At 40.0% G+C, this 57,671-nt stretch carries 56 protein-coding genes, 1 tRNA gene and 3 rRNA genes (2 of these 60 cut by a window edge); 32 read left to right on the top strand and 28 right to left on the bottom strand.

Annotated elements, in window-relative coordinates; all coding sequences use genetic code 11:
- Nucleotides 1-108, bottom strand: partial view of a GatB/YqeY domain-containing protein gene (locus tag HUU81_RS13345; protein WP_199609436.1) — the 5' portion only. The gene continues 336 nt to the left of window position 1, outside the view; the window shows 108 of its 444 coding nt (coding positions 1-108); it begins with the start codon at nucleotides 106-108; its stop codon lies beyond the left edge, outside the window.
- Nucleotides 109-128: 20 nt separating this feature from the next.
- Nucleotides 129-344, bottom strand: a complete 216-nt coding sequence (gene rpsU / locus HUU81_RS13340; protein WP_199609435.1) for a 30S ribosomal protein S21 — start codon at nucleotides 342-344, stop codon at nucleotides 129-131.
- A gap of 211 nt (nucleotides 345-555) precedes the next feature.
- Between rpsU and tsaD the strand changes: the two genes are divergently transcribed.
- Nucleotides 556-1,596, top strand: coding sequence for a tRNA (adenosine(37)-N6)-threonylcarbamoyltransferase complex transferase subunit TsaD (tsaD, locus tag HUU81_RS13335; RefSeq protein ID WP_199609434.1), 1,041 nt, complete (start codon nucleotides 556-558; stop codon nucleotides 1,594-1,596).
- 10 nt (nucleotides 1,597-1,606) lie between these two features.
- On the opposite strand, the gene HUU81_RS13330 is transcribed toward tsaD, so the two are convergent.
- Nucleotides 1,607-2,308 carry a substrate-binding periplasmic protein gene (locus HUU81_RS13330; protein WP_199609433.1) on the bottom strand — a complete coding sequence of 234 codons (702 nt, stop codon included), beginning with the start codon at nucleotides 2,306-2,308 and terminating at the stop codon, nucleotides 1,607-1,609.
- Nucleotides 2,309-2,668: 360 nt separating this feature from the next.
- Here HUU81_RS13330 and HUU81_RS13325 point away from each other — a divergent pair, with 360 nt between their 5' ends.
- The 3 genes from HUU81_RS13325 (at nucleotide 2,669) to HUU81_RS13315 (ending at nucleotide 4,642) form a co-directional block, all read left to right on the top strand.
- Nucleotides 2,669-3,511, top strand: coding sequence for an AraC family transcriptional regulator (locus HUU81_RS13325; protein ID WP_325071800.1), 843 nt, complete (start codon nucleotides 2,669-2,671; stop codon nucleotides 3,509-3,511).
- Between the two features lie 103 nt (nucleotides 3,512-3,614).
- Nucleotides 3,615-3,962, top strand: a complete 348-nt coding sequence (locus tag HUU81_RS13320; protein ID WP_199609431.1) for an alpha/beta hydrolase — start codon at nucleotides 3,615-3,617, stop codon at nucleotides 3,960-3,962.
- Nucleotides 3,950-4,642 carry an alpha/beta hydrolase family protein gene (locus HUU81_RS13315; protein WP_199609430.1) on the top strand — a complete coding sequence of 231 codons (693 nt, stop codon included), beginning with the start codon at nucleotides 3,950-3,952 and terminating at the stop codon, nucleotides 4,640-4,642. Before HUU81_RS13320 ends, HUU81_RS13315 begins: the two co-directional genes overlap by 13 nt.
- A 204-nt stretch (nucleotides 4,643-4,846) precedes the next feature.
- On the opposite strand, the gene plsY is transcribed toward HUU81_RS13315, so the two are convergent.
- A complete protein-coding gene (gene plsY / locus HUU81_RS13310) occupies nucleotides 4,847-5,452 on the bottom strand; it encodes a glycerol-3-phosphate 1-O-acyltransferase PlsY (RefSeq protein WP_199609429.1) in 606 nt (201 codons plus the stop codon).
- A 214-nt stretch (nucleotides 5,453-5,666) separates the two neighbouring features.
- Between plsY and folB the strand changes: the two genes are divergently transcribed.
- The 3 genes from folB to HUU81_RS13295 are packed head-to-tail and all read left to right on the top strand — an operon-like array spanning nucleotide 5,667 to nucleotide 7,405.
- Entirely contained in the window at nucleotides 5,667-6,020 is a 354-nt protein-coding gene (gene folB / locus HUU81_RS13305) for a dihydroneopterin aldolase (protein ID WP_199609428.1), read from the top strand.
- Between the two features lie 43 nt (nucleotides 6,021-6,063).
- The gene (gene folK / locus HUU81_RS13300; protein ID WP_199609427.1) at nucleotides 6,064-6,558 is read left to right on the top strand and encodes a 2-amino-4-hydroxy-6-hydroxymethyldihydropteridine diphosphokinase; all 495 of its coding nucleotides are present in this window, start codon (nucleotides 6,064-6,066) and stop codon (nucleotides 6,556-6,558) included.
- A gap of 52 nt (nucleotides 6,559-6,610) precedes the next feature.
- Complete coding sequence (locus HUU81_RS13295; RefSeq protein ID WP_199609426.1) at nucleotides 6,611-7,405, top strand: undecaprenyl-diphosphate phosphatase; 795 nt, start codon at nucleotides 6,611-6,613, stop codon at nucleotides 7,403-7,405.
- A 75-nt stretch (nucleotides 7,406-7,480) separates the two neighbouring features.
- On the opposite strand, the gene HUU81_RS13290 is transcribed toward HUU81_RS13295, so the two are convergent.
- Nucleotides 7,481-8,710, bottom strand: a complete 1,230-nt coding sequence (locus HUU81_RS13290; RefSeq protein WP_199609425.1) for a multifunctional CCA addition/repair protein — start codon at nucleotides 8,708-8,710, stop codon at nucleotides 7,481-7,483.
- Between the two features lie 103 nt (nucleotides 8,711-8,813).
- Between HUU81_RS13290 and HUU81_RS13285 the strand changes: the two genes are divergently transcribed.
- Nucleotides 8,814-9,716: an ExeA family protein gene (locus HUU81_RS13285; protein ID WP_199609424.1), complete on the top strand. Its 903-nt coding sequence runs from the start codon at nucleotides 8,814-8,816 to the stop codon at nucleotides 9,714-9,716.
- A gap of 72 nt (nucleotides 9,717-9,788) precedes the next feature.
- Nucleotides 9,789-10,730 (top strand): general secretion pathway protein GspB, encoded by a 942-nt coding sequence (locus HUU81_RS13280; RefSeq protein WP_199609423.1) that lies wholly within the window; start codon nucleotides 9,789-9,791, stop codon nucleotides 10,728-10,730.
- Nucleotides 10,731-10,783: 53 nt separating this feature from the next.
- Here HUU81_RS13280 and HUU81_RS13275 read toward each other — a convergent pair whose 3' ends face one another.
- Nucleotides 10,784-12,127: an NAD(P)/FAD-dependent oxidoreductase gene (locus tag HUU81_RS13275; protein WP_199609421.1), complete on the bottom strand. Its 1,344-nt coding sequence runs from the start codon at nucleotides 12,125-12,127 to the stop codon at nucleotides 10,784-10,786.
- Between the two features lie 34 nt (nucleotides 12,128-12,161).
- A complete protein-coding gene (locus tag HUU81_RS13270) occupies nucleotides 12,162-12,737 on the bottom strand; it encodes a GNAT family N-acetyltransferase (protein ID WP_199609419.1) in 576 nt (191 codons plus the stop codon).
- 686 nt (nucleotides 12,738-13,423) lie between these two features.
- Here HUU81_RS13270 and HUU81_RS13265 point away from each other — a divergent pair.
- From HUU81_RS13265 to rrf, 4 genes are all read left to right on the top strand, one after another.
- A 16S ribosomal RNA gene (locus HUU81_RS13265) occupies nucleotides 13,424-14,964 on the top strand.
- Between the two features lie 94 nt (nucleotides 14,965-15,058).
- Nucleotides 15,059-15,134 (top strand) — tRNA-Ala (locus HUU81_RS13260).
- 297 nt (nucleotides 15,135-15,431) lie between these two features.
- Nucleotides 15,432-18,316, top strand: a 23S ribosomal RNA gene (locus HUU81_RS13255).
- 156 nt (nucleotides 18,317-18,472) lie between these two features.
- Nucleotides 18,473-18,587: ribosomal RNA gene (rrf, locus tag HUU81_RS13250) — 5S ribosomal RNA — on the top strand.
- Together the 16S, 23S and 5S rRNA genes with 1 tRNA gene alongside form the textbook arrangement of a ribosomal RNA operon.
- A 653-nt stretch (nucleotides 18,588-19,240) precedes the next feature.
- Here the strand turns inward: rrf and HUU81_RS13245 are convergent.
- A complete protein-coding gene (locus HUU81_RS13245; protein WP_199609418.1) occupies nucleotides 19,241-19,456 on the bottom strand; it encodes a hypothetical protein in 216 nt (71 codons plus the stop codon).
- A gap of 185 nt (nucleotides 19,457-19,641) precedes the next feature.
- Here HUU81_RS13245 and tadA point away from each other — a divergent pair, with 185 nt between their 5' ends.
- Nucleotides 19,642-20,127, top strand: coding sequence for a tRNA adenosine(34) deaminase TadA (tadA, locus tag HUU81_RS13240; protein ID WP_199609417.1), 486 nt, complete (start codon nucleotides 19,642-19,644; stop codon nucleotides 20,125-20,127).
- A gap of 6 nt (nucleotides 20,128-20,133) precedes the next feature.
- On the opposite strand, the gene HUU81_RS13235 is transcribed toward tadA, so the two are convergent.
- Together HUU81_RS13235 and mltF are read right to left on the bottom strand one after the other, a co-directional pair.
- Nucleotides 20,134-20,301 carry a hypothetical protein gene (locus HUU81_RS13235; protein ID WP_199609416.1) on the bottom strand — a complete coding sequence of 56 codons (168 nt, stop codon included), beginning with the start codon at nucleotides 20,299-20,301 and terminating at the stop codon, nucleotides 20,134-20,136.
- A 119-nt stretch (nucleotides 20,302-20,420) separates the two neighbouring features.
- Entirely contained in the window at nucleotides 20,421-21,842 is a 1,422-nt protein-coding gene (gene mltF, locus HUU81_RS13230; protein ID WP_267983418.1) for a membrane-bound lytic murein transglycosylase MltF, read from the bottom strand.
- A gap of 143 nt (nucleotides 21,843-21,985) precedes the next feature.
- On the opposite strand from mltF, the gene purL reads away from it, so the two are divergent.
- From purL to HUU81_RS13215, 3 genes are all read left to right on the top strand, one after another.
- On the top strand, nucleotides 21,986-25,873 hold the full coding sequence (gene purL, locus HUU81_RS13225; RefSeq protein ID WP_199609414.1) for a phosphoribosylformylglycinamidine synthase: 3,888 nt from the start codon (nucleotides 21,986-21,988) through the stop codon (nucleotides 25,871-25,873).
- A 107-nt stretch (nucleotides 25,874-25,980) separates the two neighbouring features.
- Nucleotides 25,981-26,901 (top strand): 2-hydroxyacid dehydrogenase, encoded by a 921-nt coding sequence (locus HUU81_RS13220; RefSeq protein WP_199609413.1) that lies wholly within the window; start codon nucleotides 25,981-25,983, stop codon nucleotides 26,899-26,901.
- A 20-nt stretch (nucleotides 26,902-26,921) separates the two neighbouring features.
- Entirely contained in the window at nucleotides 26,922-27,692 is a 771-nt protein-coding gene (locus HUU81_RS13215) for an enoyl-CoA hydratase-related protein (protein WP_199609412.1), read from the top strand.
- A 124-nt stretch (nucleotides 27,693-27,816) separates the two neighbouring features.
- On the opposite strand, the gene HUU81_RS17535 is transcribed toward HUU81_RS13215, so the two are convergent.
- The 3 genes from HUU81_RS17535 to HUU81_RS13205 form a co-directional block, all read right to left on the bottom strand.
- Nucleotides 27,817-27,942 carry a hypothetical protein gene (locus HUU81_RS17535; RefSeq protein ID WP_267983417.1) on the bottom strand — a complete coding sequence of 42 codons (126 nt, stop codon included), beginning with the start codon at nucleotides 27,940-27,942 and terminating at the stop codon, nucleotides 27,817-27,819.
- A 197-nt stretch (nucleotides 27,943-28,139) separates the two neighbouring features.
- Nucleotides 28,140-28,718, bottom strand: coding sequence for a DNA endonuclease SmrA (smrA, locus tag HUU81_RS13210; protein WP_199609411.1), 579 nt, complete (start codon nucleotides 28,716-28,718; stop codon nucleotides 28,140-28,142).
- Nucleotides 28,719-28,849: 131 nt separating this feature from the next.
- Complete coding sequence (locus tag HUU81_RS13205) at nucleotides 28,850-29,089, bottom strand: YgjV family protein (RefSeq protein ID WP_199609410.1); 240 nt, start codon at nucleotides 29,087-29,089, stop codon at nucleotides 28,850-28,852.
- Between the two features lie 675 nt (nucleotides 29,090-29,764).
- Here HUU81_RS13205 and HUU81_RS13200 point away from each other — a divergent pair.
- Nucleotides 29,765-30,646, top strand: coding sequence for a ribose-phosphate diphosphokinase (locus tag HUU81_RS13200; protein ID WP_199609409.1), 882 nt, complete (start codon nucleotides 29,765-29,767; stop codon nucleotides 30,644-30,646).
- Here the strand turns inward: HUU81_RS13200 and HUU81_RS13195 are convergent.
- Together HUU81_RS13195 and HUU81_RS13190 are read right to left on the bottom strand one after the other, a co-directional pair.
- Nucleotides 30,633-31,088: a hypothetical protein gene (locus HUU81_RS13195; RefSeq protein ID WP_199609408.1), complete on the bottom strand. Its 456-nt coding sequence runs from the start codon at nucleotides 31,086-31,088 to the stop codon at nucleotides 30,633-30,635. The two genes, HUU81_RS13200 and HUU81_RS13195, sit on opposite strands and share 14 nt — an antisense overlap.
- Before the next feature lie 32 nt (nucleotides 31,089-31,120).
- Nucleotides 31,121-32,497, bottom strand: coding sequence for a M28 family peptidase (locus HUU81_RS13190; RefSeq protein ID WP_199609406.1), 1,377 nt, complete (start codon nucleotides 32,495-32,497; stop codon nucleotides 31,121-31,123).
- A gap of 134 nt (nucleotides 32,498-32,631) precedes the next feature.
- Here HUU81_RS13190 and HUU81_RS13185 point away from each other — a divergent pair, with 134 nt between their 5' ends.
- Nucleotides 32,632-33,003, top strand: coding sequence for a response regulator (locus HUU81_RS13185; RefSeq protein ID WP_199609404.1), 372 nt, complete (start codon nucleotides 32,632-32,634; stop codon nucleotides 33,001-33,003).
- Between the two features lie 114 nt (nucleotides 33,004-33,117).
- Here the strand turns inward: HUU81_RS13185 and HUU81_RS13180 are convergent, their stop codons facing one another.
- Both HUU81_RS13180 and rpsT read right to left on the bottom strand, forming a co-directional pair.
- Nucleotides 33,118-33,477 carry a DUF3718 domain-containing protein gene (locus HUU81_RS13180; RefSeq protein WP_199609403.1) on the bottom strand — a complete coding sequence of 120 codons (360 nt, stop codon included), beginning with the start codon at nucleotides 33,475-33,477 and terminating at the stop codon, nucleotides 33,118-33,120.
- 236 nt (nucleotides 33,478-33,713) lie between these two features.
- Nucleotides 33,714-33,974, bottom strand: a complete 261-nt coding sequence (rpsT, locus tag HUU81_RS13175) for a 30S ribosomal protein S20 (protein WP_199609401.1) — start codon at nucleotides 33,972-33,974, stop codon at nucleotides 33,714-33,716.
- Nucleotides 33,975-34,419: 445 nt separating this feature from the next.
- Here rpsT and murJ point away from each other — a divergent pair, with 445 nt between their 5' ends.
- The 12 genes from murJ (at nucleotide 34,420) to HUU81_RS13115 (ending at nucleotide 48,410) form a co-directional block, all read left to right on the top strand.
- The gene (gene murJ / locus HUU81_RS13170) at nucleotides 34,420-35,979 is read left to right on the top strand and encodes a murein biosynthesis integral membrane protein MurJ (RefSeq protein WP_199609399.1); all 1,560 of its coding nucleotides are present in this window, start codon (nucleotides 34,420-34,422) and stop codon (nucleotides 35,977-35,979) included.
- A 123-nt stretch (nucleotides 35,980-36,102) separates the two neighbouring features.
- Complete coding sequence (gene ribF / locus HUU81_RS13165) at nucleotides 36,103-37,023, top strand: bifunctional riboflavin kinase/FAD synthetase (protein ID WP_199609397.1); 921 nt, start codon at nucleotides 36,103-36,105, stop codon at nucleotides 37,021-37,023.
- A 29-nt stretch (nucleotides 37,024-37,052) separates the two neighbouring features.
- Entirely contained in the window at nucleotides 37,053-39,881 is a 2,829-nt protein-coding gene (gene ileS, locus HUU81_RS13160; protein ID WP_199609396.1) for an isoleucine--tRNA ligase, read from the top strand.
- The gene (gene lspA / locus HUU81_RS13155; RefSeq protein ID WP_199609394.1) at nucleotides 39,882-40,400 is read left to right on the top strand and encodes a signal peptidase II; all 519 of its coding nucleotides are present in this window, start codon (nucleotides 39,882-39,884) and stop codon (nucleotides 40,398-40,400) included.
- Nucleotides 40,401-40,402: 2 nt separating this feature from the next.
- Nucleotides 40,403-40,834: an FKBP-type peptidyl-prolyl cis-trans isomerase gene (gene fkpB / locus HUU81_RS13150; RefSeq protein WP_199609392.1), complete on the top strand. Its 432-nt coding sequence runs from the start codon at nucleotides 40,403-40,405 to the stop codon at nucleotides 40,832-40,834.
- Between the two features lie 8 nt (nucleotides 40,835-40,842).
- Nucleotides 40,843-41,772, top strand: coding sequence for a 4-hydroxy-3-methylbut-2-enyl diphosphate reductase (gene ispH, locus HUU81_RS13145; protein WP_199609390.1), 930 nt, complete (start codon nucleotides 40,843-40,845; stop codon nucleotides 41,770-41,772).
- Between the two features lie 260 nt (nucleotides 41,773-42,032).
- A complete protein-coding gene (pilV, locus tag HUU81_RS13140; RefSeq protein WP_199609388.1) occupies nucleotides 42,033-42,623 on the top strand; it encodes a type IV pilus modification protein PilV in 591 nt (196 codons plus the stop codon).
- Nucleotides 42,623-43,627, top strand: a complete 1,005-nt coding sequence (locus HUU81_RS13135) for a PilW family protein (protein ID WP_199612066.1) — start codon at nucleotides 42,623-42,625, stop codon at nucleotides 43,625-43,627. The genes pilV and HUU81_RS13135 overlap by 1 nt, the downstream gene beginning before the upstream one ends.
- A 16-nt stretch (nucleotides 43,628-43,643) precedes the next feature.
- Entirely contained in the window at nucleotides 43,644-44,123 is a 480-nt protein-coding gene (locus tag HUU81_RS13130) for a hypothetical protein (RefSeq protein WP_199609382.1), read from the top strand.
- A 4-nt stretch (nucleotides 44,124-44,127) separates the two neighbouring features.
- Nucleotides 44,128-47,655 carry a pilus assembly protein gene (locus HUU81_RS13125; protein ID WP_199609381.1) on the top strand — a complete coding sequence of 1,176 codons (3,528 nt, stop codon included), beginning with the start codon at nucleotides 44,128-44,130 and terminating at the stop codon, nucleotides 47,653-47,655.
- Complete coding sequence (locus HUU81_RS13120; protein ID WP_199609380.1) at nucleotides 47,655-48,092, top strand: type IV pilin protein; 438 nt, start codon at nucleotides 47,655-47,657, stop codon at nucleotides 48,090-48,092. Before HUU81_RS13125 ends, HUU81_RS13120 begins: the two co-directional genes overlap by 1 nt.
- Entirely contained in the window at nucleotides 48,093-48,410 is a 318-nt protein-coding gene (locus HUU81_RS13115; RefSeq protein WP_199609379.1) for a TapY2 family type IVa secretion system protein, read from the top strand. It begins immediately after the preceding gene.
- A 117-nt stretch (nucleotides 48,411-48,527) separates the two neighbouring features.
- On the opposite strand, the gene HUU81_RS13110 is transcribed toward HUU81_RS13115, so the two are convergent.
- From HUU81_RS13110 to nadE, 3 genes are all read right to left on the bottom strand, one after another.
- Complete coding sequence (locus tag HUU81_RS13110) at nucleotides 48,528-49,043, bottom strand: GspH/FimT family pseudopilin (protein ID WP_199609378.1); 516 nt, start codon at nucleotides 49,041-49,043, stop codon at nucleotides 48,528-48,530.
- Between the two features lie 81 nt (nucleotides 49,044-49,124).
- The gene (locus HUU81_RS13105) at nucleotides 49,125-49,637 is read right to left on the bottom strand and encodes a GspH/FimT family pseudopilin (RefSeq protein ID WP_199609377.1); all 513 of its coding nucleotides are present in this window, start codon (nucleotides 49,635-49,637) and stop codon (nucleotides 49,125-49,127) included.
- 40 nt (nucleotides 49,638-49,677) lie between these two features.
- A complete protein-coding gene (gene nadE / locus HUU81_RS13100) occupies nucleotides 49,678-50,511 on the bottom strand; it encodes an ammonia-dependent NAD(+) synthetase (protein ID WP_199609376.1) in 834 nt (277 codons plus the stop codon).
- Nucleotides 50,512-50,706: 195 nt separating this feature from the next.
- On the opposite strand from nadE, the gene glnB reads away from it, so the two are divergent.
- Entirely contained in the window at nucleotides 50,707-51,048 is a 342-nt protein-coding gene (gene glnB / locus HUU81_RS13095; RefSeq protein WP_199612065.1) for a nitrogen regulatory protein P-II, read from the top strand.
- A gap of 48 nt (nucleotides 51,049-51,096) precedes the next feature.
- Here the strand turns inward: glnB and msrA are convergent, their stop codons facing one another.
- The 8 genes from msrA to rodA form a co-directional block, all read right to left on the bottom strand.
- On the bottom strand, nucleotides 51,097-51,633 hold the full coding sequence (gene msrA, locus HUU81_RS13090; protein WP_199609374.1) for a peptide-methionine (S)-S-oxide reductase MsrA: 537 nt from the start codon (nucleotides 51,631-51,633) through the stop codon (nucleotides 51,097-51,099).
- Between the two features lie 159 nt (nucleotides 51,634-51,792).
- Nucleotides 51,793-52,758: a lipoyl synthase gene (gene lipA / locus HUU81_RS13085; protein WP_199609372.1), complete on the bottom strand. Its 966-nt coding sequence runs from the start codon at nucleotides 52,756-52,758 to the stop codon at nucleotides 51,793-51,795.
- Nucleotides 52,751-53,413 carry a lipoyl(octanoyl) transferase LipB gene (gene lipB, locus HUU81_RS13080; protein ID WP_199609370.1) on the bottom strand — a complete coding sequence of 221 codons (663 nt, stop codon included), beginning with the start codon at nucleotides 53,411-53,413 and terminating at the stop codon, nucleotides 52,751-52,753. Before lipB ends, lipA begins: the two co-directional genes overlap by 8 nt.
- A 32-nt stretch (nucleotides 53,414-53,445) precedes the next feature.
- Nucleotides 53,446-53,724 carry a DUF493 family protein YbeD gene (gene ybeD / locus HUU81_RS13075; RefSeq protein WP_199609368.1) on the bottom strand — a complete coding sequence of 93 codons (279 nt, stop codon included), beginning with the start codon at nucleotides 53,722-53,724 and terminating at the stop codon, nucleotides 53,446-53,448.
- Between the two features lie 256 nt (nucleotides 53,725-53,980).
- Complete coding sequence (locus tag HUU81_RS13070; RefSeq protein WP_199609366.1) at nucleotides 53,981-55,153, bottom strand: serine hydrolase; 1,173 nt, start codon at nucleotides 55,151-55,153, stop codon at nucleotides 53,981-53,983.
- A gap of 79 nt (nucleotides 55,154-55,232) precedes the next feature.
- Nucleotides 55,233-56,111 carry a septal ring lytic transglycosylase RlpA family protein gene (locus HUU81_RS13065; protein WP_199609364.1) on the bottom strand — a complete coding sequence of 293 codons (879 nt, stop codon included), beginning with the start codon at nucleotides 56,109-56,111 and terminating at the stop codon, nucleotides 55,233-55,235.
- Nucleotides 56,095-57,183 (bottom strand): lytic murein transglycosylase B, encoded by a 1,089-nt coding sequence (gene mltB / locus HUU81_RS13060; protein WP_199609362.1) that lies wholly within the window; start codon nucleotides 57,181-57,183, stop codon nucleotides 56,095-56,097. Before mltB ends, HUU81_RS13065 begins: the two co-directional genes overlap by 17 nt.
- Nucleotides 57,184-57,203: 20 nt before the next feature.
- A protein-coding gene (gene rodA, locus HUU81_RS13055; protein WP_199609360.1) for a rod shape-determining protein RodA crosses the window boundary here: on the bottom strand, nucleotides 57,204-57,671 show its 3' portion. 654 nt of this gene lie beyond the right edge of the window; only the last 468 of its 1,122 coding nucleotides appear in the window; its start codon lies off the right edge, out of view — the gene reads right to left on this strand; it ends in the stop codon at nucleotides 57,204-57,206.

The following is a 57,671-nucleotide window of genomic DNA, read 5'->3' as shown; positions in this document are numbered from 1 at the left end:
ACGTTGTTTAATAGCAGCAAGTGCCATACGAATAGTGCCAAGACGGTTTTTGTCTTTCGCGCGCATCGCATCTTTCTGTGCATCTTTCAGCTGTTCTAATAACGCCATGGGTAAACTACCGACTCAAATTAGTAAAGTTTTACGCGACGAGCGTTTTCACGGCTCACTTTTTTCAAGTGACGCTTAACAGCAGCCGCTTTTTTGCGTTTCTTTTCTGCAGTTGGTTTTTCGTAGAATTCACGACGACGTACTTCAGAAAGGATACCTGCTTTTTCACAAGAACGCTTGAAACGACGTAGAGCTACATCAAACGGCTCGTTTTCTCTTACTTTAATTACTGGCATTTAAAAATTCACCTCAGAATCTATTCAGCTTGGTTATAATATAACCGATTCGACTAAAATTGGTGCGGCATTTTAATCTGAAGAGATATCCAATGTAAAGCTTATTTATCATTCGACTGGTAATTTATTGTCAACAAGGTAAAATCCGCGCCCTCAAACATAAGTTTAGTCTGGTTTATCTTAGTTTTATAGGTTAATGGGTAGGTAATTAATGCGTGTACTTGGTATCGAAAGTTCTTGTGATGAAACAGGAATAGCTATTTACGATGATCATCAAGGGTTGTTATCACATCAACTATATAGCCAAGTTAAAGTGCATGCGGATTATGGCGGTGTTGTACCTGAGTTAGCGTCGCGTGATCACGTTAGAAAAACCTTGCCATTAATAAAGCAGGCAATGAAAGATGCAAATTGCGAGAAAGATGACATTGATGCGATTGCTTATACCGCTGGACCCGGCTTAGTTGGCGCACTGTTGGTAGGTAGTGCGATAGGGCGTAGTTTGGCGTACGCGTGGAATAAACCTGCAGTTGCTGTACATCACATGGAAGGACACTTGCTCGCGCCGATGTTAGAAGAAAATAAGCCTGAATTTCCGTTTGTTGCGCTGCTAGTTTCTGGCGGGCATACCATGTTAGTGAAAGTTGCTAATGTAGGGGAGTATGAAATTTTAGGTGAGTCTATTGACGATGCAGCGGGTGAAGCGTTTGATAAAACTGCAAAGTTATTAGGATTGGATTATCCAGGTGGCCCTTTACTGGCTAAAATGGCAGAGCAAGGTAATGCGGGCATTTATCAATTTCCAAGACCAATGACGGATAGGCCTGGATTAGACTTTAGTTTTAGTGGCCTAAAAACGGCAGCGGCAAATACTATTCGCAATAATATTGATAACACAACGCAAAGTTGTTCTCCACAAGTAAAAGCGGATATTGCTCATGCGTTTCAGCATGCAGTTATCGATACGTTAGCGATAAAATGTAAGCGCGCATTAAAACAAACAGGACTGAAACGTTTAGTTGTTGCAGGCGGAGTAAGTGCTAATAAATATTTGCGTAGTCAGCTTGCTTCCATGATGACGGGACTTGGTGGGGAAGTGTTTTATCCTAAGGCGGAGTTTTGTACCGACAATGGTGCAATGATCGCTTATGCTGGCATGCAGCGATTTAAAGCAGGGCAGGTTGTTCCTTTATCAGTAAAAGCACAGCCTCGTTGGTCAATTGAAGACTTGCCTTCAATCAAAGATAATTAATTATTTAGCGTTATTTATTAATTTCTTTAATTGCTTCATTTATCTTTGGTAACAATTCTAGGTGCTTGGATTTTTGTGATAACACGAGGCGATAATCGATAAGCATATAAGGCGAGCCGATAACCTCTATTTTGTCTTTTATATTCTGGCGTGAGGCAACTTCCCAGCCACTGCTTTCTTCAAATAATACAATATCTACTCGTCCTTTTTCGAGTAGCCCCATCAGTTGTTGAGGAGTAGTAGAGTAAGTAGTCTGTTTAAAAACCCCTTTTTCGATAAGCGGGGTGATATGAGGGCCGTAATAATTTCCTCTTAATAAACCGACAGAAAGATGGCTGGCATTGTGGAGTTTGTATTTATCTATTTTCTTACTTTTTAATGCGAAGTATCGTCCGTAACTGTAAAAGAGTGGGTCACTGAATTTGAATTGTTCGTTTCGTTGTTTATTAAAACTTGCTTGCAAGATACCATCATAAACACCTTCTGAAGCAAGTTGCTGGCAACGTTTCCAAGGGAGTAGAGTAACTTTAACGGTTACGCTAGGGATATGCTTAAAAATGTTCTGAACCATAGCAAGACTTTGTCCAGAAACGCTCGCGGGATCTGTGTCGTTGCGTAAATACGCATAAGGCGGAGATTCGTCATAGCACAATGAAACTGCATAGCTGCAATGGCTAAAAATGACAGCAAAAACAATTAGACAGTACTTCATACAAACACCAACCTAATATTACTCTTGCATACCAATATAAGTTATTTAGATTATATTGCAATACCTTACTGTATTAGGCTTTGCTGTGGTAGGAGGACTCTGCATAATATTATGCGGCTCATTGTTAAAGAACATTTAGTGTATTGCTCTTCGTGGCTAGGATGATGTGCATGCTTAACCCCTTTATAGCAGCTGATAATAGCTGGAAGCTCCATAGAACCTATTGTAATGGTTTGAACATGATGAAGTTTTTTGTGATATTAAACATTTAAAGGCAGTTGAAACGTCTATCTACTGAATGGATCAATAAATAATGAAACAGCACACAAGTATTCGGTATGCTCAGATTATTAATCAAATATAGGGCAGTTTGTTCATGAACACATAGAGTTATCCATCTCACTTGAGCAACTGTCTAGTCATGTTGGTGTATCTAAGTATCACCTAAATCGTGTGTTTTATGCGGGAACTGGTCTTAAGTTAGGAGAGTTTATTCAGCGTAGAAAAATGGAATATGCTTACTATTTACTCGCAGAGTTGAAAATGTCGGTGTTAGACACTTCCCTCAGTGTGGGTTATGAATCTGTCGCTGCATTTTCACGTGCTTTTAGTCAGCTTTATTTACTCGAACCGAGTGAAGTTAAGAGAGGGAAGATTCAAAAAGTTACGTTGCCTCGCCTCATAAAAAGCTCAAAGCGTCCTTCATTATTACCTGATATCTTAGAACTTCCTGCTCGAAGGTTAATTGGGCTATATGGGAATGGATTTAAAGGGCAAAGTTACTTTTCAATAGCCCAGATATTGTATGAAAAATTACACACTTCTTTGAATTTAAAAGAGGACTTTGACTTTTCTCAACAAAAGCTGATAGGCGTGGCATTAGAGAGCCCTTGGCGGGGCGAGCAAGATAACAGTACCTTTTTTGCAGGCGTGCAACTGGACACTGAATTGATAAATGAAGTATTTGAAGGCTCAGATTTAACGGAATATATTTGTCCTGCGGGGTGTTGGGCTCGTTTTGAGCATCGCGGCCCGTATAATACCATGTGGCAAACAATACTAAGTATTTATGCTAACTGGGTAATACCAAACAATCGGCAACTGAAAGACAGCGCAATCGTGCAGCACTATTTAAACAGTGTAACAACTACCCCACCAAATGAATTAAAAACACATATTTACATCCCTATTGTCGATGAGTAAACGAACAACAGAAAAAGCGCACTTTCTGCAATGCTTACATAATTAATTCAGCGCATGATAGTTAAACGAACCTTGAGATATTTATATAATTGTTGGAGTTATCATGTTTATTAGGCTTTTTAAGTTGCTGTTAAGCTTTACATTTTTAATTTTAAGCATCGTCAATAGTGCCAGCGTAATCGCTTCTTCGGTGGGAATGCAACATGGCGTTTCTGCCATAGATTCTAAAGTGCTCGATCTATATAACAAAGTAAGTAAACGACCAGTAAAGATAAATCTTTGGTACAAAAAAGGCCACTGTGAAAATCAGCAATCTGGCGAGTTATGTTTAGATGCTAACAATGACACTAATAAAGTCGCAATATTGTCTCATGGTGCGATGGGCGCAGCGAGTGATTATAATTGGTTAGCGTACACCTTAGCTGCACAAGGGGGGTTGTGGTTGGGTTAAATCATTTTGGGGAGTCTTGGCGTTATGGGCGTGAAAATATTGATCCAGCAACCACAATGAAGTTGTGGCAGCGTGCTGAAGATACCACTTTTGTTTTGGATCACTTCTCGAAAAACAACCCATTTCAACATCATTTAAATTGGCATAATGTTGTGGTGGTTGGCCACTCTTCTGGCGGGCAGACTGCGGCATCTTTGGCTGGGGTGACTTTAGATATGGCTAATATGACTAACTACTGCCAATTAAGTAAATCTAACGGCGATATGGGATGTACCTATGCAAATGGAAAACAAGCTGAAAAAATAGGTAAAATTGCAAGTTATAAGCAATCATATCGTGATAATAGAGTGAAAGCTGTGATCATGTTAGATCCGGCTGTGGGGCCTGCGGCGACTAAAGAAAGTCTTCAAAGCATCAATATACCGGCACTTATTATAGGAGCCCAGAATAATGAATTTGTACCGTTTAAGTATCATGCAGGTTATTACGCAGAATATATGCCGAACGCAGAGTTAATGACTTTAAATAATGATGAGGGCCACTTTATTTTTCTTGATAGCTGCAGCCATAAGCATAAAGCAAAAGGCGTTTCATTATGTGAAGACCGTGAAGGTGTTGATCGTAAGCAAGTGCACTCTATGATGAGCCAAAAAATACTTGCTTTCCTTTCTCAGCTGTAATCATCATTACAACGATTACTTAATTGATATAAATAGAAAAGTGGCGGTTTGTGTTGGGGTTGATGTTAAGGGAAGTTAGCCTTACATCAAACGGCGCTTTTCTATGCTATGTAACGCGGCACTCGAGAGTTAGCTGTGCTGATTTGAAATATGATTGAAATTTAAGCTCAGCTAGTTTCATAGTAAAAAGTAACGCCATTCTCATTACTTTCTGTTTAAAAAGTTCTTACCAACAATGCGTGCCTCTTCATTTTTTATTAATCGTATAATATTTTCTTTATGACGAATGACGATTAATGTGGCCAACATAATCACTGGCAGGGTATAAGTAGGCTTAATAAAGTAAGTAAAAACGGGGGCGAGCGATACGGTAATAATGGCCGCTAAAGAGGAATATCTAAACAGTAATAACGTTATTAGCCACGTTAAGATTAATAAACCTGCCAAATCTAATCCTATCGGCAATAAAGTGCCGAAAGCAGTTGCGACGGCTTTACCTCCCTTAAAACCAAAGAACAATGGAAAGATGTGCCCTAGGCAAGCCGCAATAGCGATCACTCCCAAAAATACGGGTTCTATATTTAAAAAGTAGGCTAACCATACAGGGATAGTTCCTTTTAAAATATCAAATACTAACACCATAATTGCGGGGATTTTACCTGCTAAGCGATACACATTGGTGGCGCCGGGATTGCCAGAACCATTTACGCGAGGATCGGGAAATGACAATAGTTTACTCAGTAATACAGCCGAGCTGATAGAGCCTATTAAATAAGCTGCAACTATCATTAATATTGTCAATATAATCATTTACCTTCCTGTGGTGTTTCTAGTCTTAATAATGTGGTGTATTATCCTGCTGGATTGCATACTGTAATGAGCACCCTCTTACGGATCTATATAAACGTAGTTTATACAAATGCAAGGCGACATTAGCATAAGGCGCACAGGGTACTTATATTTTTAGCTATAAGGTATCCGACCAGACGTCATTGATTATCATTACATTTGTAATAAGTAGACTATGGATAAAGTATTTATAACTCAGTTGAAAACCGACACTACCATAGGTGTTTACGATTGGGAAAAAAAAATTAAACAATCGCTTTATTTCGATATAGAAATGTTGACCGATACGTCAGTCGCAGCGAAAAATGATGATATTAAAGCAGCTGTTAACTATGCAGAGGTATCTGAAAAAGTAACCAAATATGTTGAAAGCAGAGCTTTTGAGCTAATCGAGACGGTATGTGAGCAATTAGCACAATTGATTCTGACCAGCTTTAATGTGCAGCAGGTAACGATTAAAGTAGACAAGCCCGGAGCGGTGGAAAATGCTCAATCTGTAGGTGTAGAAATAACACGCTCAACAATGTGATTCTGATTTGGTTTTATTCTGCTTTGGCATTTAGGAGCAAAAGTTGGCAAAGATATACATAAGTGTTGGTTCAAACATAAATAAAAATAAATACATTCAAGCTGCAATTGCTTCCCTAGGGGAGTTTTTTGGACCATTGGTACTCTCGTCTGTTTATGAAAGTGAAGCGGTAGGGTTTGAAGGTGAAAATTTTTATAATATGGTGATTGGTGCTGATACTGATTTATCATTAGAAAGTGTTGCGGCGATTTTAAAAACAATTGAGCAGCAAAATGGTAGAGAAAGAACCGCTAAGAAATTTAGCCCACGTACGTTGGATTTAGATTTATTAACCTATGATGATGTTATAGCGGATGAGCCTGTACAAATTCCGCGAGACGAAATCACTAAAAATGCATTTGTTTTACTTCCTTTAGCAGAAGTAGCTCCAAATGAACTGCATCCTACCGATAAACTTAGCTTTTCAGAGTTGTGGCAAGCATTTGATAAAAATACACAGCAGTTATGGAAGGTTAATCTAAGTATAAGTAACAGTTAAACCAATCATTTTTACATTTTACCTATTTTATTTTTAAAGGATTATTAAAGCGATGACTACCCTAGAAGTTATATTGTTAGCATTGATACAAGGGCTAACAGAGTTTTTACCAATTTCTAGCTCGGCGCATTTAATTTTGCCTCAAGCCATTTTAGGGTGGCGTGAACAAGGCTTAGCGTTTGATGTGGCGGTTCATGTAGGCACATTATTAGCGGTGCTGCTGTATTTTCGTAAAGAAGTATTTGAGTTAACTACTGCGTGGTTTTCATCATTTAAAGGTGAACAAACCCGAGACAGTCAATTAGCTTGGTGGATTATTATTGGGACTATTCCTGCAGCGCTTATTGCGTATTTAGGAAAATCTTATGTTGAAGAATATGCTCGCTCTGCTTCAGTGATTGCTGCTACTACCATTATTTTTGGTTTGCTGCTTTGGTGGGCTGATGTAAAAGCCCGTCAACACAAAGATATTAACCAAGTTGGCTGGAAAGGTGCGTTAATTATTGGTTTAGCTCAAGCTATTGCACTCATCCCTGGTACGTCTCGCTCTGGGATCACAATTACTGCTGGCTTAATGTTGGGGCTGGACCGAGGTTCTGCTGCACGTTTTTCTTTTCTACTTTCCATTCCTATTATTGCACTTGCGGGGGGCTATCAAGGTTTAGGCCTAGTGACTTCTGCTGAAGCAGTTGATTGGACTGCGATATTGCTAGGCACTGGTTTGTCTTTTATTAGTGCGTTTGCCTGTATTCACTATTTCTTAATTTTTGTAGAGCGAGTGGGTATGATGCCATTTGTAATTTATCGCCTACTGCTTGGTGCGGTCTTAATATTTTTTATTATTTAGGGTGGCTCAAGCATAAATAAAGGCGCAAAGAAGCGGTTATAAAACGTTAGCACTTTGCGCCATATGGTATATACGCTATTTAGATATAGCTTCTTTCAGCGCTTTAATTTTTAGGATTCGTTGCCGTTTAATTTGTTCTTTAATTGCTGCGCCTTGGTGACCTTCAGCAATTATATCTTTTACATTAATGGTGAGTGATGCTTCAAAAGCCTGCATTAAAAATGAAGCTTGTGGGTATGCAGATTCTTCGAAGCCAGTTCTTCCCCGCATATCGGCAGTACAACACAGTAGAAACTTATCAAGCATTTGTGGCTTTCGCCAAGCATCAATAGCATTAAATACTTTTAAAATAGTCTCAGGTTTTAACTCGAACGCTTTGTGTGTATGGCAATGATATTCGCTCACTAAAAGGGCTAACTGCTTACATTGATTAGGTACACGCAGACGCTCGCAAACTTCAGCAATAGGTTTCAACCCCTTTTTTTCATGACCATGGTGTGAAGGCCAAAGTTGCTCAGGCGTTAAACCTTTACCCAAATCGTGGCAAAGTGCTGCAAATCTTACATCTAGATCAGTACTTAGTTTTACCGCTTGCTGCAACACCATCATCGTATGTACGCCAGTGTCAATTTCAGGGTGCCATTTTTCAGGGTTCGGAATGCCCCATAAGCAATTAAGCTCTGGAAATATGATTGCTAATGCGCCGCATTCTTTAAGAACTTCAAAAAAGATAGCGGGGGAGACTTCCTGCAATGCCTTTTCCATTTCCTTCCATACGCGTTCCGGCGTTAAATGGTTAAGCTCACCAGAATGGGCGATTGTTTGCATTAACTTCATGGTTTCGTCTGCAACGGAAAATCCATATTCATGATAGCGTGCAGCAAAACGCGCAACACGAAGCACGCGCAGGGGATCTTCAACAAACGCATCTGATACATGACGGATAACTTTATTCGCTAAATCTGCTTGTCCACCAAAGGGATCGATAATTTGGCCATCACTAGTTTCGGCAAGTGCATTGATGGTTAGGTCGCGTCTTAATAAATCTTGTTCTAAGGTAACGTCAGGTTCGGCATAACAGGTAAACCCTGTGTATCCTTGGCTCGTTTTGCGTTCAGTGCGAGCTAAGGCATACTCTTCTTTAGTTTTGGGATGAAGAAATACAGGAAAGTCTTTGCCTACTTGTTGATATCCCAGTGCTAACATTTCTTCTATCGTTGCACCGACTACCACCCAGTCTTTGTCAGAGACGTTACGGTTAAGCAATTTATCGCGAACTGCGCCACCCACTAGATATATTTCCAAAGTACTTTCCTGATAATTGATGTGTTATATTGCGGAGATTATAACCGAATGCTATGAAAGATTGTTTTTTCCTAAGCAATTTTTTAATTATGAAGAACTGGAAATGTATACAGGATATTTTGGTCTAAAGGAAAAGCCTTTTTCAATTGCGCCAAACCCACAATATTTGTTTATGAGTGATCGTCACAGAGAGGCGTTGGCGCATTTGTCATTTGGCCTTGGCGACACGGGCGGCTTTATTCTATTAACAGGTGAAGTGGGAACGGGTAAAACTACAGTTTCGCGCTCAATGCTAGAGAATTTACCAGAAGATAATGATGTCGCGTTTATTCTTAATCCAGCCCTTTCAGAATTAGAGTTACTTGCCACGATCTGCGATGAGTTACGTATTCGTTATCGTAAAGCTGATGCCACTTTGAAGTTGCTAACGGATAAGATAAAAAATAGATTATTGAAAAATCACCAAAATAATAAAAATACAATTTTATTAATCGATGAAGCCCAGCACCTTCAACCGGAAGTATTAGAGCAGTTACGACTATTAACTAACTTGGAAACAAACACTAAAAAGTTATTACAAGTGGTGTTAATTGGTCAGCCAGAATTACAGGCAATGTTAAAACGTCAAGAATTAAGGCAACTCGCGCAACGCATCACTGCACGTTATCACTTATTACCGCTTACACTGCCTGAAATTGAACAATACATAAGTTTTAGATTAAGTGTAGCTGGATGCGAAAGACAATTATTCGAGCGTGCAGCAGTGAAACAAATATTTAAAGTAACGCAGGGCATTCCGAGGTTGGTCAACCTGTTATGTGATAGATGTTTGTTGGGCGCGTACAGCGAGCATCGTTCATTAGTGACGCCTGCAATTGTTAAACAAGCAGCAATAGAAATCATTCCTAATTACAGCCAACCCCAACAATATATTCCATGGCGTTGGGTGGGTTATTCTGCCGCCTGTGTGTTAGCGTTAGCAACAGGCTTTGCAATTGCAATGTGAATGTGATTTTTGTAACTGCGTTTATATGTGTTGTAACAACGATATTCAAAATATACTAAATTAAGAAAAAATATGTCTTATTTACTAGATGCCCTAAAAAAAACTGATCCCAAATCCCAAGTTGAGCAACCTATGCAACCTTATCAGCAAGCACCAAGTAGTAATAATGATTCAGCGTTACGGTTTTACCGTGGCTTAGCGATTGTGTTAGGGTTAATTTTAGCCATGATAGTGGGCTATGGCTTAGGTAATGTGTATGGCAATTATCAGCGTACGCAAGCTGAGCACAAAGTACCGACTATTACCGAGGTGAGTGAAACTGGTTATGTGATTGATAATTTGGAACCTGTGCAAAGCGCGAACGTAGACTTGCTAACAACAGATTCTACAAAGAATGAAGCGGAATTAAACGAGTCGGATACTCGAAAAAGCGGGCAAGAAAATAATACTGAAAAGCAGGAAGCTAATGAATTAGCTACAGAAAAAACTGCTGAAGAAGAATATGTTTACACAGATAACAAACTTTCAAAAGAAAGTGAGGTAAAAAATGTAGCCAGTGAGTCAGCATTATCGTCTGATAGTGCTGAACAGCCTAAGGTTGAGGCTGGTTATGTAAGCACTGAAGAGCCAGCATTTGATGCATCAAATATCGACCCTCAATTACTAAAAGAGTTTAATCAAGCTGTCAGAGAAACCGAGCAACATAGTCAAGATGGGGCGGGTGGTGCTATTGATGCTAATTTCTCATCTTCAACTGTCTCAAGTGCGCCTATGCTAGGTGAATTACCTGCCTCCGTACAAGACTCCATTCCGGCTCTTTCTTTTGATGCGCATATTTACTCAACAGATGCCCAGCAAAGCTGGGTCAAAGTTAACGGCAAAGTGTTGCAAGAGAGGCAATGGGTTACGTCTGATATTCAGCTATTAAAAATTCTACCGCAACAGGTCATTCTTGAAAAAGGTAATAATCGTTTTAGTTTGCCTGCGCTGGAAAATTGGAGCGGTAGTTATTAACGAATCAGCTGTTTTCATATTACGAAAGCAGCTGATAATTTATGACTAAGTTCTTAAAGCCACTTATCTTTCACCCGCCCATATTGATAATAACCCCATTGACCAAGCCGCTTAAACTGAGTAAATGGAATTTTAGGCAGTGCAGAAGAGTAAAACGGTAAATGTTGGTATTGGCATGCACCGGCAACTTTATCTGCTAAGCGTTTGCCTGCTAAGGTGCTAAACGATAAACCTGCTCCACAGTAGCCTGCTGCATAGAATACATTGTTGTCTGCTTCGTAGATGTGTGGAATATCATCAAAAGAAACACTTATCCATCCACTCCATTGATAATCAATTGATACTTCTTTAAGGCAAGTAAAGCTTTGTTTTAATGCTAATAATAGGCGTTGATAATATTTCGGGTTATCTGCTTCCGCACCAGAAATAGCCCCTCGCCCGCCAAACAAAACTCGGTTATCAGGTAATTTTCGGTAATAGTATTTTAATGCTCGAGTATCCATCATGACTTGATTAGTTTTCAAGCCAGACTGCTCAAGTTCTATATCATTTAATGGGCGTGTAACGATAACACTACTAAGTACAGGAAGAACCCGCTGGGTAAAGTCTCTATCTAAATGGGATGGGGTATAGCCATTACTTGCCACTACTACTTTGTTAGCAATAATAGATCCAGATGGAGTATTAAGTTGGTGTTTACCATTGAGTAACTTTGTCCAATTGATCACAGGTGAATTGGTATATATTTTACCGTTTTGTGAATCAATAAGCTTTTTATAAGCTGTTACAACCTTTAATGGATTCACTCCATTGCCATGGGAAAACCGTAAAGCACCGTGGGCATCTTGGTGTTTACAATAATTATTGAATAATTGATCACGTGTCAGCCTTTCTACGCTATAGCCGAAATGTTCTTGCATATAATCTGCTTGCTCGCAGAGTTGTTCATAGTATTTTGGCTTATGGGCAATTTTTAAATAGCCTGACTCTTGCATATCAACATCAATATCGGCATCTTGCACAAGTTGATGAACAGTACTGACACCTTCAAGGAATTGTTGATGAATCTCTTGAGTGTTTTTCATGCCAAATCGACTGACCAATGATTGATAGCCAAGTCTTCCACTTAAAGGAAGTATAAAGCCAGCATTTCGGCCACTACAGCCCCAACCAACATTATTGGCTTCAAGCACTACGGGAGAAATACTGTGTTGCTTCATTAAATGGTGCGCACAACTTAGTCCGGCATAACCGGCCCCTATAATGGCAACGTCGGTATGTTGTTCAGTTTCCAGCATTTGCGTTTGAAGCGGGGCAAGGTCAACTTGGCTTTTCCAGTATGAATTGGGATAAGGCTGGTTGTTTGGAATTATTTTTTCTTTTAATGGGTCGTACATAATCAGTAGCTATTTTACTTGTCGTTATGGAAAGTTAAAAATGCAGAATCATTTCAGCTGCAACACAGTGGCAATCTTCTCCGCAAATCGTGCAAATATAATTGTCACCGTAGTGAGCTTTATTCCACCTATCGGGGTGATCTTTCACCAATATACCACCGGCTTTAGTAAAATATTTTACTGAGCTATTTCCAGGACTTTGTCGCCATAGATGGGCAACACCAGCAACTGCACCAACAGACTTAGCTTTTTCGATTGAAGCTGTAAGCAGTTTTCCACCAATTCCGTGGCCACGATATGCTTCATCTACGGTGTTACATTTAAAATAAACTACTTTGTCTGAATCAACGCCCCATTGTGTTGGCGTACACCATTTATCTATTTTCCATTTATTAGGAGCATAAGTAAGCCTAAATCCAATTAGCTTGTCTTCCATATGGGCTACGTAACTGAGGTTGATATCGTGATTAAAGCCTTTTTGATAGATTTCTTGTAGCGATTCATCGGTTAAGTAATTGTCACCGTGAACTTCATTGCCTAGTTTTATTATATCGGCAAAGTGCTCAGGTGTTATTTCAGATATCTTTAATGACGGTTGCGTCTGATGCATATAGTTCCTATATTTCTGTTTCGTATTCAGCTTTTACTAAATGTCCTAGGTTTTATAGCTACCAACTTTACCAACTTAACGAATGTAGCGGTAGTTCTGTATTAAAAGAATGCTATTGCTTAGACAATGCAACAATTAAAGATTCAATTATCATGTTGAACATTAATAAGTGAATCAAGAAATCAATGATTTAAATGCTATTCTGGTTAACAAATAACCGAACAAACAAAAAAGATAAAAAAGTACTTGCGCTGTTTTTAAATCTCCCTATAATGCGCCTCCACACCAACGGGGAAGCAAGCAGCATCAGCCAAACCAAACGGTTTAACAAGCACTATGTTTGACGTTAAATCAGGTGTCAAGGTTAACCAGTTAATCGAATTTGAAAGAGTGAAGTTTTAAAAAAACTTCAAAAAATAAATTAGATTAACTGCTTGACTTTGAAAACGGAAAGCGTAGAATGCGCATCCCGCTTCGAGCTAAACGGTAACAAGTTACCAACCAGCACCAAGCACTGTTCTTTAACAATTTGTAATCAATCATCTGTGTGAGCACTCACAATAGAGATTAGAATCTAAGAGCTTCGGCTCAATACGATATTTAAATCTCAATAGTTTTGTAGAGTGACTCAACAGTCAATATATACAGAATTCATTGAGCTGAAACTTCGGTTTCAACAAAACTTTTAATTGAAGAGTTTGATCATGGCTCAGATTGAACGCTGGCGGCAGGCCTAACACATGCAAGTCGAGCGGTAACATTTCTAGCTTGCTAGAAGATGACGAGCGGCGGACGGGTGAGTAATGCTTGGGTATATGCCTTAAGGTGGGGGACAACAGTTGGAAACGACTGCTAATACCGCATAATGTCTACGGACCAAAGTGGGGGACCTTCGGGCCTCACGCCTTAAGATTAGCCCAAGTGGGATTAGCTTGTTGGTGAGGTAATGGCTCACCAAGGCAACGATCCCTAGCTGGTCTGAGAGGATGATCAGCCACACTGGAACTGAGACACGGTCCAGACTCCTACGGGAGGCAGCAGTGGGGAATATTGGACAATGGGCGCAAGCCTGATCCAGCCATGCCGCGTGTGTGAAGAAGGCCTTCGGGTTGTAAAGCACTTTCAGCGAGGAGGAAAGGTTGTCAGTTAATAGCTGTCAGCTGTGACGTTACTCGCAGAAGAAGCACCGGCTAACTCCGTGCCAGCAGCCGCGGTAATACGGAGGGTGCGAGCGTTAATCGGAATTACTGGGCGTAAAGGGCACGCAGGCGGTTAATTAAGTCAGATGTGAAAGCCCCGGGCTCAACCCGGGAACTGCATTTGAAACTGGTTAACTAGAGTACGAGAGAGGAAAGTAGAATTTCAGGTGTAGCGGTGAAATGCGTAGAGATCTGAAGGAATACCGATGGCGAAGGCAGCTTTCTGGCTCGATACTGACGCTCATGTGCGAAAGCGTGGGGAGCAAACAGGATTAGATACCCTGGTAGTCCACGCCGTAAACGATGTCTACTAGCAGCTCGGTTCGTCAAGAACTGTTTTGCGCAGCTAACGCATTAAGTAGACCGCCTGGGGAGTACGGCCGCAAGGTTAAAACTCAAATGAATTGACGGGGGCCCGCACAAGCGGTGGAGCATGTGGTTTAATTCGATGCAACGCGAAGAACCTTACCATCCCTTGACATCCAGAGAACTTACTAGAGATAGTTTGGTGCCTTCGGGAACTCTGAGACAGGTGCTGCATGGCTGTCGTCAGCTCGTGTTGTGAGATGTTGGGTTAAGTCCCGCAACGAGCGCAACCCCTATCCTTAGTTGCTAGCAGGTAATGCTGAGAACTCTAAGGAGACTGCCGGTGATAAACCGGAGGAAGGTGGGGACGACGTCAAGTCATCATGGCCCTTACGGGATGGGCTACACACGTGCTACAATGGTAGATACAAAGGGCAGCAAGACCGCGAGGTGGAGCGAATCCCATAAAGTCTATCGTAGTCCGGATTGGAGTCTGCAACTCGACTCCATGAAGTCGGAATCGCTAGTAATCGTAGATCAGAATGCTACGGTGAATACGTTCCCGGGCCTTGTACACACCGCCCGTCACACCATGGGAGTGGGTTGCTCCAGAAGTGGTTAGCCTAACCTTCGGGAGGGCGATCACCACGGAGTGATTCATGACTGGGGTGAAGTCGTAACAAGGTAGCCCTAGGGGAACCTGGGGCTGGATCACCTCCTTACCAAAAGATTCGACGCTATTGTCGAGTGTTCACACAGATGATTAGATTACAAAGTCAGAGCAAAGAACAACACACCTAACGGTGCTTGTATATTGGGGCTATAGCTCAGCTGGGAGAGCGCCTGCCTTGCACGCAGGAGGTCAGCAGTTCGATCCTGCTTAGCTCCACCAATAACTCAAAACTAAATGTTCTTACCAAGAATCTTTACTTTTGAGCTTCTGCTCAAAACTGCTCTTTAACAATGTGGAAAAGCTGATAATTAAATCCAGCGTATGAATAACTGAGCAACAGGCAACTGTTGATTCATACGCTAATGACGTAAATGTCACTCTATTTGGTGGTGTCGCAATTGCGATTATCAATCAATTACTCATAGAGCGTCGTTATTAATCATAACGACATTGTCCATCTTTGGACAAAACTAGCGCATACTAACACAAAGTTGGTCAAACAATTTTGGGTTGTATGGTTAAGTGACTAAGCGTACACGGTGGATGCCTAGGCAATTGGAGGCGATGAAGGACGTGTTAATCTGCGATAAGCGTGGTTAAGGTGATAAAAACCGTTATAGACCACGATTTCCGAATGGGGAAACCCACCTGCTTGCAGGTATCTTATAGTGAATACATAGCTATAAGAGGCAAACCCGGAGAACTGAAACATCTAAGTACCCGGAGGAAAAGAAATCAACCGAGATTTCGCTAGTAGCGGCGAGCGAACGCGAATTAGCCCTTAAGCAGCTTACAAGTCAGTGGAATGTGCTGGAAAGCACAGCGATACAGGGTGATAGCCCCGTACACGAAGACGAATTTGTTGTGAAATCGAGTAGGTCGGGACACGTGATATCTTGACTGAATATGGGGGGACCATCCTCCAAGGCTAAATACTCCCAATTGACCGATAGTGAACCAGTACCGTGAGGGAAAGGCGAAAAGAACCCCTGTGAGGGGAGTGAAATAGAACCTGAAACCGTGTACGTACAAGCAGTGGGAGCCGACTTGTTCGGTGACTGCGTACCTTTTGTATAATGGGTCAGCGACTTATATTTTGTAGCAAGGTTAACCGATTAGGGGAGCCGTAGGGAAACCGAGTCTTAACTGGGCGTCGAGTTGCAAGGTATAGACCCGAAACCCGGTGATCTAGCCATGGGCAGGTTGAAGGTGCAGTAACATGCACTGGAGGACCGAACCCACTAACGTTGAAAAGTTAGGGGATGACCTGTGGCTAGGAGTGAAAGGCTAATCAAACCGGGAGATAGCTGGTTCTCCCCGAAAACTATTTAGGTAGTGCCTCGAGCGGACACTTACGGGGGTAGAGCACTGTTTGGGCTAGGGGGTCATCCCGACTTACCAACCCCATGCAAACTCCGAATACCGTAAAGTGATACTCGGGAGACACACGGCGGGTGCTAACGTCCGTCGTGAAGAGGGAAACAACCCAGACCGCCAGCTAAGGTCCCAAAGTGTATGTTAAGTGGGAAACGATGTGGAAAGGCTCAGACAGCCAGGAGGTTGGCTTAGAAGCAGCCATCCTTTAAAGAAAGCGTAATAGCTCACTGGTCGAGTCGGTCTGCGCGGAAGATGTAACGGGGCTAAACATGCCACCGAAGCTGCGGATTCACCTTTTAGGTGAGTGGTAGGGGAGCGTTCTGTAAGCGGTTGAAGGTGAGTCGTAAGGCTTGCTGGACGTATCAGAAGTGCGAATGCTGACATGAGTAACGATAATGGGGGTGAAAAACCCCCACGCCGGAAGACCAAGGGTTCCTATCCCATGTTAATCAGGGTAGGGTGAGTCGACCCCTAAGGCGAGGCCGAGAGGCGTAGTCGATGGGAAACAGGTTAATATTCCTGTACTTGTTATTATTGCGACGGAGGGACGGAGAAGGCTAGGTGAGCGTGGCGTTGGTTGTCCACGTGAAAGTGAGTAGGCTGTCGGTTTAGGTAAATCCGGACTGACACTAGGCTGAGACACGAGACGACACTCTACGGAGTGGAAGTCATTGATGCCCTGCTTCCAGGAAAAGCTTCTAAGCTTCAGATAATAACGAATCGTACCCCAAACCGACACAGGTGGTCAGGTAGAGAATACTCAGGCGCTTGAGAGAACTCGGGTGAAGGAACTAGGCAAAATGGTACCGTAACTTCGGGAGAAGGTACGCCGCTGTCGGTGATTGGACTTGCTCCATAAGCTGACGGCGGTCGCAGAAAATTGGTGGCTGCAACTGTTTATTAAAAACACAGCACTGTGCTAAATCGAAAGATGACGTATACGGTGTGACACCTGCCCGGTGCCGGAAGGTTAATTGATTGGGTTAGCGTAAGCGAAGCTCATGATCGAAGCCCCGGTAAACGGCGGCCGTAACTATAACGGTCCTAAGGTAGCGAAATTCCTTGTCGGGTAAGTTCCGACCTGCACGAATGGTGTAATGATGGCCACGCTGTCTCCACCCGAGACTCAGTGAAATTGAAATCGCTGTGAAGATGCAGTGTACCCGCGGCTAGACGGAAAGACCCCGTGAACCTTTACTACAGCTTGACACTGAACATTGAGCCTACATGTGTAGGATAGGTGGGAGGCTTTGAAACCATGTCGCCAGATATGGTGGAGCCAATCTTGAAATACCACCCTTGTATGTTTGATGTTCTAACATTGCTCCATTATCTGGAGTGTGGACAGTGTCTGGTGGGTAGTTTGACTGGGGCGGTCTCCTCCCAAAGAGTAACGGAGGAGCACGAAGGTTGGCTAAGTACGGTCGGACATCGTACGGTTAGTGTAATGGTAGAAGCCAGCTTAACTGCGAGACAGACACGTCGAGCAGGTACGAAAGTAGGTCATAGTGATCCGGTGGTTCTGAATGGAAGGGCCATCGCTCAACGGATAAAAGGTACTCCGGGGATAACAGGCTGATACCGCCCAAGAGTTCATATCGACGGCGGTGTTTGGCACCTCGATGTCGGCTCATCACATCCTGGGGCTGAAGTCGGTCCCAAGGGTATGGCTGTTCGCCATTTAAAGTGGTACGCGAGCTGGGTTTAGAACGTCGTGAGACAGTTCGGTCCCTATCTGCCGTGGGCGTTGGATGATTGAGAGGGGCTGCTCCTAGTACGAGAGGACCGGAGTGGACGAACCTCTGGTGTTCGGGTTGTCACGCCAGTGGCATTGCCCGGTAGCTATGTTCGGAATCGATAACCGCTGAAAGCATCTAAGCGGGAAGCGAGCCTCGAGATGAGTCATCCCTAGAACTTTAAGTTCTCTAAAGGGTTGTTGAAGACTACAACGTTGATAGGCAAGGTGTGGAAGCGCTGTGAGGCGTTAAGCTAACTTGTACTAATTGCCCGTGAGGCTTAACCATACAACACCAAAGTTGTGTGAAGCGCTAACGAGATTGATTGATAGACATCAATTGAGTGACACTGATTTAATTATCACTGGAATTGTTATGACAATTTCCAGTATGACCTCCATTCATGGAGGCCTTGCTTTTCCTGTATTGTTATAAAAGAATTTGCCTGGTGACAATAGCGTTGTGGAACCACCTGACTCCATTTCGAACTCAGAAGTGAAACGCAACAGCGGCGATGGTAGTGTGGGAGATCCCATGTGAGAGTAGCACATCGCCAGGCTCCCTATTAAAGAAACCCGTTCACACTGTGAGCGGGTTTTTTGCTATGTGGGGTTTGGTAGTGAGCATTCAGTAAGTGGCATGCATCATTTAGCATTCAGCGTTAAAGACTCGGTATTTAGGCTCTAGTACTGAGCTGTATGTATTTAGGAATAAATTGCTCAATACGCTACAAGGTAGCCGGGGTAGTGTGTATATCTAAGATAATTAGCTATCGATAATATTAGCAGTTACCAACCAAGTGCCTACATCATTCGTTGAATGGTAGGGAGCCCAGAGATCTATTTGGCACTTAATCATTGAAAGCATTTGATTTAGCAAATACTTTAACTACTTCAAGTTGAATATATTCGCTTGAGATTGTTATCAAACAGATACAAGCCGTTATCGTGTCAAGTTATTGCTTTAATAAATCTATTATTGGTTTATGCAGTTGGTTGATGATTAAAGGCCTACGGAAGAGCTGGCAGTAATACCTTTATATGCAAACGGTAAAGCGCTTAAAGTTTACTATTAAGCTATGGTAAGAGTCGTTGATTGAAGATAGTTGTTTACTATATCACGATTTGTTTATAAGGATATTTCGCCAATCTATGTGCTTTACTAACACTTAGTCGTTGGCGAAATGAAGTAAACTTATTTTAGTTGTTAATATTATAGCCTTTCAAATTCCTTTTTTAATTGGTAGTTGCTATCGGTTACGATTGCTTCAAGTGCTGCTATGCGGCTTTTCAATTGCTCAATTTCTTGTTGATGTTTATTAATATCAGGCGAATAATTTTTTTGTTTTTGTGCGCGTCTTTTACTCTCATAGATACTCACTATCGCGCCACAAATAATTGCTGCAAATGCTACATCGAAAACACCCATAATTTATCTTCCTTTTTAATTTATTTGTTTTAATCTTATCAAATATCGTACCAAAATAAAAAATCAATAAAAACAATCTGTTGCATTAGCCTCTCAATCGCATGCAGCTAGCATTGCGAACAATTAGTAAATTTGACTAAAAGTTAATGTATAATTTAGCACATTAAAAGTTAAGAAAATTTTTTATGACTGACGAAGATTGGATGCGATTGGCGATTAAAGCTGCTAATCAAGCTGGTGCGATAAGCGAGATCCCTGTAGGTGCAATAGTAGTTCATAACGAAAAGGTGATAGGTACTGGCTGGAATAAACCTATTACTACACACGACCCTAGTGCCCATGCGGAAATGATTGCGGTACGGCAAGCGGCAAAGTACCTAGAAAACTACCGTATGATTGATTGTACGCTATATGTCACACTTGAACCTTGTCCCATGTGCGCAGGTTTGCTAGTTCACAGTAGAATTAAACGATTAGTATTTGGTGCTAGTGATTATAAAACAGGTTGTGCAGGTTCAATTATGAATTTGGTTGCACATCCAAGTCTCAATCATCAGATCGAAGTAGAGCATGGTGTATTACAATCTGAATGTTCTTCTATGATATCTGACTTCTTCAAGAGAAGAAGAGCTGAAAAGAAATTAGAAAAAGAAAGCAAATTTACCAAGTAACAATAATTATGAAGAAGAGGTTTCTTGCGTCTCTTCTTCATTCATTAAGTCAAAGCCGAATCTTCTTCTACGGGCTATAATTTTCAAGTGAATATTGTTTCTAGCTATTCTTCTTCTAGCACTATTTACAAATGCTTTGCGAGTTACTTTTTTAAACTTACGGCGACGTAACATCTTATACTCCCTGATGAAATTAAATGTAGTTTAACTATTTTTATATTTTTTTTAGCAAAACCTTAGGTGAATAATACATCCCTTAGATGACAGGAGCATTATTTATGTATAAATATAAGCTATTCATCTGATTTTTCAGCTAAATCACTTTTAAGCTCATTCTTTTTCTGTTGATCTTTATGTTGCTCATCCAGCCACACTAAAGTGTCGTAATAGCGACGAATATTAGAGACATAAGTGACAGGCTCATTTCCTCTTGCATACCCATACTTGGTTTTTTTATAGTATTTTTTCTGCCTTAATAAGGGCAGGCGCTTTTTTACATCAATCCATTTATCAGGATCTCCACCGTGGCGCTGGGTAATAATACGGGCATCTTCAATATGTCCCCAACCTATATTATAAGCCGCTATTGCAAACCATAGCCGATCAGGTTGTTTAATACGATCTGGGATCCGTTTAATTAAATTATTTAAATATTTAGCTCCACCTTTAATGCTCTGTTCAGCATTTAATCTGCTTTTAATTCCCATTTGCTTAGCGGTAGGTAAGGTTAACATCATGATACCTCTTACTCCCGTGTGTGAGCGCGCTTTAGGATCCCATAATGACTCTTGGTAGCTTTGCGCTGCGAGTAAGCGCCAATCAACATCATCTGCATACTTTTGAAACAGAGCTTTATATTTTGGCAACACCTCTTTGGCGGCTTTAATAAATAGACGTGTATCAACATAATTGAATTTTCTCACATGCCCAAAGTATTTATCTTCGAGTGCGAGCAATTTTCCGCTTTTATGCCAATTTCCAAAAAACTCAATGGTTAGTGCATACAAACTATCGTCATCAGACTTTTTAAGTAACCATGAGTTTGGCATTTCATTGGCAACGGTAAAGCCAATGCTTAGATCAGGGTAATAACGACGATTAATTGCGAGTGTATTAGAATCTGTAATTGTATAATCAATCTCACCATCAAGTACGGCTTGAAGTAATTCATCAGCATCTCGTTCAGCTGATTCTGCCCAAGTTAAATCAGGGTTATTCTTAGCCATCAGATTTAATGTTTCAGCATGGCTGCTGCCGGATGTTACGACCAATACTCCTTTTAAGTCAGATACCTTTCTAGGCCTTTTGTTACCTTGCTTAAATACTAACTTTTGGCTGACTAATGTATAACTTGGAGAGAAGCGAAATTTATTTCTACGTTCTGGTGTAATGGTAAAGCCACCTGCAAGAATATCTACTTGTCCATTTTCGAGCATCGGGAAAAGTTCAGAGATATGATAACTAGGAACCACTTCTAGCTTCACACCAAGAAATTTTGCAAATGCGTTGGCTAGTTCATACTCAAATCCCACCGGGCCAGATGGACCAAGATAATATGAAGTTTGGCCATATAAGGTCCCAACTCTTATTGAGCCACGTTCACGAATTTTGATAAGTTCATTACTAGCGTGTACTTGTGTTGATAAAAATAAAACAACACTTAGCATGCTTAGTAAACAAAAGAGACTTATTTTTTTTAAATTAATTGTGGTCACCAGATAATTATTTTTCTTGAATTGTCACTGTTATATCAAATATGTCTACTAAGGTCACTTTGTGCTTAATTATTGGATTGATTTCCCTTATAATTTGCAGCCACATTCTTAAGATCCATTAACACTAAACGGGTGAGACTCCTATGTTAATTCTTCGTGGTGCTCCAGCTCTTTCTGAGTTTCGTGTTCAAAAACTTTTGAACTCCTTTCGAACGAACAATATTGTTCTCAAAAGTATATACGCAGAATATGTTCATTTTGCAGAAATTACGGAACCTTTAACGGAAGATGAAAAAAATAAATTAGATAAACTCCTTAAATACGGTCCCACGATTACAGAACATAAACCACAAGGCAAACTTCTCCTCATCACTCCCCGCTTAGGCACAATCTCTCCCTGGTCATCAAAAGCAACTAACATCGCTACGAATTGCGGCTTAACAAAAGTAAAGCGTGTTGAGCGAGGTATTGCTTACTATATTGATTCAAATTTAGCAGATTCAGAGGTGAATACCATTTCTTCGTTGATACATGATCGAATGACAGAAATGGTTCTAGCGTCGTTAGACGATGCGCAGCAGTTATTTTTAAGTGATTCCCCACGACCTTTAAAGCAGATTGATATTTTATCGTTAGGTAAGAAAGCACTTGATGACGCCAATGTTGAAATGGGGTTAGCGCTTGCTGATGATGAAGTGGACTATTTATTTGATAACTTCACTAAGCTAGAGCGAAATCCAAACGATATTGAACTATACATGTTCGCACAAGCAAACTCAGAGCATTGTCGTCATAAAATTTTTAATGCTGATTGGACGATTGATGGGAAGGAGCAGCCTAAATCATTATTTAAGATGATTAAGAACACCTTTGAAGCGACGCCAGATTACGTAACTTCGGCTTATAAAGATAATGCAGCTGTTATGCATGGTTCAGAAGCTGGGCGCTTTTTTCCAAATACACACTCGAATGAATATGACTATCATCATGAGCAAATAGATATTTTGATGAAAGTTGAAACGCACAACCATCCAACTGCAATTTCACCTTGGCCTGGTGCTTCCACAGGCTCGGGTGGCGAAATTCGTGACGAAGGTGCCACGGGACGCGGTTCAAAACCAAAAGCGGGTCTAGTTGGCTTTTCAGTGTCTAACTTGAAAATTCCTGGTCATGAACAGCCATGGGAAACAGAGTTTGGTAAGCCAGATAGAATCGTTTCTGCGTTAGATATTATGTTAGAAGGCCCATTAGGCGGCGCAGCCTTTAATAATGAATTTGGTAGACCGAATCTATTAGGCTATTTCAGAACTTATGAAGAAGACGTTGTAAGCCATAATGGACGCGAAGTAAGAGGTTACCATAAACCAATTATGCTTGCTGGAGGGCTTGGGAATATTCGTCCAGAGCACACACAAAAAGGGACTATTCCAGTTGGTGCGAAACTTATTGCATTAGGTGGGCCTGCGATGAACATAGGCTTGGGTGGCGGTGCTGCCTCATCAATGACTTCTGGTCAGTCTCACGAAGACTTAGATTTTGCATCTGTACAACGTGAAAACCCTGAAATGGAACGCCGATGCCAAGAGGTGATCGATAAGTGTTGGCAGATGGGTGAAAATAATCCAATCGCGTTTATTCATGACGTGGGAGCGGGAGGATTATCTAATGCATTTCCTGAGTTAGTCAATGATGGAGAGCGAGGCGGTAACTTTGAGTTACGTAAAGTGCCTAATGATGAACCAAGCATGTCACCATTAGAGATTTGGTGTAATGAGTCACAAGAGCGTTATGTGTTGGCAGTTGCACCGGAAAACTTAGCCATTTTTGAAGCAATCTGCCAGCGTGAGCGTGCAGAATATGCCATTATCGGAGAAGCGACTGAAGCGCGTCACTTAACGTTAACGGATGAGCACTTTAACAATAAGCCAATCGATCTTCCCCTTGACGTTTTACTTGGTAAAGCGCCAAAAATGCATCGACAAGTAGAAACACTTCAAGCTGAAGGTTGTGAGTTAGATTTTGCTGGTATCTCAGTGAATGATGCCGCCGAGCGCATTTTACGTTTACCCACAGTGGCTGAAAAAACGTTCTTGATTACGATTGGCGATCGAAGTGTGACAGGGTTGGTGGCTAGGGAGCAAATGGTTGGCCCTTGGCAAATTCCGGTGGCAGATGTCGCGGTGACTGCTGCAAGCTTTGATACATACCATGGTGAAGCAATGGCAATGGGGGAGCGAACTCCAATCGCATTACTTAATTATGGTGCGTCAGCGCGCATGGCGGTAGCTGAGTCGATTACCAACATTGCCGCCGCCGATATTGGCGAGCTTAAACGTATTAAGTTATCTGCTAACTGGATGGCTGCTGCAGGTCACCCAGGTGAAGATGCTGGCTTGTATGAAGCGGTCAAAGCTATAGGTGAAGAGTTATGTCCTGCGTTGGGCTTAACAATTCCAGTTGGTAAAGACTCAATGTCAATGAAAACAAAATGGCAAGAAGGTAACCAAGAGAAAGCGGTTACCTCACCACTTTCCTTAGTGATTACAGCATTTGCCAAAGTTGAAGACATACGTCGTACATTGACACCGCAGTTAATGACAGACCAAGGCGAAACATCATTAGTGTTAATTGACTTGGGTCGTGGGAAAAGCCGTATGGGTGGTTCATGTCTTGCGCAGGTATACAAGCAGCTAGGTGATGTTACCCCTGATTTAGATGAACCTTCATTATTAAAAGGCTTTTTTAATAGCATTCAACAACTGAATAATGAAGAGTTGTTATTGGCTTATCATGACCGTTCAGATGGTGGCTTGTTTACTACTTTAGTTGAAATGGCGTTTGCAGGGCACACTGGTGTTGATATTGATATATCAGAATTATCAACTCAACCATTACATGCACTATTTAATGAAGAATTAGGAGCTGTTGTTCAAGTTAGAAGCAGTGATTTAGATGCGGTAATGAATTTGCTTGACGAAAATGGTTTATCTGCCATGTCACATGTGATTGGTACATTAAACACTGATGATGAAATCAGAGTGCAAAATAAGGGCGACATTGTACTTAAGCACTCAAGAAATCATTACCGTAAAATATGGGCTGAAACCACGCATAATATGCAAATGTTGCGTGATAACCCAGATTGTGTTGAGCAAGAGCTGGAAATTAAAACGGATAATAACGACCCGGGAATTAGCCCGCTGTTAACATTCGATATTAATGAAGACGTAGCAGCACCGTACATTTTAAAAGGTACATCACCAAAAATTGCTATTCTACGTGAGCAGGGCGTTAACTCTCACTTAGAAATGGCAGCTGCGTTTGATCGTGCAGGCTTCACAGCTGTTGATGTTCATATGAGTGATGTGTTGTCAGGGAAAGTAACCTTGGCACAATTTAATGGTTTAGCTGCATGTGGTGGTTTTTCATACGGTGACGTGTTGGGCGCTGGAGAAGGCTGGGCAAAATCTATTCTATTTAACGACAAAGCGAGAGATGAGTTCCAAGCTTTCTTTAATCGCCAATCAACATTCGCATTAGGTGTGTGTAACGGCTGTCAAATGCTCTCTACATTGAAAGAGCTTATCCCTGGTACTGAATTATGGCCACGCTTTGTACGAAATAAATCTGAGCGATTTGAAGCTAGGTTTGCTTCTGTAGAAGTGCAAAAGAATAATTCGATTTTCTTTAATGGCATGGAAGGTTCGAGAATTCCTATTGCTGTATCTCATGGTGAAGGTAGAGCAGAGTTTTCTAGTGATGACTCAATTAAGCATGCACTGCAAAGTAATGTTGTTACATTGAAATATGTAGATAACTACGGAAAGGTAACATCACAGTATCCTGCAAATCCAAATGGTTCACCTGAAGGGATAACTGGGTTAACGTCAAGTGATGGGCGTGTCACGATTATGATGCCTCATCCAGAGCGTGTATTCAGAACAGTTGCAAACTCTTGGCACCCATCAGACTGGCAAGAGGATAGCCCATGGATGAGAATGTTTAGAAATGCGCGAGTGAATGTGGGCTAATTATACTTACTTCTCTTCGTGACTGAATACCATAGCCCGCAAGACGCGGGCTTTTTTGTCATCATAGATATATAGTTATTACATTAATTTAGAGCCGACGCGAATAAATGACACTATTAATTAATATTCCAAATAGAAACGTTGATAAGCTGGTTCACGGTTTAAGCGAGCAATTAGGCAGAGAAACGGTACAAGTTTGGCCTGATGTTGACGAACCAGACAAAGTAACAATGGCATTAGTGTGGCATCACGAACACGGTTCATTAACTCGCTTCAATCATCTCAAAGCGATTTCCTCATTTGGAGCGGGCGTTGATGGGATTTTAGCTGATACTCACTTGCCAAATGTGCCTATAGCTAGAATTGTGGACGATAACCTTTCAGAGCAAATGTGCCAATACGTTCATGGTATTTTACTCCATCACCAGCTTAGGCTATCTACTCATTTTGCTAATCAAGTATTAATGACGTGGAAACCGAGAAGACAAAGGGTATTAAACACAATGGGAATATTAGGCCTAGGTGAATTAGGTACTGCTGTTGCCACTTATTTGCGCTCATTAAAGTACAACGTGATTGGCTGGAGTAAATCCGCTAAGCAAATTGAAAATGTCGAATCAACAACAGGAGAAAGTGGTTTAAATTTTACTTTGAGCCAAGCTGATTGCGTTATTTGTTTATTACCATTAACGCAGGAAACGCACGAATTATTAAACGATAAAGCGTTTGCAGCAATGAAGCCTGATGCAATCTTAATTAATGTGGCAAGAGGTAAACACGTAAAGGATGACGACTTAATTTCGGCGTTAAACAATGAACAAATTGCGCACGCCTATTTAGATGTTTTTCAGCAAGAGCCATTACCCAGTGAACACCCGTTCTGGCACCATGAGAAAATTTCAATGACGCCACACGTTTCTGCAGTGACAGACATGAAAACCGTGATTGAACAAATTGTAGATAACTACAAACGAGTCGAACAAGAGTGTCCTATGCGAAATACTATTGATCGCGATAAAGGGTACTAAGAATAATAAAGGAGCAAAATGTGCCGCTAGTAAATATCAGGATTGAAGATCATATTGGGATTATTATGCTTAATAACCCTGCAAAATCTAATTTAATGTCAGCTAAAATGAGTGAGGAATTCCAGCAAGCGGTCAGTCAATTAGAGTCAAACGAGAAAATAAAAGCAATATTCATTAGCGGTGAAGGAAGTGCGTTTTGTGCAGGTGCTGACTTATCTGACTTAATAGCGGCACATGATGGTGAAGGAGAAGGAATAAGGGCTATTTATGATGCATTTATGGCTGTGGCGTATTGTAATTTACCCACAATTGCAGGAATAAATGGGGTGGCCGTTGGGGCAGGAATGAACTTAGCGCTCGCCTGTGATATTAGGTTAGCTACACCTGATAGTTATTTAGATACGCGTTTTATGAAAATAGGCATTCATCCGGGGGGCGGACATACTTGGATGTTACCTAAAACTGTTGGTTGGCAACAATCAGTAAACCTTTTATTACTGAGTAATCAGATGAGTGGGGCTGAAGCAGAAAAGTGCGGCTTAGTGCTTAAATGTGTATCTAAAGCTAATTTTATGCCTGAAGTGAAGTTGCTTACTAATAATTTGACCCATACACCGAAAGAGGTATTAGTAAGAACAAAGCGCTCGCTAAGAGAAAATCAAAAATACACCAGTCAACAGGACGCGTTGGAGGCGGAATTTTCTGAACAAATGTGGTCATTGCAGCAACCGGACGCTCATGAGATGATTAGTCGTCTTAAAGAGCGTATCTCCTCTAAAAATAAAAGTTAAATAAAATGTAAATTATGTAAACCAAGGTGCTTACTGAAAAGGTGTTTTTGGAACATTTATCTCTGCAAATAGTGGAGCAAGGGCTTGTTAACAAGTTAGTTTTTTATTACACTCCCTAACTGAACTAGCCACTTGTGGTGGCATTTATGTTCACATAATAAAAATAATAATCTACCTGTTTGGGGGCTGCTATGGCTAAGTCTTCCAGCAAGGGTTTTCGGTTAACAACTGTTGCTTTGTTTGTTTTCATTATGGGAGTGTCTACCCTATTTACGAAAGCGCATGCAGCCTATTTTATTTTTTAAAAAGTAAGCATTTTAATAAATAGATAATTTTACGTAGTATTGCGTAGTAGTTGATTGAAAAGCTTTACAATTGACGTGGCAAAAAAAATTAGCAAGCCCAGTAAAACATGCATATTGTTGTACTGGGCTTTGTTATTTATGGTTACCTTTTGGCGTGTTTCTCTCTATTTTCTTGTTTTAATTTCTCGCTTTTTTTCAATAGCACATACGTGGCACCGTAGCTTCCATGGTGTTTCAATGCGGTATGGAAGGCAAGGACTTCTGTGAGTTCTTGAAGCCATTTATTGATATAGCTTTTTAATAATGCTGGATGGGGCTTACTGTGCTTACCCGTTCCGTGAGAAATTAATATTGCGCGTATATTTCTTTTCATGCAGTCTTGCATAAATTGAAAAAGTTGCACACGAGATTGCTGTAAGTTTACCCCTTGGAGGTTTAATGTGGCATCAATTACGTACTTGCCTAATCGTAAGTTCTTGAAAACGCCTTCCTGTACTCCTCCTCGCTTAAACGAAAGTATCTCATCTGGCTCAACCAACTCTACGTATTCATTTGAAAGGTGATTAATATCATCTTCTATTTCTTTTTGAGCTGCTTTTTGTCTTTCTAATTGCGCTTCAGTGACTACAAAGTCGTGATTGAATGTATGCTTATCGCTAGTTGACAGAGGCTTAACATCATTCATTTCTTCAAGAAACAAGCTTAATTCATCTTTTTTCATCTGCTTAACCAGTTAGCTATTCGATTATTTAATTTTATCTTAACCAGTCAGAATAATGGAGTGATTTTATCTTGGATAAAAAAATGCCGTCATATGACGGCAAATTTTTGGTTGGGATTTAGTTTTCGTTATCAAACAGCTTCAGTATTTTTGGTGGTAGCAACACGAAATAAATAAAACGCGTTGATCAGCACTAAAGTAACATTAGAAATAATGCCTTGTGGAACAGATATATAAGTGTAATAGACGAATAATAACGAGCAACCAACTAATGTGGCTATGCGTAATAGGGTTAAGTCTTTAATAAAAAACGCACCAATACAAATTGCTAAACCAATCCAGCTAATTACGTCTACTACTATTTGTTCCACTTCTTTTTGCCTAAATTTCAGTCTGTTGATGTTGAATTGGCGCGGATTATGAGGAATAAATATTAATCAATCAAACGAAAAAAACTTTTATTTTAGATTAGAAAAACTAATTAATATCTTTATTCATTTTTTCTTCATTTATATAGGTGTTTTAGTTAGTTAGGTTATTCATTTATTCAGTTTATTTTCCTTTGAACAAGAATGAATAATGAAAATTATTATTGCTCTGTAGTTATAGTTTATAAGCGTGATTAATTAGCAAATAAATTTGCACTTTTAAATTCCATGTACAAATATTGAACGGTGGTAGTAATAAAAATGAAGTATCTGAATAGTGTTGTTTTATATTTAGTACCGCATAGATGTAAATGATGATGTTGTACGGGGTTGTTATGCTGCCTAAATATATTTATAGGAAAAAGCACTGCTACATACCAACCGAAATATATGAGTTACTTCCTTTCGTTTATTTAATGTTAGGTTTTACTCTGTTGAAAATTACCCGTTTTCACTTGCTTTACTCACGTGCAGTGATTTTTTTAGTGTGCGTATGTTTGGTTTATGAGAGTGATTTCTCACCAACATAATACAGTTTAATCCTGTACCGCTGACTGGAAGCTCCAGAGTAATAAAGCGGTTGACGAATAGCGTCATAAATATAATAAAGAGTTAACGATGAAAATTATGTACTGCCTAGACGGGCATCAAGAACTTGCCCGCGCAATATGTGAAAGTAGGCAAATTATTTATGGCGAGTATGAGCAACGCTTATTCCCTGATGGTGAGTATTATTTTAGAAACCTGTCAAATGTTGAAGATGCTGACGTTTGGCTACTTTGTTCATTAAATCAACCTAATAGTAAGTTCATCAAAATCATATTTATGGCGGAGATGATACGGCAGCAGGGGGCAAAGCGTGTGGGCTTAGTTAGTCCATATTTGGGGTATATGAGGCAAGATGCTGTTTTTAATCAAGGAGAAATTAATACTGCCCAGATTTTCGCTTCTGCGATCACTAAGTACATTGATAAATTGATCACTGTTGATCCCCATTTACACCGCATTTTAGATTTAAATGAAATATATAACATACCTGCTATTGCGCTCAGCGCGGCAGAAACGGTTGCAAGTTGGATTAAAGCGAATGTCAGCCAGCCTTATATTATTGGGCCAGACAGCGAAAGTGAGCAGTGGGTGAAAGTGATAGCAAAGTCGTTAGATTGCGGCTATCAAGTTCAATCTAAAATTAGGCGCGGTGATTACGATGTGAGTATTTCGGCGCTAAGCAAAGTAAGTGAGCATGTTACACCTATTTTATTTGATGATATTATTTCGTCAGGTAAAACTATGCTGGGTTTGGTTGAGCAGTTTAAAGAACAACCTTGTAAAGCTCCAATTTGCATTTGTACGCACGCATTATTTAATGAAAGCACCTATAAAGAGCTTATTAACGCAGGAGCAAGTGTAGTGTACTCAACCAATACAATTAAACATTTTAGTAATCATATTAATTTAGCTAAATTAATAGCGTCAGAACTACATTTTAATGATTGCTGAAATATAGCTTTGCTGCAGCGAACATGCCTTTTCGTTCAATTAATGTATATTTTTGACAGTTTTGTTTATTTTCTCCGCGGTAACAAAAATAAATAATATTTAGCTGTTCGTCGATAATCACTTGTTGATTAGTATCAAGCATAATTGCTTGTTCTTTAGTAAAGCCTGGCCAGTAAATACTTTCACTGACCATATTTAACTTTTCATATACCAACACTTGTGGCTTAGGAATGATTATATAAATAACCACGAGCAAAGCTAATAGACTGAATTTAATTTTTGCGGCTTTCGCTTTCTTTTCTGCTAATTGCTTTTTCTCGTATTCAGCTCGTTGTTTATCTAGCTGAGTTTGTTGAGGTGAAGGTTGTGCTTTGGGCTGGCTGAGCTTTTTTTTGCCCGTTTCTTTAGTGAGTAACTTCTTTCTTTTTATCGGCTCAGCCATCTATTAAATCTCAGTACGTTATTATTACAGGGTCATCTGAAGCTGATATCGCTATTGGCGGTGATATACCCGAATATAGTCCAAATAAGCTCATTTTGGTTTAATTCGGCAGGTACAATTTTATCAAACGTATCATTTGGAGTGTGATGATAGTCAAAATAGTTCGTGCCATCTTGGGATAAACTTACAACCGGTACGCCGTATTTTGGCAGCATCGAAATATCTGGCCCACCATAAGCTTTGTTATTGCCATGTGCGATATTATATGGCGCGAAGTATTTAGCAAGTAACGCTTTGCCTTGCTCAAAATTGTTGCCAAAATTTGTGCTAAATTGCCAAATTGGGCCTGCTCCAAAGTCAGACTCTGCAGCTACAATAATCTTATCAAATGAGGCTTTATGCTTCTTGACGAACCCCTTGGCGCCAACCAAGCCAAATTCTTCATTGGCATATAACACCACACGAATAGTGCGCTTAGGTTGTCCGGTAATGTTTTTAATATTTGCTGCCGCCGCCATGACAACACCGACTCCAGCGCCATCATCCAAAGCGCCAGTGCCTTCATCCCATGAGTCTAGGTGAGCGGCCAATAGTATATAATTTTCTGGTTGCTCAGTCCCGGTAATTTCACCAATGACATTATAAGAAGTTTGCCAGCCATGTTCCTTTGCGTCTAACTGAAGGTTGATAGTAACAGGGCTATTGTTTTCAAACATGCTTGCGAGCAAGTCTGCATCGGGATTTGACAAAGCACCTGCAGGGATTTTTTCGACAGTTGCGTCATACTTCATTGCCCCGGTATGAGCAAAACGAGTATTTGATGTGCCAACCGAGCGAATAACAATTGCTTTTGCACCTAGCTTCGCAGCTTCAATAGCTCCTTTTGAACGCGCTATCACAACAGGCCTATAGCCTTTTCCTTGTTTATGCCTGCGCATTTTTTTATTGATGAAAACAATTTTATTTTCTACTTCAGCTTTATCAGCTTTGATTAAAGATTCAAGTGAGTCGAACTGTACCACTTGTGCGGTTAATCCGTCTTTGGGCGTTGCAATTGTGCCTCCTAACGCAGTGACGACAAGCTTTTGCTTATATGGTGCAATAACTGTTGCGGATGCAATACCGCGGCTCCAATTACGAACTCTGACCGGCTCTTTATAAATTTTGTCAAAGCCAAGCGTTTTAAACTTATTTTCCGCCCACTTAACGGCCATTTTGTCGCCCGGACTGCCTGCTATTCTTGGGCCAACTTCAGTCGTTAACGACTTTACTAGTGTAAGTGCTTGCGGCTTTTCTTTTACATGTTTGACGAGTTGATTAAGTGCGTCATCATTGATTTTTGCATTTGCAAACCAAGGTAGTATTATCAACAGTAGGTATGATGTGATAAACCGATTGAGTATTTTCATAGTGATCTATTATACGCCGTTTGGAAATGTAGCTACTTTAGCGAAAATAAGTGAAATAACAAAGCAGTAATCAATTGAATTTACTATATTTACTAAGGATGGAAGAAATTTACTGAGTTGGAGAATATTTAGACATGGTTGGACAGGGGAAAATTACAGCTTTGGTTGTTGATGATGTGGCCGAAGTAAGGAGCCTTCTGCGCCATACATTAACACAGCTAGGCGTTGAGGATATTGATGAGGCCGCAAATGGTGCTGAGTGTTTTAAAAAGTTCAAGCCGAATAAATATAGTATTATATTTTTGGACATAGAATTACCAGACGTCACTGGGCATAAAGTACTAACGTCACTCAAAAACCTTGATGAGAATGTGAAAGTTGTCATGGTATCAGCACATAGCTCGATTGATAATGTAAAAGCTGCGATTACTCATGGAGCTGAGGGGTTTGTTGTGAAACCATTCTCAATAAAGAAAATAGAGAGCATTATTAAGAAAGTTGTTTAGCCATTAAGCCATCAATACGTGTCAGAGTCGTTATGGAAGTGATGCGGCGATTTACCATATAAAAAACAATAAAAAGAGGCACTAACTGCATGCCTCTTAGCGAGTTTGTAGATATTAATCAATATAAACGTAATATTTTTCGACTGCATCAACCGCTGCAATATCCTTAATTTCCACACTACCTGTTTTTAATAGACGCGCATTTCTATCAGCATTATGAGTTAATGCAAATTGATACGGTGTTTCATTGTTGCACATTAATTTTTCTGTGATGGTATCCATTTTCAAACGATAGCCTCTTACTGTTTTTTTAAGGCTAATTGGACTGTTTTTAATGACAGATTTACAAACATTGACTAATGCAGTCTCGATATACGGATCCATTGGTGCGTTGGCCGATGACGCTGAAAAACTGACTGAGGCCAAGCTTGCTGATGTAACAGTTACAACAAATAGTTTTTTTAAAATATTCATTTTCTTTCTCCGTGTACATATTGAGGAACCTCATGGAGTAGATATGATATACGTGGAATAAATTCCCTACTGAGTGTAAGGAAATATGTCGAGATCTGGGAAATGAAATGTTTGCTTACTTTTTGCTCTAAAATATGGATTGTGTAAGATGAAATTTAGCTATTTTGGAAGCATTAGCTAAATTAAAGGCGAAAAAAAACCGACATGCGTCGGTTTTTTTCTAATCAATAATTTGATTATAGCGCTTTGATTTGAGCAGCTAAACGACTCTTATGACGAGCCGCTTTGTTCTTGTGGATTAGACCTTTAGTTGCGTAGCGGTCTAATACAGGAACAGCTTTATCAAATGCTTGCTGTGCTACTTCTTTGTCGCCTGCTTCAATTGCAGCGTTAACTTTCTTTAAGAAAGTACGCATCATAGAGCGACGGCTAGCGTTGTGCTGACGACGTTTTTCAGACTGAATAGCACGTTTTTTTGCAGACTTAATGTTAGCCAAAGTGAAACTCCTACCGTTCTCAGTATCGCTTAAATTTTAAGGCCGTGGACTATGCCTTTTTTTAATCAAAAAGTCAAACTATTTAGCTAAAAATTGATTGACTTTTTCTATCTCAAAATAATGGCTTTATCCCACAGCACATAAGACCAACAGCCAAAATAAAACGTTGAACAGGTACGCAAAGGGAAATACACCAAATTTTCTGGGCGCGATTCTACCAGAAAGTTAAATAATAATCACAGTGATTTATCTTCTTTTAGCATGACTTTTTATCATTTATTAATAATTCATGTGCTTACAATAAATAAGTGCAATCTATTTGGGCTAAGGTCATAATGCAATCTCAACGTCAGAATCACATCATTACCACATAGATGGTATTTTATAAAAGCTGAACCGTGGTTAATTTAAATCAATAATAACTATTCATTATTAGGAACGTAGTGTGTCTCGCTCATTATTAAAATCTGGCTTAATTGTTAGTGCTATGACCTTTATTTCTCGTATATTAGGCTTAATACGTGATCTTGTGGTTGCAAATTTGATTGGTGCTGGCGCTGCTGCGGATGTGTTTTTCTTTGCTAACCGTATTCCTAATTTTTTACGGCGCTTGTTTGCAGAAGGTGCGTTTGCGCAAGCGTTTGTACCAGTTTTAAATGAAGTAAAAGAAAAGCATGGTGATGATGAAGTCAGGCTTTTTGTTGCCAGAATGAGCGGTACCCTTGGCGTGATTGTAACGGTAGTCACTTTATTTGGCGTAATTGCCAGTCCTGTGATAGCCGCACTGTTTGGAACAGGTTGGTTTGTTAGTTGGCTAGAGGGGGATGCAGAGGGAAGCAAATTTGAATTAGCATCATTAATGTTAAAGTTCACCTTTCCCTATTTATGGTTTATTACTTTTGTAGCGCTTTCAGGCGCAATACTCAATACTTATAATAAGTTTGCAGTCGCTGCGTTCACGCCAGTATTTTTAAACATAGCTATTATAAGTAGCCTTCTTTTTTTCCGAGATCAATTTTCTGAGCCTGCAATGGCGCTTGCACTAGGAGTGTTTATTGGCGGGGTGGTACAGTTCTTATTTCAACTTCCTTTTTTATTCAAACAGCAAATGTTGTCAAAGCCTAAATGGGGCTGGCGAGATAAATATGTAACAAAAGTAAGGACGCTAATGATCCCTGCGCTGTTTGGAGTATCGGTAAATCAAATAAACTTATTGCTTGATACGGTAATAGCCTCATTTTTATTAACAGGCTCGATTAGCTGGTTATACTATTCTGATCGGTTGATTGAGTTTCCACTCGGACTATTCGGGATAGGTATTGCCACTGTTATTTTACCCAAACTCTCGGCGCTACATGTAAATAAACAAGGCAATGAATTTGCCGACACTATGGATTGGGCGATTCGTTTCATTTTATTGTTGGGTGTACCTGCAATGCTTGGCTTAATCTTATTTGGCCAACCTATTATTAGTGTGCTTTATTACCGCGGCGAATTTACCTTACATGATCTTGAGATGGTGTCATATTCTTTAATTGCTTATAGTAGTGGTTTATTAAGCTATATGATGATTAAAATTTTAGCACCCGGATATTTTTCTCGACAAGATACCAAAACACCCGTTCGTATCGGGATTATCGCGATGGTGGCAAATATGGTATTTAATTTAATGCTAGCCCCTTTTTTTGGATATGTAGGGTTAGCGTTAGCAACAGCAATGTCGGCCACATTAAATGCTGTATTACTGTACCGAGGATTATCTAAGTTAGGGGTGTATAAAATCTCTAAAGAGACGCTTCATTTTGTTGTAAAAAGTGTGGTCGCAGCTTTGGCTATGATTGGCACGATAAGTTATCTTAACTTTCCATTGAATTGGTGGATAACACAACCTTTAGACGTGCGAATAATGGCTTTGCTCGGCTTCATTGTTTTTGCCGTGTTTATTTATTTTATCGTGTTAATTATTTTAAATGCGCGTTTAAAGCAGCTATTTTTCAGGCGATAGCTGATAAATACTACATTACAAGTTATAATCACCCGTTTTTTAATCTTTTGTCAGCTACTTTAAAAGAAAATCTTTTGCAAAGTAGCGGTTCTATTGTTAGTAATAAGCTGAAAGTGTGGTGGAATGGAGTTAATTCGCGGTATTCATAATATTAAGCCTTATCATCGTGATTGCGTGTTAACGATCGGGAATTTTGATGGCGTGCATCAAGGGCATTGTAGAGTACTGAAAAATGCTAAAAATGAGGCGAAGAAGTTAAACTTACCTCTTACTGTAATGGTATTTGAACCTCAACCACAAGAGTTGTTTTCGCCTGCTAATGCACCTGCCAGACTTTATAGATTAAGAGACAAATATACTCATTTAAGCGCAATGGGTGTTGACCGCTTGCTATGTGTGAATTTTAATCACCGATTTGCAGCAATGACAGCTGAAAACTTCATTCAAAATCTGATAGTTAACAAACTTGGTGTGAAGTTTTTGATTGTTGGCGATGATTTCCGCTTTGGTAAAGGGCGTGGTGGCGACTTTAATATGTTAAATCAAGCTGGTGAATCGCTAGGATTTGATGTAAAAAGTACCACCAGTTATAGGTTGGATGATTGCAGAGTAAGCAGTACAGCAATAAGAACCGCGCTGTTAAATGATCAGTTAGATTTCGCCGAAGCCATGCTTGGTAGACCTTATAGCATTGCTGGTAGAGTGGCACACGGTGATAAGAAAGGAAGAACAATCGGTTTTCCAACTGCAAATATTCATTTAAAACGTTGCGTGTCGCCAGTTAATGGCGTGTATGCCGTAGAAGTGAAGTTGGGTAATAGATGTATAAAAGGTGTAGCAAATATTGGAAACAGACCAACCGTTGCTGGAATAAGGCAGCAGCTGGAAGTGCACCTATTTAATTTTAATGACGATATTTATGGTTGTCGATTAGAAGTTATTTTGCGTCATAAACTACGTGAAGAACAAAAATTCGAGTCGTTTAATGCATTAAAAGAGCAAATTGCGCTAGATGTGTTAAATGCAAAACATGTTTTAGTATAAAAATTGGTAAAGTACGGAATTAAAAACGAATGAGCGATTACAAACATACCTTAAACCTGCCTGAAACCGCATTTCCAATGCGTGGTAACTTGGCCCAGCGTGAACCTAAAATGTTACAAGCATGGACCGAAAAGTCTCTTTATAAGAAAATTCGTGAGGCAAAAAAAGGTAAAAAGTCGTTTATTTTGCACGATGGCCCTCCGTATGCCAATGGTGATATTCATTTAGGTCACGCGGTAAATAAAATACTAAAAGATATTATAGTAAAGTCTAAAACACTGTCTGATTTTGACTCTCCTTATGTGCCAGGGTGGGACTGTCATGGCTTACCAATTGAGTTACAAGTAGAGAAAAAAGTGGGTAAACCTGGCAAAAAAGTTGATGCGGCAACATTTAGGCAGAAATGTAGAGAATACGCCCAAAAACAAATTGATGGCCAATTAGAAAGTTTTGTTCGATTAGGCGTATTAGGAAACTGGGATAAGCCATACCGTACAATGGACTTTGACTCTGAAGCTAACATCATTCGTTCATTAGGAAAAATTATAGATAATGGTCATTTAGAAAAAGGTTTTAAGCCTGTTCACTGGTGTACTGATTGTGGCTCTGCACTTGCAGAAGCAGAAGTAGAATATAAAGACAAAGTATCACCAGCAATTGATGTGCGTTTCGCAGTAAAAGATGAAGCAGCTGTGGTAGCAAAATTTAATCATCCTGAAGGGCATGCAGGAGAAGGTGATATATCAGTTGTTATTTGGACAACAACACCATGGACGTTACCAGCAAACCGCGCTGTAACGCTAAGTGAAAAGTTAGAATATGCATTAGTGCAAGTAGAAACTGAGCAAGGTAAAGAGCGCTTAATTATTGCCAGCGAACTTGTTAATGATGTAATGGCTAGATGTAATATCGACAAGTTTCACGCACTTGGCCATTGTCGCGGTAAAGAGTTAGAAATGTTGATGTTGGCGCATCCATTCTACGCGATAGATGTACCATTTATTTTAGGCGACCACGTAACAACGGATGCCGGTACTGGTTGTGTTCACACTGCTGGTGGACATGGTCAAGATGACTTTGTTGTAAGTAAAAAATACGATTTAGAAATTTATAATCCAGTGGGTGCAAACGGCGTATTTTTACCTGACACAGAGTTATTAGCTGGTGAACATGTTTTTAAGTCGAATGATAAAGTTATCGATATTCTAAAAGAGCGCAACCGCTTACTTCATCATCATGCCTATGAGCATTCATATCCTCATTGTTGGAGACATAAAACGCCTATTATTTTCAGAGCTACGCCGCAGTGGTTTATTGGCATGGATAAAAATGGCTTGCGTGCGTCTTCAATTGAAGAAATTAAGAAAACAGAATGGTTACCTGAGTGGGGTGAAAGCCGCATTGAAGGTATGGTGGAAGGCCGTCCTGATTGGTGTATTTCTCGTCAAAGAACATGGGGCGTGCCAATTGCGTTGTTTGTTGATAAAGACACAGGTGCGTTACACCCAAATACTCAACAATTAATTGAAGAAGTGGCAAAAAAAGTTGAGCAGACTGGTATTCAAGCTTGGTGGGATTTAGATGCGGCTGAGTTATTAGGAGAAGATGCTGAACAGTACGTTAAAGTGTCAGATACGTTAGATGTTTGGTTTGACTCTGGTGTAACTCACCACTTTGTTGTTGATTGCCGTGACGACTTTTCGGCAGCAGCAGATTTATATCTTGAAGGCTCAGATCAGCACCGTGGTTGGTTTATGTCTTCATTAATGACAGGTGTGGCTATGAAAGGTCATGCCCCATACAAAGAAGTGTTAACTCACGGGTTTACTGTAGATGTGAAAGGTCACAAGATGTCTAAGTCTTTAGGTAATGTTATTGCCCCTAAAGAAGTGATTAATAAATACGGTGCTGACATCTTAAGATTATGGGTTGCATCAACAGACTACACAAACGAAATGACTGTATCAGATGAAATTTTTAAACGCTCTGCTGATACTTACCGTCGTATTCGTAACACATCTCGTTTCTTACTTGCGAATTTAAGTGGCTTTAATCCTGCAACGGATATGGTTGATGTTGCAGACATGGTGCAGTTGGACCGTTGGATGGTAAATAATGCTGCAAAATTGCAAGCTGAATTACTAGACGCTTACAACAATTATCAAATGCATCTTGTGGTACAGCGTTTAATGAATTTCTGTACGGTAGAGCTAGGTAGCTTCTATTTAGATGTGATCAAAGATCGTCAGTATACGGCGAAAGCAGATAGCCACGCACGTCGCTCGTGTCAAACCGCACTTTACCATATTGTGGAAGCGCTAACGCGTTGGATTGCACCTGTTTTAAGCTTCACCGCTCAGGAAATATGGCAAGAGTTACCAGGTGAACGTAATGAATTTGTATTTACAGAGACTTGGTATCAAGGATTAGTTGAAGTTAATAAAGAAGGGGATTTACCTGATAGTTTCTGGCAGCAATTGCTAACTGTTCGCGCTGAGGTAAATAAAGCGTTAGAACTAGCACGTAAAGAGAACCAGATAGGTGCAGCGCTACAAGCAGAGGTTACATTATTCGCTGAGCCTGAGTTAGCCGCGCAATTATCAAAAATTGAAGATGAGCTTCGCTTTGTATTAATAACTTCACAGGCCGAAGTTGTAGCAAGCGCTACACAACCGGATAATACACAAGCTACAGCATTGGAAGGTTTATGGTTAGCAGTTAATGCTTCATCAGCTGAAAAATGTGAGCGTTGTTGGCACCATCGTGAAGATGTAGGTGTTGAGCCAGAGCATCCGGAATTATGTCAGCGTTGCGTTAGCAATGTTGAAGGTGATGGCGAACAGAGAACATTTGCATAAATGAACTTATCATTATTTAAAGAAACTGGGCTGCGTTGGTTATGGCTCAGTTTTTTATTTCTTATTATTGACCAAGTAACAAAACAATGGGTTGTGGCTACGTTTGATTTATACGAGTCAGTTCAAGTGTTGCCATTTTTTAACCTTACATATGTGCATAACTTAGGGGCTGCATTTAGCTTTTTAAGTGATGCAGGGGGCTGGCAACGCTGGTTTTTTGCAGCTGTGGCTTTTTTAGTGAGCGTTGCACTTATTGTATGGTTAGGAAAAACTCGATTAACTGAACAAAAATTGTGTATAGCTTATGCGCTGATTTTAGGTGGTGCATTAGGGAACTTAATTGATCGCGTGCTTTTTGGGTATGTTATCGACTTTATACATGTTTATTATGAAAATTGGCATTATCCTGCATTTAATATTGCAGATAGTGCAATTTGTGTAGGTGCAGGGTTATTAATTTGGGACGCATTTACAAATAATAATGAAAATTCAAATGATGAATTGAGCAAAGAGAAGTAAAAATGAATCAAATTACGCATGACAGTAACGTTATTATGCACTTTACTATTAAACTTTCTGATGGCTCTGCTGCAGACTCAACTAAAGTTAATAATAAACCTGCAAAATTCACGATGGGTGATGGTAGCTTGTCTGAAAATTTTGAGAAATGTTTGCTTGGGTTGGTTCAAGGAGAAACTAAATCATTTGAGTTACAGCCTGAAGATGCTTTTGGTATGCCCAATCCGGATAATATCTATTTTGTAGAGCGCAGTAAATTTAACAATGATGTTCCTGCAGAGGTTGGGATGATCGTTGCTTTTACCCAGCCTGATGGCGTAGAGCTTCCTGGTGTGATCCGAGAAGTCGCGGGCGAATCAGTTACTGTAGATTTTAACCACCCACTAGCAGGTCAAGTCGTTACGTTTGATGTTGATGTGCTGGAAGTAAATTAGGAGGCTTTATGGATATTTTATTAGCGAATCCAAGAGGATTCTGTGCAGGCGTTGACCGTGCAATTAGTATTGTTGAGCGTGCGTTAGAAATTTTCAAGCCGCCCATTTATGTAAGGCATGAGGTTGTTCATAATAAATTTGTTGTTGACGGGTTAAAATCTCGCGGGGCAATTTTTGTTGATGAGCTGAATGAAGTACCGGATGATAGCATTGTTATTTTTAGTGCTCACGGGGTTTCACAAGCAGTTAGAAAAGAAGCAAAAGACAGGGCATTAAAAGTGTTTGATGCAACATGCCCATTAGTTACTAAAGTGCATATGGAAGTGACGCGTGCAAGCCGAAAAGGGATAGAGTGTGTACTGATAGGTCATAATGGTCATCCTGAGGTTGAAGGTACGATGGGACAATATGACAATGATGAAGGTGGAATTTATCTGGTTGAATCAGTATCAGATGTTAAAAATCTAGAAGTGAAAAACGCTGAAGAATTGTTTTATTGTAGTCAAACAACCTTGTCGGTTGACGATACAGCTGACGTTATTGAAGCGTTACAAGCAAAGTTTCCAAAAATAGCAGGGCCACGTAAAGATGATATCTGTTACGCAACTCAAAATAGGCAGGATGCTGTAAGGGAGTTGGCACAAAAAGTTGATCTGCTATATGTCGTTGGGGCAAAAAATAGCTCTAACTCGAATCGTTTGAGAGAATTAGCAGAAAAAATGGGAACCAAAGCGTACCTTATTGATGATGCAAGCTTTATTAATAAAGACACGGTCGAAAATATAAATAAAGTTGGTGTAACAGCAGGGGCATCCGCACCAGAAGTACTTGTAAAAGATGTTATTTCTAAACTAAAAACGCTCGGTGGAAAAGAAGTAATAGAAAATCCTGGCAAAGAAGAGAATATAGTATTTGCTCTACCAGCAGAATTGCGATAAATTTAACAAATTATTAGCACTTGACGAATTATCGTTCTGATCTACAACTAACGCTTAAAATATAGCCATAATGTAGTTTAAGAAGTATGCGGTTAAATTGATAGCTGGGTTACGCAAATACTAACCAGAAAAATGCAACGCTTTAAGCTCTTTCATTTCGCCGCTCGATCGTCATCCGTTTTACGTTTTAATTTTGTACTAAATAGATCAATACAGGTTTAGGACAAAGTTAAGAGTGTAATGTATACTGAGGTACTGAAATGGTTAGACGAACCCAGTCAGGCTTTTCATTTGTTGAAGTACTGGTTGCTTTTTTTATATTAGCAACTGGTATTCTTGGCACTATTGCAATGCAAGCCACAGCAAAGAAATCAAGCTTTGATGCACTTCAACGAGCAATAGCTCTCTCTTTAGCAAATGATATGCTGCACCGCATTAAAGCCAACCCCAATCAAATTGACGCTTATATTGCCAGTGATAATGCCACAGGTGATGTATTCGATGAACCCACCCAACGCTGTAATACGCTAGCCAATACCTGCACACCTGAACAAATAAGATTGAATGACTTGCATGAGTGGGAGCAAGATTTAATTGGTGCGAACGCTCAAACGGGAAACGATATCGCTGTTGGAGGTTTGATTAATCCAACTGGTTGTATTTTGGACCCTTCGACTACGACGTTAAACGACGTGGCAATTGTGATCTCATGGCAAGGAAGAGAGATGTTGGCAGATGCAGGCGAAAGCAATGAAGCAGGTGGTGACCGGAATATCGACGGTGCTAAAGAATGTGGTATGGAAGATGATAAGAGAAGACGTCAGGTCGTAATTAGAACGGTAATATTTTAATGAAAACTTTTTCTATTAGTTATTCTCAACGTGGCATGACACTTTTAGAAGTAATGATTTCATTGGCTGTGGGAGTATTCCTGCTAGGTGGTGTCATGGCTACTTATGTTGCTATGCGGACTACGACAGCTGAAACAACCAGAATTGGTGAGATGCAGGAAGCTGGCAAAGTTGCTATGGCAATCTTGTCACAGGAAATTTCGCAAGCAGGTTTTGTGGGGAGATTATCACCAAAGCAAATTCATAGTGCTGATACTGCGTTATTAGCTGGGCTTATACCTGCTAATGATGCTGACTGTATTAGCCCTGGGCAAAATAACGGAAGCTTTCCAAACGGCTCACTTTCTACATTTAATTATATTTATGGCTTCGATATTACTGGTAGTACTGCTTTTGGCTGTGTTAGTGAGGCCGCAAGTGACAATGACGCACTACAAATTAAACGAGTCATAGGTGATACCCTTTTACCTGAAAACCGTAATGCCGGTGAGTTCTATCTAGCCAGTAATACAAGTGAAGGAATATTCTTTCCTGGAAATGTGACAGATGCAAATGTTCCAACTTTAAGTAACAGAGATATTTGGCTTTATTCACATAGTGTTTTTTATATCGGCGGTACTAACGGTGTACCTGCTCTAGCAATGGAGAGGTTATCAATCGATGAAGATGATGGTGAGTTTAATCGCCGTTTTTTAGTGCCAGGCGTTGAGCGTATGCGCTTTATGTTTGGTATTGATACTACAGGTGACGGGGCAGTGAATACATATATGCCTTCATCGGCAATGATGAGAGAAGATTGGGAAGGTCGATTATTACCCAATGGAGAATTAAGTAAAGTATTGAACGTTAGGGTGTTTTTGTTAGTAAGAGCAATTGCAGAAGATCCTAATTACACTAATAACATCACATATCAGCTAGGTGACGAAACAGTGTCTGGCAATGGCGATAATTTTAGACGCATGTTGTTCAGTTCTACCATTAAAATAGAAAATGCACAGCTGTGATGTTCGGGAGATAGGTATGAGACATAACAATAATCAAAGCGGCTTTGTATTAGTTACTTCCTTGTTAATGCTAGTTGTACTGTCGGGCATTGCAGGGGCGCTAATGAGTAATAGTGCGACAGATGTAAAAATATCTCAGGCTTTTGAGGAGCGCGCTCAAGCTGAAAATATCGCATTAGGTGCAAATGACGAGGTTTTTATAAACGCTTCCAGTAGTAGTATTTTTGCCAGCCTAAGAGGTGCCGAATATATAGATAGATCATTTGATGAGCAGCACAGTTTCAGTGGGACCACAGCGATCGCTAATTGGGATACCGCGCGTCAGGGAGCTGTTGGGTGTCCTACTCGTAGAGCTGAAGATGCTACCTCGGGAAACATTGGGATCAAATGTAACCGTTTGCGCATTCGCACTGCTACCACGTTTGGTAAACGAGACAATAAGCAGGTTGCAGTAACTTCTGGTGCTATACAACGTCTATTAAAGTTTGGGAACTAGTCTTATGAAAAAATTTATATTCTTTCTTGCTTCATTGATAACTGTGTTGTCGGTAAGTACTCAAGCTGATGATATTGAAATTTATTTGGGTGATGCAGCACTAAGGGGAAGTTCTAGGCCTCAGGTGTTAGTTATTTTAGATACTTCTGGAAGTATGGCTGTTGCGCAGCATGGTGGAATAGTACAGGTTAAGCCATTCTATGATCCAGAAACAGTGTATCCATCTTTAGGGGGAGCGGATAATGACTCTAACGCAATCTTTTATATTAAAGGTGCATTAGGTAGTGAAGAGTTGCCCAACCCATCGAGTAGTTCAGAAAAAAGGCGTTTTAGTGGGCAGCACTTAGCGTGTAACACTTCTAATACGTATTTAACCAAGTATGGCTATTATACTGGGAAAGTAAAAGAATATAAGTTTAACGGCAATACAGGTGGATGGCAGAATATATCAAGCTATGACGGCTTATCCGGTGAAGGTGTTGTTGAGTGTTGGGATGATATTGATCGAAAAAATCAAGATAACTCAGGAAAGAAAGATTTTAATAATAACGGTTTACTGAATGGTTACCCTGTAAATGGGAAAGGGGATGCGTTAAACCCGGTCTATTTTGAAGCGGGTGACTCAGGGCTGACAGCGGCAAAAGCTGCAGGCTTAGAAGAAGGGGAAAGCACCACTTTATATACGGCTAATTACTTACGTTGGCATTTCAATACTAACTTAGGTTTAGTAAATAAAACTAAGATGGAGATAGCGCAAAGAACCATTGAAGGGCTTTTTGCTACTACACCCTCTGCAGACTTTGGTTTACAAATTTTCAATAAAGGCAGTAATGGTGGCCGAGTTATTGCTAAAATTCAAGGTAGAGACAGTGATGAAATGGATGACATGATTGATAACAAGCTCAACAAAACTGTCGGAGATGGTGGAACTCCATTGTGTGAATCGCTATATGAAGCCTATCGTTACTTTGCAGGTAAGAGCTTATTATATGGGAAGGCGCTATCTAATCCTTCACCGGCTAGAGACACAACCGCAGAAGATAAAGGTGCTTATATTTCACCTTACTCGTCATGTAAGAATGAACTTTATATAGTGATGATAACTGACGGAAAGCCGACAGGAGACAAGAACGCGAATAGTTTAATAAAAAGTGTTGCAGGGTTATCGGATTCAGACAAAAGTAGTTTCTCAGACGGTAAAGATAGTACATTTATTCCTGCATTTGCTGAGTGGTTAAACACAGAAGACATTAATCCAAACTTATCAGGTACGCAGACAGCCAAGCTATATACAGTTGGATTTGGCCAGGCAGTTATTACTGCTGCTGGCGACATGCTTGAAGAGGCCGCTCGACGTGGAGGCGGAAAGTACTATCCAGTAACTTCACCTACTAAATTACAAAATGCTCTACAATCCGCAATCGCTAATATTTCCAAAGTAAATGGGACGTTCTCATCACCAGGTGTTGCTGTTAATACAACCGATCCGACACGAACTTTAGATTATTTATATTATGCGATGTTTAAACCTGATAAAGGTTCAAGATGGCGTGGTAATCTTAAAAAGCTAAAGATTAGTGGAACGAAAATCGTTGATCAAACCGGTACGCAGGATGCAATTTTAGCTGATGGTACGATAAGTCCTGAAGCAAAAACATTTTGGACTGTGGGTAGCAAAGCTGATGGTAATACAGTAGAAGAGGGTGGAGTTAATCAAGCGCTTGTGAACCAAAGCTCCCGAAAACTATTTAGTAATGATGGTACTTCTTTAGTGGATTTTACATTCAATAATCTTAAAAATATTGCTGGGAATAAAAATCAACTTGCTCAATTAATGAATATAGATAAAAACCAGATTGATTATTACTTAAACTGGGCTAAAGGAAAGGATGTTGACGGTAGTGATACTTCTAAAAATAGGCAGGATATTTTAGGCGACCCGCTACACGCAAAGCCTTTAGTTATTAATTATGGCGGTAGTCCTGCAGATATTAGAATTATACTGGGCACTAATGCTGGCTTTTTACACATGTTTAAGGATAACGACACAACAGTCGAAGAGAAGTGGGCGTTAATGCCATTTGAATTGATTCCTAATATTTCAACACTTAAACATAATTATCCTTCTGATGGAAAAGTATACGGTGTTGATGGTACTCCTGCCGTATTTGTAGATGATAAAAATGGTGACGGTGTTATTAATGGAGACACTGATACAGTGTGGGCCTTTGTAGGTATGCGCCGAGGTGGAAGCTCTTACTATGCGCTGGACTTATCTAAACCAGACAGCCCGACAATAAAGTGGATAATAAACAGTAACAGCTCGGACTTTGAAGAGCTTGGTCAAACTTGGTCTAAACCTTATGTGATGTATCATCCGATTAATGTAGATGAAAATGGTAACGCAAAACCGATTTTAGTTTTTGGCGCTGGCTATAGTACGAGTAGCGATGTTTTGAATGTAAAAGCACCTGACTCAGTTGGGCGTGGTATTTATATGGTTGATGCTGATTCCGGTAATTTGTTATGGAAACTAACCCCTGAAGAGTCTGCAAACATTAAGTTTGAAGGAGAGCATAGTATCCCCTCTAGTATTAGTCCATTTGATGCAGATTTCGACGGTTACACAGACAGGCTTTATTTCTCTGATACGGGAGGTAACGTATGGAGGGCTGACATTGGTGATGTAGATAAGTCTAAATGGAAGGTTTACAAGTTTGCTGAGTTAGGAAGTGATGCAAGTGAATTTCCCGCTGATGATCGCCGTTTCTTCTCCGAACCGGCAATTGCTCGTTCTTTCTTTTCTGCAACCAGAGAAGTCACAATTAATGGCAACACCTCGATAACAAGAGCTGAGCAGCCTTATGATGCTGTGGTAATAGGCTCAGGAAATCGAGCCCGCCCTCTTGCTTCTGGTGTAAATGATTATTTGTTTGTATTACGTGATACTCGAACGTTAGCACAGCCATTAGCCGATGATGAAACATTTGAGCCAATAAGGCTTAATGACTTACTTCTTAATAAACTTTCTGGAGGAAAGCTTACTCTTGAAATTGATGATGAAGTGCAGATGAAAGAGAAAATGCTGGAGTTTAGTCAATTGAAAGGTTGGTATTATCCGCTGGCTAATAAAGAAAAGTCTTTATCACCTTCATTTGTATTGGGGGGGAAAGCATATTTCAATAGTTATGCGCCAGCAGATCAGTTGGAAGAAGGGGAGTGCGTTTATAAACCAGCAGGTAGTATGTATGCGTTTGATTTAAATATGGGCACTCGCTTATTTACTGAAATCAAAATTCCTCAAACAGTTCAGGGTATTCCTGATATGCCTCAGATAGTGGTACCTGAATGTACGGGAGCAGACTGTAAAAAAGGGCAAGTGTACTTAGCGGTGCCTGCTGATGGAATTGAGGTTGAGGGTAAGCCTGACTCGAAGTGTACTGGTGATAAATGTGACTTACTTGAGGCTAGCGGAGTGACAATATCTACACAGCGCGCATACCTATATGTTGAAGAAAATGGAGCAAGATAATGAAGAGTAAAAAAGTTGTACTCGGCTTTTCTTTAATAGAGGTAATGGTGACAGTAGCGATAGTGGGGATCTTAGCGAGTATTGCATATCCGAGTTATGTTGATTATGTCTCGCAAAATAGGCGTTCTGAAGCAATGATAGAGTTGATATCAGCAGCTAATATGCAAGAGCAGTTTTTTGCAGATTTTAGAACTTATACAACAGATTTAACCCAACTTGGATATCCGGCTGACCCATTTATTACTGAAAGTGGATATTACAGTATCTCGGTAGTTACGGATGCTCAGGATATAGATCAGGAATTTGTTATTCAAGCAAAAGCCTTAGGAAGCCAAGCTGCTGCAGATAGCGATTGTAAAATCTTTACCATAGATAATATTGGAAGAAAGTCGGCTAATAACGGTAGCGCAACAAATAATAATTGCTGGGAGCGATAAATGAAATTACACGTATTTTTTATATCTTTTGTGTGTATTTGCACCTCCATCGCCTTTGCTAGTAATGAAGATGTTACTCAAAGGAGCCATTATAAATGTCATGTAAAACTTAGCTCCCAAGAAGAAGCCATTATTACTGGTATGGAAAAGAATAAGCTTCGCAAAGATGAGCTGATTAAAAAGCAATTTGGTAAGTCTATTTCAATAGAACTAAATGGTAAACGCCATAAAGTTGTGGATGTTGTTGAGTGTACAGATTTATATGGTAAATTTATTTTGTACTCATCGCAGAAGCTAGACAAAAACACAGAGCATTGAGTTATTAAATAAAGTGCTTCATACCTTATTAATCAAGGTTTTTGAGGAGGTTTTTATATATGCCGCATAAAAACCTCACAGCTGATAATTGTAATAATTATTTAACCCGAGTTCGGGTTATCTACACTCTGTATCTTCATCAGAATACCTAACTCGGCCAGTATGTGATGAGACAATGATTCTTCTAGCATATTGGCTGTTTTTAGTACCAGGGCAATACCTAAAAGAACTGCCCATTCTATTGGCCAGCATACCAGTTGCATCATAACTGACTGAGCTAAAAGGATGTTGTAAAAAGTCATGTGATGGAATAGGCGATATTACCCTTAATACCCTTTCGTTGCCGTCAATAGTTCGGTTTAAATTAATGTCGTTGAAAACAACTATCTCTAAATTCCAATTATTTACACATGCATTGTTTTGAAGGGGGCATAGCGTGACGAAATTTTCAGATGAGATTGCTTCAGCTCTGGCAAAGTAAAGTAATCGTGTTAGTTCAGATGTTTTATTATCTGCTCGGGTTGACTCTAAAATACTGTTAAAGCTGGGAAGTGCGGCACTAGCAAGAATGCCTAATATTGTAACAACAATTAATAATTCAACTAAAGTAAAGGCGTGACTACTCTTAGTCATTATTTATCCTCCATGATATGTTTATTTATAAGCCACATAGCTTCCTACTATGCGGCTAAACTAGACTAACTCATAACCACATTAGTTACAAGTAACAGTATTGTCACTAATTGTTGCTCTACCAGTTAGTGGGGTAATGTCGAGTGAGCGTGAATTTATATTATTTTTGTAGGAAGGGCAGTAAATAAACCTACCGCCAGCATCATTATTGGCTAGCATTCCTCTAGATTCATATGTTAAAGCCGCATTAGCAAATTGTAGAAAGTCATTGCTGTTCAGTGGCCCACTAACGCGCAACTCGGCTTCGTTGGCTTCTCTTGTTTGATTATTATTATCATCTATAAAGGCAACAATTTCTTTGCTCCAATCATTTGTACAAGTCCTGTTTACTAAAGGGCAGACAGTAACGAATGTTTCTCCACTAATAGCTTCGCCTCTTGCATATGCGAATAGTCTATTTAGTTCTTGTAACTTGTTTTCAACGCGATTTGATTCTAAAAAGCTGCTTAAATTTGGTAATGCGATTGAAGCGAGAATGCCAACTATGCCAACAACTACTAACACCTCTAATAATGTAAAACCGTTTTTCTTCATGTGGATATACTCCATCTATTGATTAAGTAAAACATAATCGCTAATCATAAATAGTTGGTATTGGTTGGCGTTTATGCTGTGTCTTGTTGAAGATCGAAATTAATCTTTCGCTACTTTGTTTTGAAATGTTTTTACCTTCGAGGAAGTCATCGATTTCATCGTAACTAATCCCCAATGCTTCCTCATCTTTTTTGGATGGCGTCAAACATTCCAAGTCAGCTGTTGGTGCTTTTTCAATAAGCGGAGTTGGCGCATTTAATGTTTTTGCAAGTAAACGTACTTGTCTTTTATTTAAGCCAAATAGAGGTGCAAGATCGCAGGCACCATCGCCGTGCTTAGTATAAAAACCAGTAATATTCTCTGCTGAATGATCAGTACCTAGCACCAAGGCGTTAGTCAGGCCTGCAATTTCATATTGTGCAATCATACGTGCTCTCGCTTTGACATTGCCTTTTACAAAATCGATATCCGAATCATTTTTCTTTGCTCGTAACGCTGGTGGCAATGCATTGAGTACTTCAACGTGCATTTGGTCTGTGCTTTGTTGAATGTTAACCGTCATAGTGTGTGTAGGTTTGATAAACGAAATTGCAGCTTGTGCATCTTCTTCATCTGCTTGCGTTCCGTAAGGCAACCTAACAGCAATAAACTGATGGTTATTACTGTTCTTTTCTTGATTGAGTTGATCAACTGCCAACTGCGCTAGCTTTCCACAGGTTGAGGAATCTACACCACCACTGATACCGAGCACTAAAGTTGATAGGCCCGCATTGAGTAATTGTTGTTTGATAAAGTCGATGCGGCGTTGAATTTCAAAATTAGGATCAATATCAGGTAATACCTTCATTTCAGCCACGATTGATTGCTGATTCATGTATAACAACCTATGTTAATTTTTTCTGTTTATAGGTATTTGATTCTATCATTATAAAAGTGGAGGAAGAAGTGCTCACGCATGCTAATTTATAGCTAGCATTATGGCGCTGATATAATGGCTTATGGTAGTATTTCGCCATAATAAACATGGATTTGTTTAAATTATTTTATATAAATTACCTCGAGGCTAATGATGAAAAAAATAGAAGCAATAATCAAACCGTTCAAATTAGACGATGTTCGGGAAGCGTTAGCTGAAATTGGTATTGCAGGCATGACAGTGACAGAAGTTAAAGGATTTGGTAGACAGAAAGGACATACAGAACTTTACCGAGGTGCTGAATACATGGTGGACTTTTTGCCTAAAGTTAAACTGGATATTGTAGTAACTGAAGAGACTGTCGATCGCTGTGTTGAGGTTATTGCTAATACAGCACATACAGGGAAAATCGGCGATGGTAAGATTTTTGTTTATGATGTTGAGCGGGTAGTGCGTATACGAACGTCTGAAGAAGATGAAGAAGCTTTATTATAAAGCTTCTTCCAATTGAGTTAACTAGGTAAATGTAACCTATTACTCCCTCTATTTAATATAATCTTGAAAAGCACTTTTTAGCTTTTCTAATTTAGGGTTAATGATTAATTGGCAATATGGCTGGTTGGGATTATTAACTGCATAAAGCTGGTGCTCGCTCTCTGCTGAATAAAATTGGCTGGCGTGAGCTACTGTGGTAGCAATCGGTAGCGGCCAGATTTTTTGCTGATTCAAGTCTTCAATCATACGTTTTGCGAGATGCTTTTGTGAATCGGAATGATAGTAAATTGCAGAGCGGTACTGTGTACCAACATCGTAACCCTGTTTGTTGACTTGCGTAGGATCGTGCACTGTAAAGAAAATCTTTAACAGGGTTTCATAATCAATCATGCTAGCGTCGAACTCTATCGCTACCGCTTCTGCATATCCGCTTTGCCCTGTACATATATCTTTATAGGTAGGGTTTGGAAGGTCACCGTCAATATAACCCGATATTGCGCTTTTAACACCTTTTAGTTTATTGAAAGCCGCTTCAATACACCAAAAGCAGCCGCCAGCAAATGTCGCCTTTTGTAAATTATTCATATTATTACTGAGAGTGCTAAATAGCTTGATTATGTTGAGTATAGCTGGTTAATAGCCTGAAGCTTGATCTGCAAGTAAGCAATTTCGAGAGAGTCTCTTATGTCTTTTCAGAAAAGTACATCGAGCCTAAAGTAATGTTACCTTAGGCTCGCTAGTCAGTTATTTTACTTCTTCACCTGCTGCCTGCTTATCAGCATGGTAACTTGAGCGGACGAATGGGCCTGATGCTGCCTGATGAAAACCAAGTTTATCAGCTTCTTCTTTAAATACATCAAATTCAGCTGGGCTCACATACCTTGTCACTGGCAAGTGATGCTTGCTAGGTTGTAAGTATTGTCCGATAGTAAGCATATCTACATTGTGTTCGCGAAGATCTTTTAATACTTCAATTATTTCTTCGTTTTCTTCACCCAACCCAACCATTAAGCCTGATTTAGTTTTTACAGTGGGATGAGCTTCTTTAAAGCGGCGCAGTAACTCAAGTGACCACTTATAGTCGGCACCAGGGCGAGCTTTTTTGTATAAACGTGGTGCAGTTTCAAGGTTGTGGTTAAACACGTCTGGTGGACTTGTGTTTAAAATGTCTAGCGCTTTGTCCATTCTGCCTCTGAAGTCAGGCACTAAAATTTCAATTTTAGTTTCTGGAGCATGTTTTCTAATTGCATTAATACAATCGACAAAGTGTTGAGCACCACCATCCCGTAAATCATCACGGTCTACTGATGTGATCACAACATACTTTAACTTCATTTCTTTAATGGTGAGCGCTAGCTTTTCAGGCTCTTCCGCATTTGGCGGTAATGGTCTGCCATGTGCAACATCGCAAAACGGACAGCGGCGAGTACAAATGTCTCCTAAAATCATGAAGGTAGCAGTACCATGATTAAAGCATTCTGGTAAATTTGGGCATGATGCTTCTTCACATACAGAGTGCAGTCCATGCTTTCTCATGGTTTGCTTAATATGATCGATACGCTCGCTTGATTTAGGAAGCCTTATCTTTAGCCAGTCAGGCTTGCGTAACATGTCTTCTTTTTCTGTTGCTAGCACTTTAACTGGGATGAGCGCCATTTTATCTGCATCGCGAAGTTTTTCGCCTGGCTGCATACGTGCTGATTTAGTCATTTTGTTCTATTAACCCTGTAGTATTGATTAATTCTGTTTTATTTAACTGGTCTGCGATTGTTTTTACCAGTTGCTGTTGTGCGTCTTGAACTGTTTCTGGGCCTGACAGTTCCTTACATTGAACCATTTGCATACCGGCGTAGCCGCACGGATTGATGCGTAAAAAGGGCGCTAAATCCATATCCACATTTAACGCTAGACCATGAAATGTACAACCTTTGCGAACGCGTAAACCTAGAGAAGCTATTTTATTATTATTAACATATACGCCTGGCGCATCAGATTTTGCTTCAGCATTAATATTATACGCTTGCAGCATCTCAATGATTGCTTGCTCTATATGGGTCACGAGCTGCCTAATACCTAGCTTATTCCGTTTAAGGTCTAATAGAAAGTAGATAACAAGCTGTCCGGGACCGTGATAGGTAACTTGACCACCACGATCAACCTTAATCACGGGAATATCGCCAGTTGCTAGTAAGTGTTCTTCTTTACCTGCTTGTCCTTGAGTAAAGATAGGATTATGTTCAACGAGCCAAATTTCATCAACGGTTTCATCACCTCTATTATCAGTGAAGTGTTGCATGGCATGCCAAACAGGTTCGTAATCCTGCTGTCCTAGCTCTCTGACAACTAAGCGATTAGTAATTAACATATAAGCCTATAAATTACTGCGATTAAGCGCTATTAAAGCACGGCTCTAACAATATCAATATTGTTTAGTTCATTATAAATAAGCTCAATATGCTCTTTACTTGTTACGGTGACTGAAAGTGAAACTGAATGATATGTTCCTTTGCTGCTAGGCTTAATAGTAGGGGCATAATCACCCGGTGCATGTTTTTGAAGCACTTCTATGATTAAGTTTGGCAGCTCAGGCTTGGCTAACCCCATTACTTTGTAGGTAAATTGGCAAGGAAAATCCAAATATTCATCAAATTTGGTATCTTTAACTTCTTTGGACATTGCTAGATTGGCCTCATATTATTGGACTATAGCTAACTAAAAAATACTTTATTCATTAACTATAACGTATACCTTCTAATGAAGAAGGCAGCAAATAGAAAAGTGGCGCGAATTTTATCATAGATACAGATAATAATTCTATTCTAGAAACACTATCTATATTGATTCTGGTTATATGTAGAGGCAGTAACAGTATGAACAGGTAGTTTGTTGAGAAAGAAAAAACCCGAGACAAGCTCGGGTTTAATATTAAGTGTTATTTCACAAACTGAAGCTTAATATAGTCGACTAATCGGCTAAACATACTGCCTTCATTCACTGTTTGCAGTGTAACCAATGGATACTCAGCAACATCTTCACCTTCTAGTTGAAGGTATAACTTTCCTACTACGGTGCCTTTTTCAATAGGTGCTTCAAGGGTTTTATCTAATTTAAAATTTGCTTTAAGGTGCTTTTTAGCGCCACGAGGAATGGTAATTGGAGTATCTTCAAGGATACCAAGTGCTACTTCTTCTTTGTCGCCCATCCAAATGCGTTGACGAGCAAATTCGTGGCCTGCTTGGTACGGTGTAATTGTTTCAAAGAAACGGAAACCATAGTTTAGTAATTTTCTGTTTTCAGTTTTACGCGCATGTTCGCTGCCCGTGCCCATTACCACTGAAATCAAACGCATATTGCCTTTAGTTGCAGAAGTTACAAGGCTATAGCCAGCTTCATTAGTATGACCTGTTTTTAAACCGTCTACATTTAAGCTTTTATCCCATAATAATCCATTACGGTTGTATTGCTTAATACCATTGTAAGTAAACGACTTTTCAGCATAAATAGCGTATTCTTCAGGTACGTCACGAATTAATGCTTTTGCTAACGTAGCAATGTCACGTGGTGAAGTATAGTGCTCTGGAGAAGATAAGCCGTGGCTGTTCTCGAAGTTTGTTGCCGTCATGCCCAGTCTTGCTGCATGGGCATTCATTAAGTCAGCAAATGCTCCTTCACTACCTGCAATATATTCTGCCATCGCGACGCATGCATCATTACCAGACTGGATGATAATACCGCGGTTTAAGTCAGAAACTGACACTTCTTTACCTACCTCGATGAACATTACGGATGAGTCAGGAAAGTTTTTAGCCCATGCGTTTTCACTGATAGTGACCATATCATCGCCTGAGATATTCCCGTTTTTAATCTCATGCCCAATAATATAACTGGTCATCATTTTAGTTAAACTTGCTGGTGCTAGTTGAGTGTCAGCATTTTCTTCGGCAATCACCTTACCAGTAGAATAGTCAATTAAAATAAAGCCTTTAGCATTAACGCTAGGTGCAGCAGGTGTAACTATTTGTGCACTAGCAGAGGTACTTAACAGTGCACCAGATAGTAGTACTCCTGAGATGAATCCTGTAACAATTGATTTAATTTTCTTCATAATGTCGAAATATTCTTTCTTTGTTTAGTGTTCGTTGAAATCTAGCGAGTGTGCTACGAAACCTGCCATTATCTTTCAGCTAGTTGACGCTGTAAAGCATGAAAGCATGTTCGTAGCCATTAAGTTTAAGTTGTTGTGTTATTTTTTGCGCTTTATGTTCAGCATCAAGTGGCCCAATCCGTACTCTAAATAATCCGTCATGAGTTTGTGAAATAGCAGGCAATTGATATAAACTCGCGATAGCTTTGGCAGTATCTTTTGCTTTTTGTTCACTTTGCGACGCAAAAACTTGTACAAAATATTGTTTATTAATCTTTTTAGGTACTTTAGGGACCGCGTCTGCTTGCGGTATTTGGGTTGCGGCTACTTGCGAAAGAGTATCATCTTTAACTTTGGAAGTGTTCGTGCGTGCGTGCATAACTTGTTTCCGTGGCAGTGCTTCAATTTTAACTTCCGCAGTTCCAGTTTTAAGCATGCCTAATTTATAGGCCGCACTATAAGACAGGTCGATAACACGATTATTATGGAATGGTCCTCTATCATTCACTCGAACAATGACATGTTTGTTATTGCTTAAGTTTGTTACTTTTACATAACTTGGTAAAGGTAAATGTTTGTGCGCGGCCGACATGGCGAACATGTCATACACTTCACCATTTGCCGTTAAATGGCCATGAAACTTTCTTCCATACCAAGAGGCTGTGCCTTTTTCCGAGAAATTATCTGACGAAGTTAATGGCGTATAGCTTTTCCCGTATACCTGATAAGGGCGGGACCGCGATAAATCCACAGGCTCGAATGTAGGCTGCGCATCTTTTAGCTCTTCCGGTGTTGGTTTTCTTAGTGGGGCACTGTCATGCCTATCGGAATAACGTCCCGTTGCTAAGCAGCCAGATAGTAAGAGTATTATCCCAATGCTGAGAACTAAATTAACGAAGCGTTTAAATAAGGCGGTCATATTCTTGCTTTATTTTTTCACTTAGTTGAAATACCGCTAGTGCATATAAATTGCTGTGATTATAACGGGTGATGACATAAAAATTGTGTAAACCTAGCCAATAATCAAAGCCTTCGGGTTGCGCAAAGCGCATCAGCTTTACTTTTTCGTTAGCGTTAATATCTAATAGGTTCTGATTTGCTGTAACGACAGGACTATCTGCCTCAAATAATGTTGAAAAAGTATGTTTGGGTTTTTTTACTGTTTTATCTAGATATTTGTTATAAGACGCATCAAGTTGCGGCAGTGGCACTGATATCGAGGCATTTTTCTTCCAACCATTCTTTTTAAAGTAGTTGGCGACACTACCAATTGCGTCAGCAGGTGAGTTAAATAAATTAGCCTGCCCATCATTATCAAAGTCGACAGCGTAGCCACGGTAGCTAGATGCAATAAACTGTCCCCATCCCATGGCACCAGCATAAGAGCCTTTAATTTCAGTAGGATTAAACTGCTGCTGATAAGATAACTTCAAGAAGTGGCCTAATTCACTACGGAAAAACTTACTTCTATTGCGCTTTTTATTAGGGTAGTGAAAGCCTAATGAATAGAGAGAGTCGAGTACTGGGTATTGGCCTAAATGTTTTCCGAAATAAGATTCAACGGCCAAAATAGAGACGATGATATGTGAAGGAACACCATACTCTTGCTCAGCCTTTTGAAGCCAGCGCTCTTGTTCTTGCCAGAATGCCACTCCCTTGTGAATGCGTTCTGGTTTAATAAAAATGTTACGATAAACATGCCATGGCTTTTTTTCCCATGGTGTTTGTATTTTCTCTAGAACTGTTGGATTAAGTGTTGCGCTCTCTAATGCCTTTTTAATATAACTAATCGGCAGTTCATGTTGCTCCGCAACGTCATTAACAAATACATTGAGCTCTTTTGTCCAAAAATCTTTGTTACTAGCTGCTTTGTCGGTTGTTGTTGCATTAACGGGTACGTTATAAATAACGAAAAGTGATAAAAAGGCACTGATAAGCTTATGCCTGATACGCCCAGTTTGAAGGGATAATTTAACGTGATACAATTTCATGTTGATCATTATTCTTTTAATTATTGATTTGCTAATAAGCGCCGATGTGAACCGATGGACATTACAATACCAAATCCAGCTAACAGTGTAACCATCGATGTGCCGCCATAACTAATAAGCGGTAATGGTACTCCCACAACAGGTAGCAAGCCGCTTACCATGCCAATATTCACAAATACATACACAAAGAAGGTAAGTGTAATACTACCAGCTAGCATTTTGCTAAATGCTTCTTGAGCATTGACTGCAATATATAAGCCTCGAGCAATAATGCATAAATATAACGTGAGTAAGAGCACTATGCCAATTAAGCCAAACTCTTCACTAAAAACTGAAAATATAAAATCAGTATGCCTTTCAGGCAAAAACTCAAGCTGCGACTGGGTACCTTGCAGCCAGCCTTTTCCTTCCAGCCCGCCAGAGCCAATGGCAATTTTAGACTGAATAATGTGATAGCCCGTGCCTAAGGGATCACTTTCCGGATTTAA

The organism is Flocculibacter collagenilyticus, from assembly GCF_016469335.1.
Classification (GTDB): Bacteria; Pseudomonadota; Gammaproteobacteria; order Enterobacterales; family Alteromonadaceae; genus Flocculibacter; species Flocculibacter collagenilyticus.
The sequence above is the reverse complement of the archived record's forward strand: the minus strand, read 5'-3'. Positions and strand labels throughout refer to the sequence as shown.

Bases quoted from the DNA above. Each gene is read 5' to 3' on its own strand.
- rpsU (WP_199609435.1), bottom strand. From the start codon at position 344: ATGCCAGTAATTAAAGTAAGAGAAAACGAGCCGTTTGATGTAGCTCTA.
- tsaD (WP_199609434.1), top strand. From the start codon at position 556: ATGCGTGTACTTGGTATCGAAAGTTCTTGTGATGAAACAGGAATAGCT.
- HUU81_RS13330 (WP_199609433.1), bottom strand. From the start codon at position 2,308: ATGAAGTACTGTCTAATTGTTTTTGCTGTCATTTTTAGCCATTGCAGC.
- HUU81_RS13320 (WP_199609431.1), top strand. From the start codon at position 3,615: ATGTTTATTAGGCTTTTTAAGTTGCTGTTAAGCTTTACATTTTTAATT.
- plsY (WP_199609429.1), bottom strand. From the start codon at position 5,452: ATGATTATATTGACAATATTAATGATAGTTGCAGCTTATTTAATAGGC.
- folB (WP_199609428.1), top strand. From the start codon at position 5,667: ATGGATAAAGTATTTATAACTCAGTTGAAAACCGACACTACCATAGGT.
- HUU81_RS13295 (WP_199609426.1), top strand. From the start codon at position 6,611: ATGACTACCCTAGAAGTTATATTGTTAGCATTGATACAAGGGCTAACA.
- HUU81_RS13285 (WP_199609424.1), top strand. From the start codon at position 8,814: ATGTATACAGGATATTTTGGTCTAAAGGAAAAGCCTTTTTCAATTGCG.
- HUU81_RS13280 (WP_199609423.1), top strand. From the start codon at position 9,789: ATGTCTTATTTACTAGATGCCCTAAAAAAAACTGATCCCAAATCCCAA.
- HUU81_RS13275 (WP_199609421.1), bottom strand. From the start codon at position 12,127: ATGTACGACCCATTAAAAGAAAAAATAATTCCAAACAACCAGCCTTAT.
- HUU81_RS13270 (WP_199609419.1), bottom strand. From the start codon at position 12,737: ATGCATCAGACGCAACCGTCATTAAAGATATCTGAAATAACACCTGAG.
- HUU81_RS13245 (WP_199609418.1), bottom strand. From the start codon at position 19,456: ATGGGTGTTTTCGATGTAGCATTTGCAGCAATTATTTGTGGCGCGATA.
- tadA (WP_199609417.1), top strand. From the start codon at position 19,642: ATGACTGACGAAGATTGGATGCGATTGGCGATTAAAGCTGCTAATCAA.
- HUU81_RS13235 (WP_199609416.1), bottom strand. From the start codon at position 20,301: ATGTTACGTCGCCGTAAGTTTAAAAAAGTAACTCGCAAAGCATTTGTA.
- purL (WP_199609414.1), top strand. From the start codon at position 21,986: ATGTTAATTCTTCGTGGTGCTCCAGCTCTTTCTGAGTTTCGTGTTCAA.
- HUU81_RS13220 (WP_199609413.1), top strand. From the start codon at position 25,981: ATGACACTATTAATTAATATTCCAAATAGAAACGTTGATAAGCTGGTT.
- HUU81_RS17535 (WP_267983417.1), bottom strand. From the start codon at position 27,942: ATGAAAACAAACAAAGCAACAGTTGTTAACCGAAAACCCTTGCTGGAA.
- smrA (WP_199609411.1), bottom strand. From the start codon at position 28,718: ATGAAAAAAGATGAATTAAGCTTGTTTCTTGAAGAAATGAATGATGTT.
- HUU81_RS13200 (WP_199609409.1), top strand. From the start codon at position 29,765: ATGAAAATTATGTACTGCCTAGACGGGCATCAAGAACTTGCCCGCGCA.
- HUU81_RS13195 (WP_199609408.1), bottom strand. From the start codon at position 31,088: ATGGCTGAGCCGATAAAAAGAAAGAAGTTACTCACTAAAGAAACGGGC.
- HUU81_RS13190 (WP_199609406.1), bottom strand. From the start codon at position 32,497: ATGAAAATACTCAATCGGTTTATCACATCATACCTACTGTTGATAATA.
- HUU81_RS13185 (WP_199609404.1), top strand. From the start codon at position 32,632: ATGGTTGGACAGGGGAAAATTACAGCTTTGGTTGTTGATGATGTGGCC.
- HUU81_RS13180 (WP_199609403.1), bottom strand. From the start codon at position 33,477: ATGAATATTTTAAAAAAACTATTTGTTGTAACTGTTACATCAGCAAGC.
- ribF (WP_199609397.1), top strand. From the start codon at position 36,103: ATGGAGTTAATTCGCGGTATTCATAATATTAAGCCTTATCATCGTGAT.
- ileS (WP_199609396.1), top strand. From the start codon at position 37,053: ATGAGCGATTACAAACATACCTTAAACCTGCCTGAAACCGCATTTCCA.
- lspA (WP_199609394.1), top strand. From the start codon at position 39,882: ATGAACTTATCATTATTTAAAGAAACTGGGCTGCGTTGGTTATGGCTC.
- fkpB (WP_199609392.1), top strand. From the start codon at position 40,403: ATGAATCAAATTACGCATGACAGTAACGTTATTATGCACTTTACTATT.
- ispH (WP_199609390.1), top strand. From the start codon at position 40,843: ATGGATATTTTATTAGCGAATCCAAGAGGATTCTGTGCAGGCGTTGAC.
- pilV (WP_199609388.1), top strand. From the start codon at position 42,033: ATGGTTAGACGAACCCAGTCAGGCTTTTCATTTGTTGAAGTACTGGTT.
- HUU81_RS13135 (WP_199612066.1), top strand. From the start codon at position 42,623: ATGAAAACTTTTTCTATTAGTTATTCTCAACGTGGCATGACACTTTTA.
- HUU81_RS13130 (WP_199609382.1), top strand. From the start codon at position 43,644: ATGAGACATAACAATAATCAAAGCGGCTTTGTATTAGTTACTTCCTTG.
- HUU81_RS13125 (WP_199609381.1), top strand. From the start codon at position 44,128: ATGAAAAAATTTATATTCTTTCTTGCTTCATTGATAACTGTGTTGTCG.
- HUU81_RS13120 (WP_199609380.1), top strand. From the start codon at position 47,655: ATGAAGAGTAAAAAAGTTGTACTCGGCTTTTCTTTAATAGAGGTAATG.
- HUU81_RS13115 (WP_199609379.1), top strand. From the start codon at position 48,093: ATGAAATTACACGTATTTTTTATATCTTTTGTGTGTATTTGCACCTCC.
- HUU81_RS13110 (WP_199609378.1), bottom strand. From the start codon at position 49,043: ATGACTAAGAGTAGTCACGCCTTTACTTTAGTTGAATTATTAATTGTT.
- HUU81_RS13105 (WP_199609377.1), bottom strand. From the start codon at position 49,637: ATGAAGAAAAACGGTTTTACATTATTAGAGGTGTTAGTAGTTGTTGGC.
- nadE (WP_199609376.1), bottom strand. From the start codon at position 50,511: ATGAATCAGCAATCAATCGTGGCTGAAATGAAGGTATTACCTGATATT.
- glnB (WP_199612065.1), top strand. From the start codon at position 50,707: ATGAAAAAAATAGAAGCAATAATCAAACCGTTCAAATTAGACGATGTT.
- msrA (WP_199609374.1), bottom strand. From the start codon at position 51,633: ATGAATAATTTACAAAAGGCGACATTTGCTGGCGGCTGCTTTTGGTGT.
- lipA (WP_199609372.1), bottom strand. From the start codon at position 52,758: ATGACTAAATCAGCACGTATGCAGCCAGGCGAAAAACTTCGCGATGCA.
- lipB (WP_199609370.1), bottom strand. From the start codon at position 53,413: ATGTTAATTACTAATCGCTTAGTTGTCAGAGAGCTAGGACAGCAGGAT.
- ybeD (WP_199609368.1), bottom strand. From the start codon at position 53,724: ATGTCCAAAGAAGTTAAAGATACCAAATTTGATGAATATTTGGATTTT.
- HUU81_RS13070 (WP_199609366.1), bottom strand. From the start codon at position 55,153: ATGAAGAAAATTAAATCAATTGTTACAGGATTCATCTCAGGAGTACTA.
- HUU81_RS13065 (WP_199609364.1), bottom strand. From the start codon at position 56,111: ATGACCGCCTTATTTAAACGCTTCGTTAATTTAGTTCTCAGCATTGGG.
- mltB (WP_199609362.1), bottom strand. From the start codon at position 57,183: ATGAAATTGTATCACGTTAAATTATCCCTTCAAACTGGGCGTATCAGG.